56 protein-coding genes, 1 tRNA gene and 1 pseudogene (1 of these 58 running past the window's edge) are annotated in these 55,130 nt (G+C 66.8%); 37 read left to right on the forward strand and 21 right to left on the reverse strand.

Annotated features, from left to right (window positions below; genetic code table 11):
- The coding region (locus HHL27_RS22225) for a hypothetical protein (RefSeq protein ID WP_206069720.1) at positions 1-255 on the forward strand (255 nt) is incomplete at its 5' end.
- 249 nt (positions 256-504) lie between these two features.
- Here HHL27_RS22225 and HHL27_RS19030 read toward each other — a convergent pair.
- Positions 505-581 (reverse strand) — tRNA-Arg (locus tag HHL27_RS19030).
- A 256-nt stretch (positions 582-837) separates the two neighbouring features.
- Between HHL27_RS19030 and HHL27_RS19035 the strand changes: the two genes are divergently transcribed.
- Positions 838-1,155: a hypothetical protein gene (locus HHL27_RS19035; protein ID WP_169494982.1), complete on the forward strand. Its 318-nt coding sequence runs from the start codon at positions 838-840 to the stop codon at positions 1,153-1,155.
- 69 nt (positions 1,156-1,224) lie between these two features.
- Positions 1,225-1,734: an MmcB family DNA repair protein gene (locus HHL27_RS19040; RefSeq protein ID WP_169494983.1), complete on the forward strand. Its 510-nt coding sequence runs from the start codon at positions 1,225-1,227 to the stop codon at positions 1,732-1,734.
- A 7-nt stretch (positions 1,735-1,741) separates the two neighbouring features.
- Here the strand turns inward: HHL27_RS19040 and HHL27_RS19045 are convergent, their stop codons facing one another.
- Positions 1,742-2,320 carry a TMEM165/GDT1 family protein gene (locus HHL27_RS19045; protein ID WP_169494984.1) on the reverse strand — a complete coding sequence of 193 codons (579 nt, stop codon included), beginning with the start codon at positions 2,318-2,320 and terminating at the stop codon, positions 1,742-1,744.
- Positions 2,321-2,665: 345 nt separating this feature from the next.
- Between HHL27_RS19045 and HHL27_RS19050 the strand changes: the two genes are divergently transcribed.
- On the forward strand, positions 2,666-4,060 hold the full coding sequence (locus HHL27_RS19050) for an alginate export family protein (protein ID WP_169494985.1): 1,395 nt from the start codon (positions 2,666-2,668) through the stop codon (positions 4,058-4,060).
- Positions 4,061-4,073: 13 nt separating this feature from the next.
- Here the strand turns inward: HHL27_RS19050 and ggt are convergent, their stop codons facing one another.
- Positions 4,074-5,849, reverse strand: a complete 1,776-nt coding sequence (gene ggt, locus HHL27_RS19055; protein WP_169494986.1) for a gamma-glutamyltransferase — start codon at positions 5,847-5,849, stop codon at positions 4,074-4,076.
- Between the two features lie 10 nt (positions 5,850-5,859).
- Positions 5,860-6,891, reverse strand: a complete 1,032-nt coding sequence (locus HHL27_RS19060) for a quinone-dependent dihydroorotate dehydrogenase (protein ID WP_169495070.1) — start codon at positions 6,889-6,891, stop codon at positions 5,860-5,862.
- 360 nt (positions 6,892-7,251) lie between these two features.
- Here HHL27_RS19060 and HHL27_RS19065 point away from each other — a divergent pair, with 360 nt between their 5' ends.
- The 13 genes and pseudogenes from HHL27_RS19065 (at position 7,252) to HHL27_RS19125 (ending at position 17,760) form a co-directional block, all read left to right on the forward strand.
- Positions 7,252-8,229, forward strand: a complete 978-nt coding sequence (locus HHL27_RS19065; RefSeq protein ID WP_169494987.1) for a helix-turn-helix transcriptional regulator — start codon at positions 7,252-7,254, stop codon at positions 8,227-8,229.
- 123 nt (positions 8,230-8,352) lie between these two features.
- Complete coding sequence (locus HHL27_RS19070) at positions 8,353-8,787, forward strand: SUF system Fe-S cluster assembly regulator (protein ID WP_169494988.1); 435 nt, start codon at positions 8,353-8,355, stop codon at positions 8,785-8,787.
- The gene (sufB, locus tag HHL27_RS19075) at positions 8,784-10,280 is read left to right on the forward strand and encodes a Fe-S cluster assembly protein SufB (RefSeq protein WP_169494989.1); all 1,497 of its coding nucleotides are present in this window, start codon (positions 8,784-8,786) and stop codon (positions 10,278-10,280) included. Before HHL27_RS19070 ends, sufB begins: the two co-directional genes overlap by 4 nt.
- Positions 10,280-11,224, forward strand: a complete 945-nt coding sequence (locus HHL27_RS19080) for a hypothetical protein (protein ID WP_169494990.1) — start codon at positions 10,280-10,282, stop codon at positions 11,222-11,224. Before sufB ends, HHL27_RS19080 begins: the two co-directional genes overlap by 1 nt.
- Positions 11,224-11,700: a DUF559 domain-containing protein gene (locus HHL27_RS19085; protein WP_169494991.1), complete on the forward strand. Its 477-nt coding sequence runs from the start codon at positions 11,224-11,226 to the stop codon at positions 11,698-11,700. The genes HHL27_RS19080 and HHL27_RS19085 overlap by 1 nt, the downstream gene beginning before the upstream one ends.
- 28 nt (positions 11,701-11,728) lie before the next feature.
- Positions 11,729-12,106, forward strand: coding sequence for a hypothetical protein (locus tag HHL27_RS19090; protein WP_206069721.1), 378 nt, complete (start codon positions 11,729-11,731; stop codon positions 12,104-12,106).
- 46 nt (positions 12,107-12,152) lie between these two features.
- Positions 12,153-12,836 (forward strand): annotated as a pseudogene (gene sufC / locus HHL27_RS19095) (Fe-S cluster assembly ATPase SufC); the annotation flags it as partial.
- Entirely contained in the window at positions 12,833-13,567 is a 735-nt protein-coding gene (locus HHL27_RS19100) for a SufD family Fe-S cluster assembly protein (protein WP_169494993.1), read from the forward strand. The pseudogene sufC and the gene HHL27_RS19100, both read left to right, overlap by 4 nt.
- Positions 13,567-14,790 (forward strand): cysteine desulfurase, encoded by a 1,224-nt coding sequence (locus tag HHL27_RS19105; protein WP_169494994.1) that lies wholly within the window; start codon positions 13,567-13,569, stop codon positions 14,788-14,790. The genes HHL27_RS19100 and HHL27_RS19105 overlap by 1 nt, the downstream gene beginning before the upstream one ends.
- Positions 14,787-15,281: an SUF system Fe-S cluster assembly protein gene (locus HHL27_RS19110; protein ID WP_169494995.1), complete on the forward strand. Its 495-nt coding sequence runs from the start codon at positions 14,787-14,789 to the stop codon at positions 15,279-15,281. Before HHL27_RS19105 ends, HHL27_RS19110 begins: the two co-directional genes overlap by 4 nt.
- A 24-nt stretch (positions 15,282-15,305) precedes the next feature.
- Positions 15,306-15,671 carry a HesB/IscA family protein gene (locus HHL27_RS19115; RefSeq protein WP_169494996.1) on the forward strand — a complete coding sequence of 122 codons (366 nt, stop codon included), beginning with the start codon at positions 15,306-15,308 and terminating at the stop codon, positions 15,669-15,671.
- Between the two features lie 10 nt (positions 15,672-15,681).
- Positions 15,682-16,344, forward strand: a complete 663-nt coding sequence (locus HHL27_RS19120) for a CerR family C-terminal domain-containing protein (RefSeq protein WP_169494997.1) — start codon at positions 15,682-15,684, stop codon at positions 16,342-16,344.
- A 72-nt stretch (positions 16,345-16,416) separates the two neighbouring features.
- Complete coding sequence (locus HHL27_RS19125; RefSeq protein WP_169494998.1) at positions 16,417-17,760, forward strand: oxygenase MpaB family protein; 1,344 nt, start codon at positions 16,417-16,419, stop codon at positions 17,758-17,760.
- Positions 17,761-17,767: 7 nt separating this feature from the next.
- Here the strand turns inward: HHL27_RS19125 and HHL27_RS19130 are convergent, their stop codons facing one another.
- The 5 genes from HHL27_RS19130 to HHL27_RS19150 form a co-directional block, all read right to left on the reverse strand.
- Positions 17,768-18,715, reverse strand: coding sequence for a hypothetical protein (locus HHL27_RS19130; RefSeq protein WP_169494999.1), 948 nt, complete (start codon positions 18,713-18,715; stop codon positions 17,768-17,770).
- Positions 18,716-18,794: 79 nt separating this feature from the next.
- The gene (gene ribH, locus HHL27_RS19135) at positions 18,795-19,214 is read right to left on the reverse strand and encodes a 6,7-dimethyl-8-ribityllumazine synthase (protein ID WP_169495000.1); all 420 of its coding nucleotides are present in this window, start codon (positions 19,212-19,214) and stop codon (positions 18,795-18,797) included.
- A gap of 7 nt (positions 19,215-19,221) precedes the next feature.
- Positions 19,222-20,499 (reverse strand): 3,4-dihydroxy-2-butanone-4-phosphate synthase, encoded by a 1,278-nt coding sequence (gene ribB / locus HHL27_RS19140; RefSeq protein ID WP_169495001.1) that lies wholly within the window; start codon positions 20,497-20,499, stop codon positions 19,222-19,224.
- Positions 20,500-20,652: 153 nt separating this feature from the next.
- A complete protein-coding gene (gene thrS, locus HHL27_RS19145) occupies positions 20,653-22,644 on the reverse strand; it encodes a threonine--tRNA ligase (protein WP_169495002.1) in 1,992 nt (663 codons plus the stop codon).
- A 261-nt stretch (positions 22,645-22,905) separates the two neighbouring features.
- Positions 22,906-23,679, reverse strand: coding sequence for a glucose 1-dehydrogenase (locus HHL27_RS19150; protein WP_169495003.1), 774 nt, complete (start codon positions 23,677-23,679; stop codon positions 22,906-22,908).
- Positions 23,680-23,783: 104 nt separating this feature from the next.
- Here HHL27_RS19150 and HHL27_RS19155 point away from each other — a divergent pair, with 104 nt between their 5' ends.
- Positions 23,784-24,560, forward strand: a complete 777-nt coding sequence (locus tag HHL27_RS19155; protein ID WP_169495004.1) for a HesA/MoeB/ThiF family protein — start codon at positions 23,784-23,786, stop codon at positions 24,558-24,560.
- A gap of 2 nt (positions 24,561-24,562) precedes the next feature.
- Here HHL27_RS19155 and HHL27_RS19160 read toward each other — a convergent pair whose 3' ends face one another.
- A complete protein-coding gene (locus HHL27_RS19160) occupies positions 24,563-25,273 on the reverse strand; it encodes an NAD-dependent deacylase (protein WP_169495005.1) in 711 nt (236 codons plus the stop codon).
- A 138-nt stretch (positions 25,274-25,411) separates the two neighbouring features.
- On the opposite strand from HHL27_RS19160, the gene HHL27_RS19165 reads away from it, so the two are divergent.
- The 4 genes from HHL27_RS19165 (at position 25,412) to HHL27_RS19180 (ending at position 29,391) form a co-directional block, all read left to right on the forward strand.
- On the forward strand, positions 25,412-27,529 hold the full coding sequence (locus HHL27_RS19165) for a methyl-accepting chemotaxis protein (protein ID WP_169495006.1): 2,118 nt from the start codon (positions 25,412-25,414) through the stop codon (positions 27,527-27,529).
- A 61-nt stretch (positions 27,530-27,590) separates the two neighbouring features.
- Positions 27,591-28,319, forward strand: coding sequence for a 4-hydroxy-tetrahydrodipicolinate reductase (gene dapB, locus HHL27_RS19170; RefSeq protein ID WP_169495007.1), 729 nt, complete (start codon positions 27,591-27,593; stop codon positions 28,317-28,319).
- On the forward strand, positions 28,316-29,008 hold the full coding sequence (gene nth, locus HHL27_RS19175; RefSeq protein ID WP_169495008.1) for an endonuclease III: 693 nt from the start codon (positions 28,316-28,318) through the stop codon (positions 29,006-29,008). The genes dapB and nth overlap by 4 nt, the downstream gene beginning before the upstream one ends.
- Positions 29,005-29,391 (forward strand): DUF6491 family protein, encoded by a 387-nt coding sequence (locus HHL27_RS19180; RefSeq protein ID WP_240960052.1) that lies wholly within the window; start codon positions 29,005-29,007, stop codon positions 29,389-29,391. Before nth ends, HHL27_RS19180 begins: the two co-directional genes overlap by 4 nt.
- 32 nt (positions 29,392-29,423) lie before the next feature.
- Here HHL27_RS19180 and HHL27_RS19185 read toward each other — a convergent pair whose 3' ends face one another.
- The 5 genes from HHL27_RS19185 to HHL27_RS19205 form a co-directional block, all read right to left on the reverse strand.
- Positions 29,424-29,666 (reverse strand): hypothetical protein, encoded by a 243-nt coding sequence (locus tag HHL27_RS19185; RefSeq protein WP_169495009.1) that lies wholly within the window; start codon positions 29,664-29,666, stop codon positions 29,424-29,426.
- Between the two features lie 103 nt (positions 29,667-29,769).
- A complete protein-coding gene (locus tag HHL27_RS19190) occupies positions 29,770-31,962 on the reverse strand; it encodes a transglycosylase domain-containing protein (protein WP_169495010.1) in 2,193 nt (730 codons plus the stop codon).
- Positions 31,963-32,107: 145 nt separating this feature from the next.
- Entirely contained in the window at positions 32,108-32,506 is a 399-nt protein-coding gene (msrB, locus tag HHL27_RS19195; protein WP_169495011.1) for a peptide-methionine (R)-S-oxide reductase MsrB, read from the reverse strand.
- 50 nt (positions 32,507-32,556) lie between these two features.
- On the reverse strand, positions 32,557-33,234 hold the full coding sequence (locus tag HHL27_RS19200; RefSeq protein ID WP_169495012.1) for a hypothetical protein: 678 nt from the start codon (positions 33,232-33,234) through the stop codon (positions 32,557-32,559).
- Positions 33,235-33,390: 156 nt separating this feature from the next.
- Positions 33,391-33,732, reverse strand: coding sequence for a DUF8200 family protein (locus HHL27_RS19205; RefSeq protein ID WP_206069722.1), 342 nt, complete (start codon positions 33,730-33,732; stop codon positions 33,391-33,393).
- A 165-nt stretch (positions 33,733-33,897) separates the two neighbouring features.
- On the opposite strand from HHL27_RS19205, the gene HHL27_RS19210 reads away from it, so the two are divergent.
- Entirely contained in the window at positions 33,898-34,392 is a 495-nt protein-coding gene (locus tag HHL27_RS19210; protein WP_206069723.1) for a winged helix-turn-helix transcriptional regulator, read from the forward strand.
- 168 nt (positions 34,393-34,560) lie between these two features.
- Here HHL27_RS19210 and HHL27_RS19215 read toward each other — a convergent pair whose 3' ends face one another.
- A complete protein-coding gene (locus HHL27_RS19215; protein WP_169495013.1) occupies positions 34,561-34,884 on the reverse strand; it encodes a UrcA family protein in 324 nt (107 codons plus the stop codon).
- Positions 34,885-35,185: 301 nt separating this feature from the next.
- Between HHL27_RS19215 and HHL27_RS19220 the strand changes: the two genes are divergently transcribed.
- The 4 genes from HHL27_RS19220 (at position 35,186) to HHL27_RS19235 (ending at position 40,308) form a co-directional block, all read left to right on the forward strand.
- Positions 35,186-35,452 carry a hypothetical protein gene (locus HHL27_RS19220; protein ID WP_169495014.1) on the forward strand — a complete coding sequence of 89 codons (267 nt, stop codon included), beginning with the start codon at positions 35,186-35,188 and terminating at the stop codon, positions 35,450-35,452.
- Between the two features lie 36 nt (positions 35,453-35,488).
- Entirely contained in the window at positions 35,489-36,358 is an 870-nt protein-coding gene (locus tag HHL27_RS19225) for a diacylglycerol kinase family protein (protein WP_169495015.1), read from the forward strand.
- 38 nt (positions 36,359-36,396) lie between these two features.
- Entirely contained in the window at positions 36,397-37,245 is an 849-nt protein-coding gene (locus HHL27_RS19230; protein WP_169495016.1) for a metallophosphoesterase family protein, read from the forward strand.
- 222 nt (positions 37,246-37,467) lie between these two features.
- Positions 37,468-40,308: a TonB-dependent receptor domain-containing protein gene (locus HHL27_RS19235; RefSeq protein ID WP_169495017.1), complete on the forward strand. Its 2,841-nt coding sequence runs from the start codon at positions 37,468-37,470 to the stop codon at positions 40,306-40,308.
- Between the two features lie 102 nt (positions 40,309-40,410).
- On the opposite strand, the gene HHL27_RS19240 is transcribed toward HHL27_RS19235, so the two are convergent.
- Positions 40,411-41,346 (reverse strand): glutathione S-transferase family protein, encoded by a 936-nt coding sequence (locus tag HHL27_RS19240; protein WP_169495018.1) that lies wholly within the window; start codon positions 41,344-41,346, stop codon positions 40,411-40,413.
- Positions 41,347-41,490: 144 nt separating this feature from the next.
- On the opposite strand from HHL27_RS19240, the gene HHL27_RS19245 reads away from it, so the two are divergent.
- The 3 genes from HHL27_RS19245 (at position 41,491) to HHL27_RS19255 (ending at position 43,110) form a co-directional block, all read left to right on the forward strand.
- On the forward strand, positions 41,491-42,393 hold the full coding sequence (locus HHL27_RS19245) for a thioesterase family protein (protein WP_169495019.1): 903 nt from the start codon (positions 41,491-41,493) through the stop codon (positions 42,391-42,393).
- A gap of 254 nt (positions 42,394-42,647) precedes the next feature.
- Positions 42,648-42,902, forward strand: coding sequence for a translation initiation factor IF-1 (gene infA / locus HHL27_RS19250; RefSeq protein WP_169495020.1), 255 nt, complete (start codon positions 42,648-42,650; stop codon positions 42,900-42,902).
- Positions 42,903-42,957: 55 nt separating this feature from the next.
- Positions 42,958-43,110 (forward strand): hypothetical protein, encoded by a 153-nt coding sequence (locus tag HHL27_RS19255; RefSeq protein WP_169495021.1) that lies wholly within the window; start codon positions 42,958-42,960, stop codon positions 43,108-43,110.
- A 431-nt stretch (positions 43,111-43,541) separates the two neighbouring features.
- On the opposite strand, the gene HHL27_RS19260 is transcribed toward HHL27_RS19255, so the two are convergent.
- Positions 43,542-44,447 (reverse strand): c-type cytochrome, encoded by a 906-nt coding sequence (locus tag HHL27_RS19260; RefSeq protein ID WP_169495022.1) that lies wholly within the window; start codon positions 44,445-44,447, stop codon positions 43,542-43,544.
- 183 nt (positions 44,448-44,630) lie between these two features.
- Here HHL27_RS19260 and HHL27_RS19265 point away from each other — a divergent pair, with 183 nt between their 5' ends.
- Genes HHL27_RS19265 through HHL27_RS19295 form a run of 7 tightly spaced genes read left to right on the forward strand, consistent with a single transcriptional unit; the run spans position 44,631 to position 51,751 of the window.
- The gene (locus tag HHL27_RS19265; RefSeq protein WP_169495023.1) at positions 44,631-45,521 is read left to right on the forward strand and encodes a prephenate dehydratase; all 891 of its coding nucleotides are present in this window, start codon (positions 44,631-44,633) and stop codon (positions 45,519-45,521) included.
- Positions 45,522-45,573: 52 nt separating this feature from the next.
- On the forward strand, positions 45,574-46,233 hold the full coding sequence (locus HHL27_RS19270; protein ID WP_338114958.1) for a hypothetical protein: 660 nt from the start codon (positions 45,574-45,576) through the stop codon (positions 46,231-46,233).
- Positions 46,230-47,492, forward strand: a complete 1,263-nt coding sequence (locus HHL27_RS19275; RefSeq protein ID WP_169495024.1) for a DUF4350 domain-containing protein — start codon at positions 46,230-46,232, stop codon at positions 47,490-47,492. Before HHL27_RS19270 ends, HHL27_RS19275 begins: the two co-directional genes overlap by 4 nt.
- The gene (locus HHL27_RS19280; RefSeq protein WP_169495025.1) at positions 47,489-48,445 is read left to right on the forward strand and encodes an AAA family ATPase; all 957 of its coding nucleotides are present in this window, start codon (positions 47,489-47,491) and stop codon (positions 48,443-48,445) included. The genes HHL27_RS19275 and HHL27_RS19280 overlap by 4 nt, the downstream gene beginning before the upstream one ends.
- 8 nt (positions 48,446-48,453) lie before the next feature.
- Positions 48,454-49,782: a DUF58 domain-containing protein gene (locus HHL27_RS19285; protein WP_420874082.1), complete on the forward strand. Its 1,329-nt coding sequence runs from the start codon at positions 48,454-48,456 to the stop codon at positions 49,780-49,782.
- Positions 49,779-50,828, forward strand: a complete 1,050-nt coding sequence (locus HHL27_RS19290; protein WP_169495026.1) for a stage II sporulation protein M — start codon at positions 49,779-49,781, stop codon at positions 50,826-50,828. Before HHL27_RS19285 ends, HHL27_RS19290 begins: the two co-directional genes overlap by 4 nt.
- On the forward strand, positions 50,825-51,751 hold the full coding sequence (locus HHL27_RS19295) for an RDD family protein (RefSeq protein WP_169495027.1): 927 nt from the start codon (positions 50,825-50,827) through the stop codon (positions 51,749-51,751). The genes HHL27_RS19290 and HHL27_RS19295 overlap by 4 nt, the downstream gene beginning before the upstream one ends.
- Before the next feature lie 25 nt (positions 51,752-51,776).
- Here the strand turns inward: HHL27_RS19295 and HHL27_RS19300 are convergent, their stop codons facing one another.
- The 3 genes from HHL27_RS19300 to HHL27_RS19310 form a co-directional block, all read right to left on the reverse strand.
- Positions 51,777-53,075 (reverse strand): cytochrome P450, encoded by a 1,299-nt coding sequence (locus HHL27_RS19300; RefSeq protein WP_169495028.1) that lies wholly within the window; start codon positions 53,073-53,075, stop codon positions 51,777-51,779.
- A 4-nt stretch (positions 53,076-53,079) separates the two neighbouring features.
- Positions 53,080-54,615, reverse strand: coding sequence for an acyl-CoA synthetase (locus HHL27_RS19305; RefSeq protein WP_169495029.1), 1,536 nt, complete (start codon positions 54,613-54,615; stop codon positions 53,080-53,082).
- 226 nt (positions 54,616-54,841) lie between these two features.
- A protein-coding gene (locus tag HHL27_RS19310) for a M23 family metallopeptidase (RefSeq protein ID WP_169495030.1) crosses the window boundary here: on the reverse strand, positions 54,842-55,130 show its 3' portion. The gene runs 437 nt beyond the window's last position; the window shows 289 of its 726 coding nt (coding positions 438-726); its start codon lies beyond the right edge, outside the window; the stop codon is at positions 54,842-54,844.

The raw sequence follows: 55,130 nt of genomic DNA on the forward strand, positions 1-55,130 counted from the left end.
TCGCTGTATTGCTGCTCGGACGGCGTGCGTGGTCGTGGCGCACCCATGACGTATCTGTCCCATACGGCTTCCTTCCATTCCAACGAAAGGATCGCACCATCAAACCGTGGGATCAAACACCTAGCCATAGGCCGATTGAGACGCCCGGCAGATCATCAAGTGCGGCACATTGACGAAAAACGTCTGCGCCGGAACCCGCGTATCGGCCACCTGGGCATGGCGAAAGTTATGCAGAATGCTGCACCTGCAAAGTGACAATCCGACCGCCTAAACCCATGGACTATCCTGCTGCGGGAGCAGCATCACGAGTGCCCTGGCGCATTTCGTTGGGCGGTTGGGATCAGGATGAAGGCTTGGACCATTGGGCCTGCGCCTTGATGCTTGCGACACCGCTTCGCAAAGGTGTGGCGACGATGCAATCCGGTACAGGATTTACGCTCGCGCAGTTGCGGAGCCTTGCGCATCAGATGCGGTGACCGAGCTGCTATGATCTTTGAGGGGTTTTGGCGCACCCGACAGGATTCGAACCTGTGGCCTTTGCCTTCGGAGGGCAACGCTCTATCCAGCTGAGCTACGGGTGCTTGGTCGGGGTCCACTAGCAGCGGATCGATTAAGGTGCCAGCCCCATCGCACGTGTTTCTCTGCAATGATCCACGTCAGAATCCTTATACGCGCTGAGGCTTAGTTATTTGGAAGGCAGGCCTCTGGTACCATGCCGCCATGGCGAGCGCATTTCATTCGCAGGAGCGGTCATCCGCCCACGCTTCGGCACGATCGGCAGGCCTGCCTGGTTCTGGCCGGGCTGATTTTGGCAGCGGGGCCGGATCGGCGCTTTCGATGAAATGGGCGGCGCTTCACGACGCGGCGGCGGTGGTTGCCTCGCTTGCTGGTCACCCGCCCGAAGCCCGCAAGGCAGAGATTCGCAATTTTCCTGCTCTTGCCCGCGATGCCGGCGGTTGGCGCTACGACGAGGCCCGTCGCGGGGTCGACGATCTCGCCGCGATGATGGAGCCGGGGCTTTCTGCCCTGCTCGCCGTTCATGCCCGTGGCCTGTCCGCTGCTCCGGCGGCCCATGCGCTATGGCAGGAGTTCGTTGCAGCAAGGGCGGTGCTGCTCGAACTTGTACCTCCGCAAGGTTTGAAGCGACTCGGCTGAACACTTCCGTGTCCAGGCTTATGGCGGGACTGCTTTACGTGTTCTCTCTATGTTCTTATGCTAGGCGCCATGTCCGAATCACCGGAACTTGTCGCGCTTGATCTCTCTGCATCGGACACCTTTGCGGACGCCCGCTCGGTCGCGCGAGGCATCTGTCGGTTGTTCGCGCGCAATGACATCTGGTGCCTTACTGAAATGCCGCTGCGGTCAGGCCGTCGCGCGGACCTGATGGGAATCGACGCGAAGGGGCGAATTGTCATCGTCGAGATCAAGGTCAGTCGGGCCGATCTCCTCGGGGACGCAAAATGGCCTGACTATCTCGAGCATTGCGACCGGTTCTACTGGGGTCTCGCCCCCCACCTCGATCGCGCGTGCCTGGATGACGCCGCGTTCCTGCCCCACGCCTGCGGAGTGATCGTCGGCGATGGCTATGATGCGGAGATCGTGCGACCGGCACCGTCGCTGCCGCTGGCGGCGGCGCGGCGGAAGGCGGAGGTGGAACGGCTGGCGCGCGCATCGCTGCGCCGCCAGCTCGTCGGGATGGATGCACATTGCGCCGCTTGGGGCGAAGGGCTGTAAGGCTTGGTCAGAGAATTCCGGCGGTACGCGCCAGCAGCCACAGGCCGAGACCCACGAATAGCAATGCGGCGACGATCCTCACGGCCTTGAGCGGCACGCGACGCAGCAATGCCTCGCCGAGGAACACAGCCGGTACGTTGGCCAGCATCATGCCGAGCGTGGTGCCCATCGTGACCGCAATCGCATCATGATACTGCGCCCCCAGCGCAATGGTAGCAACCTGCGTCTTGTCGCCAATCTCAACCACGAAGAAGGCAACAAGGGTCGTGAGAAACGGACCGAAGCGCGATGGCTTCGGGCTTTCGTCATCGTCCATCTTGTCGGGCACCAGCGTCCATAGCCCCATGGCGATGAAGCCGGCGGCGACGGCATAGCGGAAGGCGGGCCCGTCCATGAACCCGGCGACTGTCGCGCCAAGAAGTGCGGCAAGGAAATGATTGGCGATGGTCGCGCCGAGGATGCCCGCTACGATCGGCCAGGGTTTGCGGAAGCGGGCGGCTAGAATGATTGCGAGCAGCTGCGTCTTGTCGCCGATTTCCGCGAGTGCGACGACAGCGGTCGAGGTGGTCAGGGCTTCGAGAATCATGGGCTTTCCACGGGGCCGGGCGAACCAGTCGAGACAAACGACAACCGCGCCCTTCCGCCCGGCCGGACGAAAAGCGCCGTTGCCATTGGTCTCGCCCAAAGCCTGCCGCAGGTCCGGCGTGCTTTGCCTGCGCCATGGCCTCTCGGCCAAGCATGTTGACGCATCGGGATCCGCTGGCTGCGCGGACGGCTACTCCCCAAGTGACGGACAGGGCCATAGGCAAGGTCCGAACGGACGGCAAGTCCTCCTTTGCACATGCGGATATAGCTGCCATAGGCCGCCGCGCGGCGCCGAACCGGCACCCCACGCGGGGACCGGGTGTCGCACCTTTGCAGGAGAACGACTGTGACCAACAGAGTTGTCCTGTCCGCGCTTGTCGTGGCAGGCCTGACCGCGAGCCCCGCTTTGGCAAGGCAGGCGCCGTTGACGCACTTCTTGGGTGCGACCGATGATCTTCAGATCAGCGCTTCGGTCCGCACCCGCCTTGAAGGCATCGACAACCAGTTCCGCGCTGCTGGTCCGGATGCGGATTCGATGCTTTCGATCCGCACGGACGTTGCTGCAGAATATGACGCTGGACCTGTGCGGTTCGGAGCCGAGGTCATCGATAGCCGGGCCTACCTGCAGCGGTCGAACTCAACGGCCGGAACCGGTGAAGTCAACACCTTCGAACCCGTCCAGGCTTTCGTGCGATTCGAACTCGGTGACCATGGTTCGGGCGCTTTCGGCAAGGGTGCGAAGGCGGGGCACGGACTGCTGACCCTTGGTCGCTTCACCATGGACATCGGTGGTCGTCGCCTCGTTGCGCGCAATCGCTTTCGCAACACGACCAATGCTTTCACCGGCGTCGAGGGCGATTGGACCACGGCAGGTGGCGTGCGCGCGATCGGCTTCTGGACGATGCCCCAGATCCGCTTGCCCGATGCCGCGGTGGAAATCGCCGACAACAAGGTCAGGCTCGACCGCGAATCAACCGACCTGCAGTTCTTCGGCGGCGATGTCACCGTCCCGGGAATGTTTGGCGGCTCGGTCGAAGGCTATGCGTTTCGTCTCGTCGAGCGAGATCGTCCTGATCTGCCAACCCGCAATCGTCGCCTCTGGACGATCGGCACCAGGCTCTTTGCCAAGCCGGCCAAGAGCAGATTCGATCATGATTTCGAGCTGGCGTGGCAGGGCGGCAAGGCGCGCCGCTCTGCTTTGATCGCCGATGTCACTGACCTCAAAGTGTCGGCCTGGCTGGTCCATGCGGAAGCGGGCTACACATTCGAAGGCAAATGGTCGCCGCGCGTGTCCGGGCTGTTTGATGCGGCGAGCGGCGATTCGGGCCGTGTCGGGGCATATCGCCGTTTCGACACGCTGTTCGGAGCGCGCCGTTCGGAGTTTGGGCCGACCGGATTGTTCGGCGCGCTGCAGCGCTCGAACATCATTTCGCCCGGCTTGCGAGGTGAGGCGAGCCCGTTTGCGCGGCTCGAGCTGATGACCGCAGCACGGATTGCCTGGGCCGAGAACGTGCATGATACGTTTGCCACGACCGGCGTGCGCGATGCGAGCGGAGCTTCTGGGCGCTACGCCGCCGCGCAGATCGAAGGTCGCATTCGCTACGCGATCGTTCCTGGCCTGCTGCAGTCGGAAGTGGGTGCCGTCGCCCTGTTCAAGGGCCGCCTGCTGCGCGACGCACCAAACGGGCGCGCCAACGGCAACACGCTTTACGGCTATTGGGATCTGACGCTCAGCCTGTAGGCAAGGCGTTACGCTACTGTGCGACCGCCGCTCCTTCGCTGCGCGGATCGGCTGCGCCCATCCAGCGATCGCCCACGCGGACGATGGCGTTGGTCTTCAGCGGCATTTCGATCGGCATCACCTTCACGTGGCCGAGTGCAACGAGCGCGGGCACCATCTGTTCAAGCGAGGAGCCCTTCTCGACGAAGACCGTCTCACCACCGGGCGCAAACAGGACCGGCAGGGCAATCGCGCGCCCTACGGGCAACCCCCAGTCAAGCACGCCGATGATCGTCTTGATCACCTGGACGGGAATCGTCGCACCCCCGGCGGCACCAACCGCCATCACGAGCTTGCCATCGGGGCCATAGATCAGTGTCGGTGCCATCGAGCTGCGCGGACGCTTGCCCGCCTCTACACGATTGGCCGTGGCCAGACCGTCCTTGTCGGGCACGATGTTGAAGTCGGTGAGCTCGTTGTTGAGGAAGTAGCCATTGACCACCAGGCCCGAGCCGAACGCGCTCTCGATTGTCGAGGTGTAGCTGATCGCGTTGCCCTTCGTGTCGATGACCACGAAGTGCGAGGTGCCATGTTCTTCTTGCGGCGGCGCCGGCGCAAGGCGCGCCGTCGGCTGGGGCGGTGTGCCGGCCGCGACGGACGGCATTGTTGCCGAAGCCGATATCAGCGCGGATCGCTGGGCAAGATAGGTGGGATCGGTCAACCCCTGAACCGGCACCGACACGAAACCGGGATCGGCGAGGTAACGGTCGCGGTCGGCATAGGCGAGACGCTCCGATTCGGCGAGCAAGTGCCATGCGACCGGATTGTCTGGCCCCAGCGCCTTGAGATCGAACCGTTCGAGCTGCTTGAGCACGGCATAGACGGTCGTGGCGCCCGAAGACGGCGGGCCCATGCCGCAGATGCGCCAGACGCGATACTGGCCGCACACCGGGGCACGCGCTACGGCTTGGTAGCTGGCGATGTCCGCGGTCGTCATCGGTGCCGGGTTGCGCGGCGCCGTGCCGACCTTGGCCGCGATCGTGGTGGCATTGTCACCGGCATAGAAGGCGGATGCGCCGCGTGCGGAAACGGTCTCTAGGAAATCGGCGAGCGCGGGGTTCCGGACCAGCGTGCCGACCGGCTTGGGTTTGCCATCCTCGCCGTAATACAGCGCCTTTCCAGCGGGATCGAGCGCACCGGTGCCGGGAAAGCGCGAAAGCATCATATACAGCCGCGGCGTGACGACGAAACCTTCGCGCGCCAGCCGGATCGCGGGCTGAAACAGGGTGCGCCACGCGATCAAGCCGTGCCTTTCGTGCGCAAGCGCCACGAGCCGGAGCGACCCCGGCACGCCGACGCTGCGGCCGCCCGGAATTGCCTCGCCGATCGGGAGCGGCTTGTCGCCGACGTAGAACCACTTGGGGTTTGCAGCTGCTGGCGCGACTTCACGGCCATCGATCGTTTCGACATTGCCAGCTGCATCGCCAGAGACGAGGAAGCCGCCTCCGCCGATGCCCGAACTCTGCGGTTCGACCACCGTCAGCGCGAGCATGGTGGCGATCGCCGCGTCGGTTGCAGATCCGCCAAGCCGCAGCATCTGCGCGCCAGCATCGGCCGCGCGCGGATCGGCAGCCGAGACAAGGCCGCGTTCTCCGACCGTCACGCTGTCTGCCTGGCCGGCCACCGGTGGGACGGCAGGCGCCGCCACCAGCTCGAACGGCGATTGGGCCGGCATGGCGCAGGCGGCAAGGGCGGCGGTTGCAGCTAGGGGCGCGAGCCGGGCGAACGCATAGGGCAGTCGAGGCGTCATGGCGCGCACGCTATGCGCTGCCGACGGCCTCGGCAATGCTGGTAAGGCCTTCGGCGCGCACCCTTTCTGCCAGGCCGCGAACGATCCTGCGGGCAAGGCCTGGTCCTTCATAGACCATCGCGCTGTAGATCTGGACCAGGCTGGCGCCTGCGCGGATGCGTTCCCAGGCATCGTCCACGGTTGCTATTCCGCCCACGCCAATTAGCGGAATTTGCCCGCCGCTCGCCAAGCGGAAGTCACGCAAGCGTTCCAGGGCCAGCGATTTGAGCGGAGCACCGGACAGCCCCCCGGTTTCGCTGCCAAGCGGCGAGCGAAGGCCCGGACGGGAGATCGTCGTGTTGGAAACGATCAGTGCATCCAGCCGCTTGTCGAGCGCGATCCTGCAGATGGCATCGATGTCGCTGCGGGCAAGATCGGGGGCGAGCTTCAGGAAGATGGGCGTGGGATGCGCCGCACGCGCCTCGATCACCGCGTCAAGCAGTTCGCCAAGCGCGCTTTCGTCCTGCAACGCCCGAAGCCCCGGCGTATTGGGCGAGGAGATGTTGACAGTAAGATAGTTGGCAAGCGGCGCCATGATTCGCGTCATCTGCGCGTAATCAGCCACTCGGTCGGGTGAATCCTTGTTGGCGCCAATGTTTGCGCCGAGCATGCCGGGCCGCCCTTGGCGCCGCCCAAGGCGTCCGGCGACCGCTTGCGCACCGTCGTTGTTGAAGCCCATCCGATTGATCACTGCGCGGTCTTCGACGAGGCGGAACAGGCGCGGCTTGGGATTGCCTTCCTGCGGGCGTGGCGTAACCGTGCCGATCTCCACGAAGCCGAAGCCGAGGTCGAACAATTCGTCGGCGACCTCGGCATTCTTGTCGAACCCGGGTGCCAGTCCAACCGGATTGGGAAAAACGAGCCCCGCAACGCGCTGCGCCAGCGCGGGCTCAGGCGGGGCAGGGCGGCCCATCGGCAATGTCTTGAGCGCAGAAATTGTCAGGCGATGCGCAGGCTCGGCGGGAAGGCGGAAAAGCAACGGCCTGACGGCTTGGTAAAGCATCCTGAGCGGGATCCATCGAGCTTGGAAGAGGTGTTCGACGCTATCGCTGTTGCGCTGCACCACGCCAAGACCGTTTTGTTGCCATTTGAGTGCATAATGTCTTGGCTTGCGAGATTTCGCGAACCCTGTTGCACGTGCGCAACCGATTTTGTCGAATCCGTACAATTCTCGAATCGGTCCTTGCCTTAGTACGGCCCTGCGACCCGAAGGGCTCGGTGCAGCGATGTATCGGGTTCTCGACTTTAGGGCGGCCGTGCCCCTGGCGCGGCCGCCTTTTTTTCCTTTCCCTGTCGGGCATTGGCTTGACAGCCGCTTCGTATTGCCGATTTGTTCGCGCAAATGGGGCGCAATACGACAACCATGGACCATCAGGAGCGCGATCGGGCCGAGGCTTTCGAGCGGCGCCGAGCCGAATTGGCACGTCGTCCGCTAACCAGCGCTGCGCTTATCAAGCTTGAATACATCCCGGTGCCCGAACCGCTGGCGCCGTTCATTACGACCTTCTTCCACTTCACTTGCGATGAGCAGCTCATCTCGGACCTGCGTCCGGCGAGCGCCGGCCTGCTCATCTTCTTTCTGCGCGGGCATGGCGAACTGTTCGTCCGCGACGGGACGATCGACGCTAGCCATCCGGCAAGCCTCGTTACGCCGCTTTCGGCGGCCGCGCCGATCCTGGTCGACGGTCCCTGGCACGTGTTTGGCGCGGCAATCAGCCCGCTCGGCTGGGGTGCGCTGACCGCCGGCCTTTCGGCGGCCGAGCACGCCAACCGCCTGCTTGATGCCGGCAGCGTGATCGATCCATCGCTGACCAAATTCGCGCATGACCTTGCCGCACGTTACAATGCAACCGGCGATACGCCCGGGCTTTCTGGAGATGAGATGGCGGAGCTTGCGTCCGCCGTGCTTCAGCCTTTGCTCCGACCTGTGCCGGCAGCGCACGTGCGGCTGATCGGTATCGTGGCTGAATGGCTGGGCGGTGCACTTTCCCCGATGGTGGAAGATCTGGCGTCGCGCTCGCCATATTCGCCTCGGCAGCTTCAGCGCCTTGTCGACCAGTATTTCGGACTGCCGCCCAAGCAGCTTGCGCGAAAGTATCGCGCCTTGCGAGCCGCAGCGCTGCTCGGTCATCCTGACACGCCGCCGGATCAGATCGCCGCCGTCGAAGAGCAGTTCTACGACCAGTCGCATATGATCCGGGAATTGCGCCTCTTTGCCGGGCGGACCCCCGCACGGTTGGGCGCGCCCGACGCGCCCGTCCTTTCGGCTCTGCTCGACTTGCGCAATTTCCAGGAAGTGAGCCCCAGCTTCGCGGCTTTGCCGGACGGCTTCGGCGCCTGACTCAAAGGGCAGGGGGCATCTTGCCTGCCGCGGCTTGCCATTGAAGGGCGCGGGGACTACATAACTGGAACGATCTGGTCCAAGTTTGACCGCCCGTCCGATTCTCAGCGGATTGCCTGAACGATGCGTCTATCCAGCATGGCCGACTACGCCGTCGTGGCGATGTGTGCCGCCGCGCGTCATTGTGGCCAGGCGCGGATCAACGCGCCCCGGCTGGCCGAGGAAACCGGCCTGCCGCTGCCCACCGTGCAGAAGCTTGTCAGCAAGCTGTCGGCCGCGGGATTGTTGAAGTCGGTTCGTGGTTTGGGTGGTGGCCTCAAGCTTGCCCGTCCCGCTGCGGCAATTACCCTTGCCGACATTGTCGAGGCGGTCGAAGGACCAATCGCGCTTGCCACCTGTTCCACGCATGGACGCAGCGATTGCACGCTCGAATCCGCGTGCAGCGTCCGTCCCCACTGGCCTGTCGTCGACGCAACGCTGCGTGGCGCCCTGGCCGGCATTTCGCTGGTGCAGCTTTCGCGGCCCGCCGGTTCGCCCTCGCCTGAGTTGACTTCATGAGCGCCGATATCTCTCCCTCCGCCCTCGATGCCGTTCCGGTCAAGGATCAGGCCGCCCGCGATGCCGCGGCTCGTGTTGCTGAATACGAGCATGGCTGGGCCTCCGACATCGAGCAGGAATACGGACCGAAAGGCTTGTCCGAGGACACCGTCCGCTTCATCTCGGCCAAGAAGAACGAGCCCGAATGGATGCTCGAATGGCGGCTCAAGGCCTATCGCCACTGGCTGACCATGCCCACGCCCGACTGGGCCAAGCTGTCGATCCCGCCGATCGACTACCAGGAAGCCTATTACTGGGCCGCGCCCAAGGCGAAGAAGCAACTCGACAGCCTCGACCAGGTCGATCCCGAGATCCTGCGGGTTTACGAAAAGCTGGGCATCCCGCTCGAGGAGCAGAAGGTCCTCGCCGGCGTGCGCAAGGTCGCCGTCGACGCCGTGTTCGACAGCGTCTCGGTCGCCACGACCTTTCGCAAGGAACTCGAAGCGGCGGGCGTCATCTTCCGCTCGATCAGCGAGGCGATCCGCGAATATCCCGATCTTGTCCGCCGCTGGCTGGGCAAGGTCGTGCCGATGCACGACAACTATTTCGCTGCGTTGAACTGCGCGGTCTTTTCGGACGGCACCTTCGTCTACATCCCCGAAGGCGTGCGCTGCCCGATGGAGCTGTCGACCTATTTTCGCATCAATGCCGAAAATACCGGACAGTTCGAACGCACGCTGATCGTTGCTGAAAAGGGGGCCTACGTCTCCTACCTCGAAGGCTGCACCGCGCCACAGCGCGATGAAAACCAGCTTCACGCCGCGGTTGTCGAACTCGTCGCGCTCGACGATGCCGAGATCAAGTATTCCACCGTCCAGAACTGGTATCCTGGCGATGCCGAGGGCAAGGGCGGCATCTACAACTTCGTGACCAAGCGCGCCCTGTGCCAGGGCGCCCGTTCCAAGGTCAGCTGGACGCAGGTCGAAACGGGTAGCGCGATCACCTGGAAGTATCCCTCGTGCGTCCTCAACGGCGAGGATTCGGTGGGCGAATTCTACTCGGTCGCGGTCACAAACAACCACCAGCAGGCCGATACCGGCACGAAGATGATCCACAACGGCAAGGGATCGCGTTCGACCATCGTGTCCAAGGGGATCAGCGCCGGCAAGTCCAACAACACCTATCGCGGGCTCGTCCGCGTGGCGCCGCAGGCCGAAGGCGTGCGCAACTTCACCCAGTGCGATTCGCTGCTGTTGGGGGCCGACTGCGGCGCGCACACCGTTCCGTATATCGAAGTGCGCAATCCCAGCGCCACGATTGAGCACGAGGCGACGACCAGCAAGATTTCGGACGACCAGCTGTTCTATGCCATGCAGCGCGGACTTGCGCAGGAAGAGGCGGTGGCACTGATCGTCAATGGTTTCGCGCGTGAGGTTCTGCAGCAGCTGCCGATGGAATTCGCGGTTGAGGCACAGAAGCTTCTGGGAATTTCCCTCGAAGGGAGTGTGGGCTGATGTTGCGGCTTTACGGACTGATGCATGTTGCGGACCCTGCCGTTCTCGCCACCGATCCTGCATCGCCCGGTGCGCTCAAGGTCGATGTCTACTTGCGCAACGCGGCTACGCTCGCCGCGTCGGCAAAGGTGGCGGACATGCCCTTTGCGCTCGTCAGCAACGCCGCCGACTGGGTTGCGGCACGGCTTTCCGGACTGGGCCTCAAGGACGCCGCCACAGTGCTGCCGGGTGATTTCGCCCGCGATGTTCCAGGCGGCATCCCTTTTCAGGCGGCTCATTATAAGCTTGACCTGATGTCGATGTTCGCCAGCGGCGAGCTGGGCGACCAGGTTGCGCTGGTCGATCTCGACATGGTCGTGCAGCGCAAGTTCGAATTGCCCGATCCCGACGCGCTGACCGTCTACGACATCTGGCATCACGTCGCGCCGGCCTATGGCGAGGACCGTGTCGGCGTCGATCTCGATCTCTTCGAGGTGCCCGCGGGCAGCCGCCATTGGTTCGGCGGAGAATTCATCGCCGGCAGTCCGGCCCGCTTTGCCGAGTTGTCGGCGGAGATCGAGAAGATCTGGCCGGGCTATGTCGCGGCGCTCGGTACCACGCACCACACCGGCGACGAGATGGTCGTGACCAGCGCGCTGCTGCGTCTTGCGGCGCGGGGCCTGCCTTTGCGCGATGCGGGTGAGTTGGGGCTGGTACAGCGCTGGTGGTCGGCGCGCACGCTGTCGCCGATCCCGCCGCTTTCCCAATCGATCGATGCGGCGATGCTCCATCTTCCGGCCGACAAGGACTATCTTGCCTCTCGCGCCGGACAAGCCTTCGATCCGCGTACTTTTCCTGCCCAGTATAGGGACCATGCCCGCGGCCGGCGCCGCCTTGGCATGGTCAAGAACGTTGTCGATGTCCTGCGCGGACGCGGCAGCCAGCATCTGCCGCAGCTCGCCTGATGAAACAGACCCTTTCCCTTCGCCCCGCCGGCTCAGCGCCCGCTTCGGCCACGCGCTCCAAGCGTGCGATTTCGGCATCCCGGCTCGACCGGATACATGATCTCGCGCGCGAGCAGCGCCGCTATCCGTCAGAGGCGGAAACGGTTCTTGCCGCCGCGCTCGCCGAAGCTTTCCCGACCCTGCTGTTCAAGCGCAAGGCCGTGGCAGGCTCGGTGATCGCCGACTTCCAGTGCCGCCAGCGCCCGCTCGTGCTGATGCTGACGAGCGATTCCGCCAATGCCGATCCCGCCTTGGCCGATCGCGCCGATCGCCAGCTGGCGGAGCAGAAGCTTACCGTTCTGCGCTTCGATCCCGAGGCGGTTGTGGCCGATGTCGCTGCCGTAATCGAACAGGTGCGCGCTGCGGTCACCGCACTCACCCGCCCGCCCCGACCCGTCCGCGCCCCGCGCGCCTTCGCCAGACCGCAGCGGCGCTGAGCGTCGAAAGCGTGATGGCCGACCGATCATGATCCTGCTCGCAACCCTGATGCTCGGCGCGGAAGTCCCCGATGCAGCGCCTGCGCTGACGGCGGTCAAGACGTGCAACCGCGCCGAGATCAAGACGCTGATCAGCGACGAGCCGCATCGCCGCACCGAGTTCGCCGCGGCCGCCTATGCCGAACAGCGCGCCATCGCGCAGGAGCGTGCAACGCTGCTCTCCACAACGCCTTCGGGCGCCAGTGGGCAGGCAACGACGACCACCGCGCTCGCGCAGCTCGATGCCCGGCAGAAGCTGCTGGACGATGCGCGTGCCACCGAAAAGAGCTGGCGCGATCTCTTCGACGAGGTCCGCGCCGATTACCTTGCCAATTGCACCACCGGAAAACGCAATGCTGAAAATTGACAACCTCGCCAACGAAGTCGCCGGCAAGCCCATTCTCAAGGGTCTGTCGCTGACCATCAATGCGGGCGAGATCCACGCGATCATGGGGCCGAACGGCGCGGGCAAGTCGACTCTCGCCTATACGCTTGGCGGGCGGCCGGGCTACGAAGTGACCGGCGGGTCGGTCGATTTCGAGGGCGCAGACCTCTTGGCGATGGAGCCGCACGAACGCGCCGCCGCCGGCCTGTTCCTGGGCTTCCAGTACCCGGTCGAGATCCCCGGCGTGTCCAACGTCCAGTTCCTGCGCGAAGCGCTCAACGCCCAGCGCAAGAGCCGGGGCGAGGCCCCGCTTTCGGGCGGCGAGTTCCTCAAGCTCGCCAAGGAAAAGGCGGGCCTGCTGCGCATGGACATGGAAATGCTCAAGCGCCCGGTGAACGTGGGCTTCTCGGGCGGCGAGAAGAAGCGCGCCGAGATGGTCCAGATGGGCATCCTCGATCCCCGGCTCGCCATCCTCGACGAAACCGATTCCGGGCTCGACATCGATGCGCTGCGCATCTGCGGCGAGGGGATCAACGCGATCATGCGCAAGCCCGACAAGGCCGTCCTGCTGATCACGCACTACCAGCGCCTGCTCGATTACGTGAAGCCGGACTTCGTCCACGTGCTGGTGGGCGGTCGCATCGTGCGGTCGGGCGGGGCCGAGCTGGCGCTCGAACTCGAAGAGAACGGCTACGAGGCCGTCGCCGCATGACCGTGGCCACCCTTCCGACGCGCAGGGACGAGGCCTATCGCTACGCCGACCTTGCCGCGCTCGAAGCGCTCTGGCCGCTGCCCGCCGAGCGCATCGTGCTGGGTGTGGGCGAAGAGGGCGCCAAGGCCATCGTCGTCGATGCGGCAGGACCGCAGGCCCGCGACATCGAGATCGTGCTGGGCGAAGGCGCGAGCTACGACTTGCGCGTGCTCAACGCAGCGCGCGCCTATGGCCGCGTTGCCGTGCGGGTCACGCTGGGCAAGGGCGCAAACTTCCATTTCGGCGCGGCGCAGCTGGCGGGCGGCGACCAGACGCTCGAAATCGTCACCGAAGTGGTCCACGCGGAACCGGACGCGACTTCGCACCAGGTCGTGCGCTCGGTGCTGGCGGGGCACTCCACCGGCACCTACCTCGGCCGCGTCGTGGTCGATCGCGGCGCGATCGGCACCGACGGCGAACAGTCAATCCGCGCGATGCTGCTCGACCGTACCGCCACGGCCAACGCCCGTCCCGAGCTCGAAATCTATGCCGACGACGTCAAGTGTGCCCACGGCTGCGCGGTCGGCGAACTCAGTGCCGAGGGCCTGTTCTATCTGCAATCGCGCGGGCTTCCCCCGGCCGAGGCCAAGAAGCTGATGCTGCAGGCCTTCATCGCCGAAGCCTTCGTCGGCGCGGCCGAGGAAGAACGTCTGACGCAGGCCGCGATCGCCGCGCTGGAGGGCCTGTTGTGATGGCTGCCGCTACCTCCGCTGCCACGCTCACGCGGCTCGACCAGTGGCCCGGCCTCGTCAATGCCGATGGCCAGCGCTGGCACTATCTCGACAGCGCCGCCACCGCGCAGAAGCCGAAGGTCGTGATCGACGCGGTGACCCGCGCGCTGGGTGCCGACTACGCCACGGTCCATCGCGGCGTCTATACCCGCTCGGCGGAGATGACGCTCGGCTACGAAGCCGCGCGCCGCCGCGTCGCCGCCTTGATCGGCGGCGCCGAGCACGAGCTGGTGTTCACCCGTGGCGCAACCGAGGCGATCAACCTCGTCGCGCAGAGCTGGGGCCTCGCCAACCTGAAGCACGGCGATCGCGTGCTGCTCTCGCAGCTCGAACACCATTCGAACATCGTGCCCTGGCAGCTGATCCAGGATCGCACCGGCATTGCCATCGACGTATGCCCGCTGACCGAGGACGGCCGCATCGACCTCGACGCGGCGGAGCGCATCCTGACCCCGGCGCACAAGCTCGTCGCGCTGGCGCACGTGTCCAACGTGCTCGGCTCCGTGCTCGATGCGAAGCGCGCCGTGGCGCTGGCCCACGGCGTCGGCGCGAAGATCCTGCTCGACGGCTGCCAGGCGGTAGCCCGCCTGCCGGTCGATGTCGCCTCGCTCGGCTGCGATTTCTACGCTTTCTCGGCGCACAAGCTCTACGGCCCGACCGGCATCGGCGCGCTCTGGGCCAAGGCCGAGATCCTCGATGGCATGCAGCCTTGGCAGGGCGGCGGTTCGATGATCGACCGCGTCTCGTTCGAACGCACGACGTGGGCACCCGCGCCGCAACGCTTCGAGGCGGGCACGCCGGCCATCGTCGAAGCGATCGGCTTCGGCGTCGCGGCAGAGTTCGTCGCAGGGATCGGGCTCGAGTCCATCCACGCGCACGAAGCCGCGTTGGTGCGTCAGGCGCGTGCAGAGCTCGGCCGGTTCAACTCGGTGCGGCTGTTCGGTCCGGACGACAGCGCAGGCATCGTCAGCTTCGCGATCGATGGCGTGCATCCGCACGATCTCGGCACGATCCTCGACGAGGAGAACGTGGCGATCCGCGCTGGCCACCACTGCGCGCAACCGCTGATGGAGCACCTCGGCGTGCCGGCCACCGCCCGCGCCAGCTTTGGCATCTACAGCGATGAAAGCGACATTGCCGCACTCGTACGCGGCATCGAGAGGACGATGAGGATCTTCGGATGAGCGACGAACCCCGCAAGTTTGCGATCGAGGAAGTGGAAGACGTGGCCGCGCCGCGCCGCGCCTTCGTCGAGGACGCGGTCGAGGAAATGCCCTCGGAGACTGCGGCCCAAAAGCTCGAGCGCAAGCGCGACTATCTCGAAGGCTTCCTCGCCGAAAAGCCGCAGGGCCTTGCCGCGGGCGAGCCGGGCGGGGCGATCTATGAAGGCGTCATCGCCGCGCTGCGCGACATTTTCGACCCCGAGATCCCGGTCAACATCTACGATCTCGGCCTGATCTACGGGGTCGATGTCGGCGAGGACGGCCACGTCGCCGTCACGATGACGCTCACCACGCCGCATTGTCCGGTGGCCGAATCGATGCCCGGCGAAGTCGAACTGCGCGTCTCGGCGGTGCCCGGGGTGCGCGATGCCGAGGTCAACCTCGTCTGGGATCCGCCATGGGACCCGCAGAAGATGAGCGATGAAGCCAAGCTCGAACTGGGAATGCTCTGAACCGCTCCCTATATTGGACCAGCCATGACCGAAGCCACCACCACAGCTCGCCGCCCCCGCCCCGCCGCCGTCGTGCTGACGCCCAGCGCAGAGGCGCGCGTCGCCACGCTGATGGCCAGTGCACCGGAAGGTGCGATCGGCGTAAAGCTGTCGACCCCCCGCCGCGGGTGCTCGGGCCTTGCCTATTCGGTCGACTACGTGACGCAGGCCAACCCGCTCGATGAAAAGATCGAGACCCCCGGCGGGCTGTTCTTCATCGATGCCGCCTCGGTGCTTTACCTCATCGGCAGCACAATGGACTGGCAGGAAGACGATTTTACCGCCGGCTTCGTGTTCCAGAACCCCAATGCCAAGGGCTCCTGCGGATGCGGGGAAAGCTTCACTGTCTGAGGTTGCGCAGATGACCGGCGGCGCGCCGGCGGCAGGACGTCGCGGCGGCTACCGCAAGGGCGAGGAATCGCGCCAGCGCATTCTCGAAGTGGCCATTGCTGAATTTGGCCGCGTCGGGTTCGCGGCGGCAACCACCCGGGCCATCGCTCAAGGCGCGGGCGCCACGCTGCCCTCTCTTCAGTATTATTTCGGCGGCAAGGAGGGGCTTTACCGCGCCTGCGCCGAGGAGATCGCGGCGCGCTTCGTCGCAATGACGCAAGCCCCAGCGGAGGCCGCCGCGCAGGCTCTTCTAGCGGGCGAGACGGATCTGCGCGCTGCGCTCAAGAGCACGATGGCCGCCGTTGCGCGCGCGATGACTGGCGCGGATTCGGCGGGCCTGTGGGGTGCCTTCGTTAGCCGCGAACTGCTTGCCCCCGGCCCTGCTCTCGACGTCATGCTCGAACGGCTGTTCGCCCCCGGGATTGACCTCATCGCGGCGATGATTGCCCGGATCCAGGGGCGCGATGCCGCCGATGAGCCGGCACGCATCCGTGCCATGCTGATGATCGCCAGCCTCACCGCCTTCCAATCGGGGCGTACGGTGGCACTGCGCATTTTCGGCTGGGACGACATCGCCGGCCCCCAGCTCGCCGCGATTACCGCCGCCCTCGATGCCGAGATCGACGCCCTCTAGGGCAGGGACTTGAATTTCTATCGACAGATAGTATTTTAACTCCAGCGGCTGTTCCGATGGAGCGATTTTCCCATGCCAACACCGATTGCAGATCTGCGCGGCAGGATCGAAGCACAGACGACCGACAACCCGGCAATGTACGGCTCCGTCGACTTCGCCATCCGTCCCGAACGCCTGCTGGGTGAAAGCGCCGACGACATCGCCCGCAGCGAACTGCGCGGATACCCCGATGTCGCGGCGCGCCTGCTCGACAACCGCGAGCTGATGGAGCGCATGGCGGCCTACACCTTGATGGGCGATTCCGTGGCCGATCCCTATGCCGCGCTGATTCCCGAACTCGGCTTCAAGCGTCTCGTCGACATGCTCGTCGAGGCTTGCGACAAGGGTGTCGACAAGGTGGAAGGCGCCCCGCCCGAACTCGTGACCTTCATCCGCTCGATGGAGGCAACGCCCGCCTGGGTCGACATGAAGCTGGTAGAGGAAGGTGCGCGGCTGCAGCGCGTTGCCTTCGCCAACTTCGCGCCCTGGGCGATCCGCGGGGCCTTCATCGCCACGTTCATGAACAAGTACGCCGCGCTGCCGATGGCGTTGACCGGCACGCTTTCGAACAAGACCGCCGCCCGCCGGATCAAGGAAACCGCCACTTTCTTCGGCACCTCGGTGCTGCCGGGCGCGCTTCATCGCTTCGGGGCCGGCTTCAAGGCGGCCGCGATGGTGCGGTTGATGCACTCGATGGTGCGCTTCAACGTGCTTTCGCGCGGGCGCTGGGATCAGAAGGTCTACGGCATCCCGATCCCCCAGGTCGATCAGATGCCGGCCGGGCTGATCTCGGACTTCCTCATTTCGTCCAAGGTGATCAAGGAAGGCCGCGAGCACTTCACGCCCGAAGAACGTGCGCAGATCGAGCTGTCACGCTATCGCTGCTTCCTGCTCGGCCTGCCCGAGGACCTTCTCGCGGACACGCCACGCGGCATCGTCGATGCCTGGAACGCCCGCGCGCTGTCGCTGCGCAGCGGCTTCGATGAAGCGACTTGCGGCGGCCTGCTGCGCGCCACGATGGAAGCCGATCTGGTCGATGCCTCCACGCCCGCGGGCAAGATGCGCGATCGGCTCGAGCGCTCCTTCGCCAAGGTCTATTTCATGCAGAACTTCTGTGATGGCAGCGAACGCACCGCCGCGAGCTTCGGCGTTAGGATCCGTCCGATCGACAAGATGCGCGCCGCCGCTGTCGGCCTTACCCTGATGGGGCAGGTTCAGGCTTATGGCGTTGCGGCAAAGACGCCGATCGTTCGCCACCTCGCCGACCGGCGGCTGGTGGGGAAGGTGCGCGGCTACCTAGGCAGCCTCGGCCATGCCGAGTTCACCACCGACGCCACCAAGTACAAGCCGGCGCCGGAACTCAAGCCTGCGGCGTGAGCCGCGGTCAGCCCTCTTCCTGCATGATGAAACGCAACAGCGCCTGCTCCAGCGGGTCGAGCGTGTCGTCGGCGTCAATCTGGGCATCGAGCCACAGCCGCTCGCTGTCGGTCACCTCGAAATCGGCGCGCGCTTCCGCCACCGAGTGCGCCCCGGTTCCGCGTCGCCCGAACCCGGTTCCGCGCAAGCTGGAAAGCAGGCCGTTCGGCGCGGTCTGGACCATGCGGCTGAAAAAGCGGCCGACGTTCGTGGTGCGATCGTCCATGAACGCCTCGAGCTGACCGGCGCGTTCGCGCGTCAGCTGTTCGGGACGCTTCCACCCTTGAAGGAAGTTCGCGACGCCCTGCACGAACAGGCGCTCCCACTCAGGCGCGTTGTTGCCATCCAGCGTCGCGTCCTTGATCCGGAACAGCATCTCCGCCTCGGGCTTGGACACCTGCGCCGGTCCGCTGCCACCTGCGGCAAAGATCACCCGGCGCAGCAGCGCACATTCGCTCGTGGACACCGAACCCGCCGAAAGCGAACCACCCTCGCGCGTCGGTCCGCTGCCGAACACAACCGCGCGCTCGATCTGCGCGAGGGCATAGGCCTTCAACCGATCCGGGCAATTGAGCGCGCGTTCCAGCACGCGCACGATCAGCTCCAGCTCGGTCATCGAATCGAGCCGCCCGTCGTGGTCGATCCGGGCGATCAGCCAGTCGGCGGTACCGGCGTCGACGTAGCCGCGCGGTGCGCAGCCGTTGACCACGAACTCGCCGACCGCCTCGACCACGAAGTCGGTCCATTCGGGCGTATGCTCGCGCACGTGATCGTTGAGCAGCAGGATCGCTTCGGCCTCGTCCGGAGAGATCACCCCGTCCGGCCAGACGACCTGGCGCAGCGCCAGCACTTCCTGCGCATCGATCACCCCATCGGCGACCGCACGCGCGGCGATTTCACGAAAATGATGCGACATCACTGGGCCCGGCTGTCTTCAGTCGCCGGGGTTATGCCTTAGCTGCGGTTAAGGATGTGTTTGGGATGAAGACCGAGGGTCAACCCCAGCGGCGACGCAGCTCGTAAAGGGCAAGCGCAGCCTTGGCTGCTTCTCCGCCCTTGTCCTTTTGCGCAGGGTCGGCGCGGACGATCGCCTGCGCCTCGTTTTCCACGGTGAGAATGCCGTTGCCGATGGCCACGCCATCCATGGTCAAGGCCATGATGCCACGCGCGCTTTCGCCGGCGACAATCTCGAAATGGTAGGTTTCGCCCCGGATCACCACGCCAATGGCGACATAGCCTTCGTACCGCCCGGTCTGGTCGGCGAGTGCAATCGTGCCGGGCACTTCCAGCGCGCCGGGCACCGTCACCACCTCGACGGAATGCCCCGCCGCCTCGAGCGCGTCGCGCGCGCCCGCGATCAGCATGTCGTTGAGGTGATCGTAGAACCGCGCCTCGACAATCAGGAACTGTGCCATTGCTTGCTTACTCTCCGGGAATTTCGTGGTGGCCGACGATGTTCAGGCCATAGCCCTCGATCGCGACGACGTTGCGCGCGGCATGCGAATTGGTCAGCAGTACCATGTCGTGCACGCCCATGTCGGCCAGGATCTGTGCGCCGATGCCATAATTGCGCAAGTCCATCGCCGCCTCCTGCTTGCCGCTGACTTCGGCCGCGAGATGGTCCTGGCTGGGCGCCATCAGCAGCACCGCAAGGCCCGAGCCCACGTTGCCGATCTCGGCCATCGCACGCTGCAGGGTGCGCTTGCGCGGGCCGGGCTGGCCCAGCACGTCCGCCAGGATCGACAGGCTGTGCATGCGCACCAGCGTCGGGCCTGCGGGATCGACCGCGCCCTTCTGCAGCACGAGGTGCATCGTGCCGTCGATCTTGTTGCGATAGGTATGGATCGTCCAGTCGCCACCGTAATCGGAATGGAACGGTGAACGGTCGATGCATTCGACCAGATGATCGTGGCGGCGGCGGTATTCGATCAGGTCGCGGATCGTGCCGATCTTCAGCCCGTGCTTGCGGGCGAACGGCACCAGGTCGTCCATCCGCGCCATCGTGCCGTCTTCCTTCATGATCTCGCAGATCACGCCGGACGGATTGAGGCCGGCAAGGCGGGAAATGTCGACCGCCGCCTCGGTATGCCCTGCGCGCACCAGCACGCCGCCATCGCGCGCGATCAGCGGGAAGACATGGCCCGGGGTGACGATATCGTCGCGAGTCTTGCCGGCGTCGATCGCGACCGAGACGGTGCGTGCGCGGTCGCCGGCCGAGATCCCGGTGGTCACGCCCTCGCGCGCCTCGATCGAGACAGTGAAGGCGGTTTCGTGACGGGTGCCGTTGTTGCGGCTCATCAGGTCGAGCCCGAGCTCCTCGCAGCGGCGGCGGGTCAGCGTCAGGCAGATCAGCCCGCGGCCATGGGTGGCCATGAAGTTTATCGCGTCCGGCGTGGCCATCTGCGCGGGGATGACGAGGTCGCCCTCGTTCTCGCGGTCCTCGTCATCGACGAGGATGAACATCCGCCCGTTGCGCGCTTCCTCGATGATTTCCTCGATCGGTACCAGCGCCGGCGTTTCGTCGCTGTCGTCGAGAAAGCGCTCGAGCTTGGCGAGCGTGTCGGCCGTCGGGTTCCAGTCCGGCTCGGTCATGTCGCGCAACGTGTTGGCATGGAGCCCAGCCGCGCGGGCGAGGCCGGAGCGGGACATGCCGCCATCGATGACGAGGCGGCGCAAACGGGTGATGAGATCGGTAGACATGGCGACGATGTCTCACATCGCAATGTGATAGGCAAGGCGCAAATTTCACATCGGGGCGTCATGCCCACAAGCGACACGACGGAGGGAGACGTCCTGCGCCGCTACCGGCGCCTGTTCGCACAGGCGCCGGCGGGCCAAGACGTCCGAGCAGGCTTACCGCAGGTCCGGCGCCGTCGCTTCGGTCTTCAACAGTGCGATCGCCTCGTCGAGCGAAACGAACTTCTGCTGCTGCTCGCCCAATGTGCGGATGGCGACGGTGCCTTCCTCGGCCTCGCGCTTGCCCACCACCAAAAGGTAGGGGACCTTCTGCAGCGAATGCTCGCGCACCTTGTAGTTGATCTTCTCGTTGCGCAGGTCGCTCTCGACGCGGATGCCCGCCGCCTTGAGCTTGGCCACGGCATCGAGCGCATAGTCGTCTGCATCGGACACGATGGTCGCCACCACCGCCTGTACCGGGGCCAGCCAGGTCGGCAGCTTGCCGGCGAAGTGTTCGATCAGGATGCCGATGAAGCGTTCGTACGATCCGAAGATCGCGCGGTGCAGCATCACCGGGCGGTGCTTTTCGCCGTCCTCGCCGATGTAGCTCGCATCCAGCCGTTCGGGCAGCACGCGGTCCGACTGGATCGTGCCGACCTGCCAGGTGCGGCCGATTGCGTCGGTCAGGTGCCATTCCAGCTTGGGCGCATAGAACGCGCCTTCGCCCGGAAGCTCCTCCCAGCCGTACTGTTCGGTCGCAAGACCGGCGCGGACCACCGCGTCGCGCAGTTCGCTTTCCGCCTTGTCCCACATCTCTTCGCTGCCGAAGCGCTTTTCCGGACGCAGCGCCAGCTTGATCGAATAGGTGAAGCCGAAGTCCTTGTAGATGCGGTCGGCCAGCTCGCAGAACGCCTGCACTTCCGAAACGATCTGGTCCTCGCGGCAGAAGATGTGGGCATCGTCCTGCGTGAACTGGCGCACGCGCATCAGCCCGTGCAGCGCGCCGTGCGGCTCGTTGCGGTGACAGCAGCCGTTTTCATAGAGACGCAGCGGCAGGTCGCGGTACGACTTGATGCCCTGGCGGAAGATCAGCACGTGCGCCGGGCAGTTCATCGGCTTCAGCGCCATCCAGTCCGCATCGTTGGAAACGAGCGGGCCTTCCTCCTCGGTGTTGGGCACTTCGTCGGGGATGACGAACATGTTCTCGCGGTACTTGCCCCAGTGGCCCGATTGCTCCCACTGCCGCGCGTCCATCACCTGCGGGGTCTTCACCTCGCGATAGCCCGCATCGTCGATCGCGCGGCGCATGTAGGCTTCCAGCTCGCGCCACACCTTGTAGCCCTTGGGATGCCAGAACACGCTGCCGTGCGCTTCGGCCTGAAGATGGAACAGGTCCATCTCGTTGCCCAGCTTGCGGTGGTCGCGCTTCGCCGCTTCCTCAAGCCGCGTCAGGTGCGCATCCAATTGCTTCTTGTTGAGCCAGCCGGTGCCGTAGATGCGGCTCAGCATCGCGTTCTTCTGGTCGCCACGCCAGTAGGCGCCGGACACGCGGGTCAGCTTGAACGCCTGCGGATCGAGCTTGCCGGTGCTGGCCAAGTGCGGCCCCCGGCACATGTCGAGCCAGTCGTCGCCCGACCAGTAGACCGTCAGCGCCTCGCCCTCGGGCAGTTCCGCGGCCCATTCGGCCTTGAACGTCTCGCCCTGCTGCTTCCAGCGGCTGATCAGCTGTTCGCGGCTCCACTCCTCGCGGCGCAGCGGCTTGTTGGCGGCGATCAGCTCGCGCATCTTCGCCTCGATCGCGGGCAGGTCCTCGTCGGTGAAGGGCCGGTCCTTCGGCGCAAAGTCGTAGTAGAAGCCGTCGTCGGTGCTCGGCCCGAAGGTGATCTGCGTGCCGGGGAACAGCGCCTGCACCGCTTCGGCCAGCAGGTGGGCAAAGTCGTGGCGGGCAAGGTCGAGCGCGTCGGCTTCGTCCTTCGCCGTCACCAGCGCCAGTTGCGCGTCGGCGGTCAGCGGGCGGGTGATGTCGCGCAGCTCGCCATCGACGCGCGCGGCGATGGCTGCCTTGGCAAGGCCCGGCCCGATCGCCGCGGCGATGTCCGCCGGCGTGGTGCCCGGCGCAACTTCGCGCAGCGAACCATCGGGCAGGGTGATCTTGAGAAGTTCGGACATCGTTACTCTCTGCTCGTTTGCCGCGCTTTGGCACATCGCCGCGCGCGCCGGAAGGGCTGGCGTCAGGGAGAAGCTACGGTCCGGGAAGGTGACGCCGCCTGCCCGAACCGGGCGGCGGCATCGCTGGGCTGCTCAGCCCGAACGACCCCACCCCCGGCGCGCCGGGGTGGTGGTAGTCGTCGTGACGAAAGGCAGGATGCTGCGCATGGACCCATTCCTAGCAGCGAATGCCTGCCGAGTCATTACGCGCTTCGCCTTTCGCTATCCGGCAGTCACGCCGCCATCGACAACCAGTTCGCTGCCGGTCATGAATGCGGACTTGTCGCCCGCCAGGAACACGATGGCATTGGCAATGTCCTGGGGCTGGCCCATGTGGCCGAGCGGATGGATCGCGGTGGCCGCCACCCGCGCCTCGTTCGCGCCGAGACCGGTCAGTCCGGCAAGCCCGTTGACCACCTCGTCGCCCATGCTGGTGTCGATCACGCCGGGATGCACCGAGTTCACCCGGATCTTCTGCGGCGCAAGCTCCAGCGCCGCGCCCTTGGTGAACAGCCGCACCGCGCCCTTGCTGGCGTTGTAGCAGGCCGTGCCCGCCGATCCGACAAGGCCCGCCATCGACGACAGGTTGATCACCGACGCGCCGCCCGACCATTGCCCGGCGCGCTCGGCCAGCAGCGGGATCGCCGCGCGGGTGCCGAGGAACACGCCTTCTACGTTGACGCGGTGCAGTCGCTGCCACTCCGCCAGCGTGGTTTCAACCAGTGGCTTCATCAGGAACAGCCCGGCATTGTTGACCAGGATATCCAGCCCACCGGCCTCGGCGCGCAACCAGTCGGTCGTAGCCGCCCAATCGTCCTCGCTGGTCACGTCCTGCGCGCGGGCGAGTCCGCCGATCTCTGCGGCCAGCGCCTCGGGGGCGGCAAGGTCGGTCACTGCCACTTTTGCGCCTTCCGCTGCCAGCGCCCGCGCCGTGGCCGCGCCGATCCCGCGCGATGCGCCGGTCACCAGCGCAATCCGGCCGTCCAATTCGCCCATGCTCCAATCCCTCTTTCTGGTCTGTTTCGACCAGATTGCGCGCACAGGTCCCGCTTGTCACGCAGCTTTCGCACGGCCGGCAAAGCCAGTAAGGGCAAGGCGCCATGACGCTCTCCCCAGACCGCCTCGATCGTTTCGCCCGCCACATCGTCCTGCCCGAAGTCGGTGGCGCGGGTCAGGCGCGGCTGGTCGAATCCCACGTCGTGCTCGTCGGCATGGGCGGCATCGGCAGCCCGGCGCTGCAGTATCTGGCCGGCGCCGGCATCGGCCGGCTCACCCTGATCGACGACGATGCGGTGGAGGCGAGCAATCTCCAGCGCCAGACGATCTACACCACGGCCGACATCGGCAAGGCCAAGGCCGAAGCCGCCGCCGACTGGGTCCGCCGCTTCGACCCTGCGCTAGACGTCACCGCGCACGTCGCCCGGATCGGTCGCGACAACGCCGCCGCGCTGATCGCCGGGGCCGATGTGGTGCTCGATGGCTGCGACAACTTCGCCACGCGCCTTGCCGTGTCGGACGCGTGCGTTGCCGCCAGCATACCGCTCACCACTGCCGCGCTCGGTCGCTTCCAGGGCCAGGTCGCTAACTTCGCCGGCCACCGCGAAGGGCATGCCTGCTACCGCTGCTTCGTCGGCGATGCCTTCGATGCCGAGGATTGCGATACCTGCGCTGATCAGGGCGTGCTCGGCGCGATGGTCGGCATGGTCGGCGCTTTCGGTGCCATGGCGGCGATGCGCGTCCTGCTCGAAGGCGTCGCCACGCTGGGTGACCCGCAGTGGGGCCAGCTCCACGTGCTCGATGGGCTCAAGCCCGGCCTGCGCTCGATGAAGATCGCGCGCGATCCCGAGTGCCGGGGTTGCAACGGCTCAGCCCGCTAGGCTCAGGCGGATAGCATCTCGTCCACCCAGGCCGGGACGATCTCGCTCGCCGGGCCGAGCCGCGTCTCGTCGAACCAGGCCGATCCTTGCGAGCGTTCGAGATTGAGCTCAAGCGTCCGCGCGCCGAGGTCGCGCGCGGCGCGCACGAACCCGGCCGCTGGATAGACCGCGCCCGACGTGCCGATCGAAACGAACAAGTCCGCTTCTCGCAGCGCGTCGTAGATCTCCTCCATGCGGTAGGGCACTTCGCCGAACCAGACGACGTCGGGCCGCAGCGCCGGTTCGCCGCACGCGGGACAGGGCGGGCGCTCGATCAGCGTCCCGGTCCAGCGGCTGCGGGTGTCGCAGGCGGTGCACCAGGCGTTCAGGTGCTCCCCGTGCATGTGCAGCACGTTCACCGCCCCGCCGCGTTCGTGCAGGTCGTCGACGTTCTGCGTCACGATCAGCACTTCGCCACCGGGCACGCGTCTGGCCCACTCCCGGTCGAGCCGTGCCAGCGCCACGTGGGCCGGATTGGGTTCCTTGGTCTGGATCGCCGCGCGCCGCATGTCGTAGAAGCGCAGCACCAGCTCGGGATCGCGGGCAAAGGCCTCGGGCGTTGCGACGTCCTCCACCCGGTGCTGCTCCCACAGCCCCCCGCCGCCGCGAAAGGTGTCGATGCCGCTTTCGGCGGAAATCCCCGCGCCGGTCAGGATCACGATATTGCGTGTCATCCGTCCAGTCTGCCGCAGGCGTTGCGGGCAGGCGAGTACAAAAAGGGGAAGCGCAACTTACGCAATCTTCCCGATGAGGAAGAAAGGCCCACGTTCCCAGCCAGCGGGCAAGGTGGCGGCATCCTGGGGAATGTTTTGATGAACGATTCGAATAGCCTGAAGACGCTGGCCGCCCGGCTCAGCACGCGCGCTGCGCTCGCGATCGCTGCCATGATCGTGGCCTGTTCGCTGCTGACCGCATTCCTGTGCGAACGTTCCGCGCAGGTTCAGGCGACAGAGGCAGGGCAGATCGCGGCGGCGCAGGCCGTCGCCGACGTGCGCAGCCAGTTCGAGCATCCGATGGGTGTCGTTGCAGCCATGCGCGATGCTCTCGTCGCGGCCCGCCGGCAAGGCGCCAGCGACCGGGCCTTCCATAACGGCCTGCTGTCGGCGACGCTTCGGGGCAATCCCGAACTTCTTGCCACCTGGACCGCATGGGAGCCCAACGCCTTCGACGGCCGTGACGCCGCGTTCGGGGGCGCGCAGGGGCATGACACCACCGGCCGTTTCGTTCCTTATTGGCATCGTGAGGGCACGGACATCGCCCTTGAACCGCTCACCGATTACGACAAGTCGGGCGCCGGCGACTATTATCTGCTGGCGCACAACAGCGGCCGGCCGGTCCTGCTTGAACCCTACGAATACAAGGTCGGCGGCCGCACCGTGCTGATGACTTCGATCGCGCTGCCAGTCATCGAAGGTGGACGTGGCCTTGGCGTCGTGGGGATCGATCTGGCGCTCGATGATCTGCAGAAGTGGATGGGCGCGGTGAAGGTGCCGTATGGCGGGCGCATCACCGTGCTCTCCGCCGGCCGGCTTCAGGCCTACACCGCCAATGCGGGCCAGATCGGCAAGCCCGCACCTGCCGCGGTTCCCGACATGAGCGAGGTCGACGACCCGGTGCTGGGCAAGGTCTTGCGCGTCGAGCGGCCGGTCCGCTTCGCGGGCTTCGATCAGGTCTGGTCGGTCCGCGTCGATCTGCCGGTGAGCGGCATCATGGCGACGGCGCGCACGATCGAAATCGTGCTGCTGGTTTCGGCGCTGGTGATGATTGCGGGTCTGGCCTGGCTCGTCCGCCGCGCGGCGGTCACCGTCGTCGGTAAACCGCTCGATGCCTTGGCCGAGGAAATGGCGACGCTTGCGCAGGGGCATCTCGAGCCACTGCCGCGCGCGCCGGCGAACGCGCTGGAAATCGTGCGCATGCACGATGCGGTGGACGTCTTCCGCGCCAACGCCCGCGCCAAGATGCACGTCGAACAGGCGCAGGCCGCCGCGATCGGTGCGCTTGCCGGCGCGCTTGAACGTCTTGCCGCCGGAGACCTTCAGGCCCGGCTCGAAGGACAATTCGACGGCGCCTTCGCCAATCTCCAGGCCGATTTCAACGCCGCCATGGTAAAGCTTGAGGGTGCATTTTCCGCCGTGGCGCAGGGCGCGGCGACGGTCACCAACGGTTCGGGCGAGATCCGCTCGGCGTCCGAGGATCTGTCGCAGCGCACCGAGCGGCAGGCGTCGGGGCTCGAGGAAATGGCCGTCGCCATCGGCGAAATCGCCGCACGCGTCGAACAGACCACGCAGTCCGCCCGCCAGACCAGCGACGTGGTTTCCGCCTTCCGTGCCGAAATCGATGCCGGCGGGGCCGTCATTCGCCGCGCGATCGACGCGATGGGCGGGATCGAGCGCGGGTCTGATGAGATTGCGCAGATCATCACGGTGATCGACGGGATTGCGTTCCAGACTAACCTGCTGGCGCTCAATGCCGGCGTCGAGGCGGCCCGCGCGGGCGATGCGGGCAAGGGCTTTGCCGTCGTGGCCAGCGAAGTGCGTGCGCTGGCGCAGCGCTCGTCCGACGCCGCCCGCGATATCAAGCAGCGCATCACCGCAAGCGCCGACCAGGTTCGCACCGGGGTGTCGCTGGTGGGCGAGATGGACCAGGCGCTCGAACGCCTGGTCAGCCGTATCGGGGAGATTTCCGAACTTGCCGACGCGATCGCCAGTGCCGCGGTGGAGCAGCTCAACAGCGTCAACGAAGTCAACCAGACGGTGCGCCAGATGGACAGCTTCACCCAGCAGAACGCGGCCATGGTCGAAGAAAGCACGGCGGCATCGCGGCACCTGGCCGAACAGGCGGGCTATCTCGCGCGGCTGATCGGCGGCTTCCGCACCGGCCAGCGCGAAGGCGGAAGGGATTCCGCAGTGGCGCGCGCGCTCGCCGCCTGACGGTTGCGCCATCCCCGATTCCCGCCCATGAAGCGCCCGATCAGGGCTCGGGAACTGGGACATGGCAAGAATCGGGATTATCGGCAGCGCAGGGCGCATGGGGCAGGCGCTGCAGGCGGCTGTCACGGCAGCGGGGCATGACCTTGCGGGCGGTATCGACAAGGGCGGCGATGTCCAGGCCCTCGCCGCGGCAAGCGAAGTGCTGGTCGATTTCTCCGCACCCGCCGCGCTCGAACACAATCTCGATGCCGCGATCCACGCCGGCATTCCGGTGGTGATCGGCACCACCGGGCTGGAAGAACGCCATCACTGGCTGGTCGATGCCGCCGCCGTATCGATCCCCGTGCTCCAGACGGGCAATACCTCGCTCGGCGTCACGCTGCTCGCTCACCTCGTGCGCGAAGCGGCGCAGCGGCTGGGCGAGGACTGGGACATCGAGATCGTCGAGACGCACCACCGCATGAAGGTAGACGCGCCATCCGGCACTGCGCTGCTTCTGGGCGAGGCGGCGGCGCGCGGTCGCGGCGTCGATCTGCACGAAGAAGCGGTGCGCGGCCGCGACGGCATCACCGGTGCGCGCAAGGCGGGCACGATCGGCTTCGCCAGCCTGCGCGGCGGCAGCGTCGCGGGCGATCATTCGGTCCACTTCCTGGCCGATAACGAACGCCTGACGTTTTCGCACCTTGCCGAAAATCGCGGCATCTTCGCGCGCGGGGCGATCCGCGCGGCCGAATGGATCATCGGCCGCAAGCCCGGCCGCTACGCCATGGGCGAGGTGCTCGACCTTTGAAGAAGGACGATATCTTCGAATTCTTCCGCCGCCTGGCAGAGGCCAATCCCTCGCCGGACACCGAGCTCGAATTCGGCAACGTCTACCAGTTGCTCGTCGCAGTCACGCTTTCGGCCCAGTCGACCGACGTCGGCGTCAACAAGGCCACGCGAAAGCTGTTCGCCAAAGTGAAGACCCCGGCGCAGATGCTGGCCCTCGGCGAAGAGGGGCTCAAGGCGCACATCAAGACGATCGGCCTGTTCAATTCCAAGGCGAAGAACGTCATCGCCATGGCCGAAATCCTCGTGCGCGATCATGGCGGCGAGGTCCCGGCGGACCGCGATGCGCTCACCCTGCTGCCGGGCGTCGGGCGCAAGACCGCGAACGTGGTGCTCAATTGTGCGTTCGGTGCGGAAACCTTTGCGGTCGACACGCATATCTTCCGCGTGGGCAATCGCACCGGGCTTGCCCGGGGCAAGACCCCGCTGGCGGTCGAGAAGCAGCTCGAAAGGAAGGTGCCCCAGCCGTTCCGGGTCGGGGCGCATCATTGGCTGATCCTGCACGGTCGCTATGTTTGCAAGGCGCGGACGCCCGAATGCTGGCGCTGCCCGGTCGTCGACCTGTGCAGCTACAAGGCGAAAGTGCTGGAAAAGGGTGCCAAGCCCGAAGCGGCGAAAAAGCCGCGGGGCAAGAAGGAGAGCAAGCCATGAAAGCAGGACCTATCGCCGCGCTGATTCTCGGCCTCGCTGCCTGTGCCCCGATGGGGCAAGGTGCAGGTACGGCCCAGCGCAAGGATGTGCCGGTGGCGCGCAGCGCCGGTCCCGCTCAGAGCTGCATACCCATCGCCCAGATTTCGGAAAGCCGCGTGCGCGATGACCGGACGATCGACTTCCGCACATCGGGCAACCGCTGGTATCGCAATACCTTGCCCTATCCGTGCAGCGGACTCGGCTTCGAACGCGCCTTCTCCTACGAAACATCGCTGTCGCAGCTGTGTTCGACCGACATCATCCGCGTGATCCAGACCAATCCGCCGATGACGCGCGGTGCCTGCGGTCTTGGAGAGTTCCAGCCGGTCGAACTGGTGAAATAGTCCGACCGGCCAGGATCGGGCGGATTGCCCGATCAGTAGGTCGAGGGCGGATCGCTCGCCGGGAAGCTTTCGTCGGCGGCTTCGTCAACCTTGTCCCAGCGCTTGGGGTCCGAACGCATGCCTTCGGTCCCGGCGCTGCGCACCTTGGCGAAATTGTCGCCGGTGTGCTCGCCATGCGCAAAGGCCGCGTGCTGGGGCTCACTCTCCTGCCCCTTGAACTTGTTCCAGATGAAGTAGCCCACCGCACCCGCGGCGGCCAGTCGAAGCAGTCCCATGTTCGTCTCCTGTCGCGATACGGGTCATGCCCGTTGCCCGACTAACGAACCGGCGCGCGTTTGGTTCGCGCCCTTTGCAATCAGTGCCTAGCGATCGGGCTTCCTATTGCGGCGGATTGCCGATCGGGGGCAGGGGGCGTGCCGTCGCGCCGGGGCGCGGCGGGCGCTGCGCCGGGGCGGACATCTGCCGCTGCCGCGCCGAATCCTGTCGCCCGGTCGCCCGGTCTAGGAAGTCGTCGTTGGCGGCCGCCGGCGGCGGGGCGTCGTTCTCGTCCTGCGGCACCGGCTGCTGGTCGGCATCGCCTGAGCCATCGCCCTGGCGGCGTCCGTCCTGGTTGACCACGTTGCCGTTCGGATCGACGTAGAAATAGTCGTCCGGATTGGCCTGCATCGCCTCGTCATCGGGTTCGAGCTGCCATTGCGGCAGCTTCAGCTGCGTCTCGAACGGCTCGGGCGGGCGCTTGGCGGTGGCAACCTTCATGTACGCGGCAAAGGCGCGGGCGGGCGCGGTGCCGCCCTGCAGGCCGGGCACCGGGCGCGCGTCGTCGCGGCCCATCCACACGCCGGTGGTGATCCCGCTCGAAAAGCCCAGGAACCAGCCGTCCTTGTTCGAACTGGTGGTACCGGTCTTGCCCGCGACCGGTCGCCCGATCTGCGCGGCACGCCCCGTCCCGGTGCTGACCGCGGTCTGCAACAGGTCGGTGATCGCCGCCGCCACATAGTTCGGCACCAGCTGCTGCTGCGTTTCGGGGCGATGGCTGTACAGCACTTCGCCGTCGGTCGTGGTCACCTTGCGGATACCATAGGGCACCACTGTCGTGCCCTTGGCCTGCACTTCGGCAAAGGCGCGCACCATGTCGATCACGCGTACGTCGCTGGTGCCCAGCACCATAGAAGGCTGGGTGTTGATCGGCGTTGTGATGCCAAAGCGCCGCGCCATGTTGGCCACCGCGCCAAAGCCCACTTCGTTGCCGAGCTGCGCGGCAACGGTGTTCTTGGAATAGGCGAAGGCCGTACGCACGTCGATCGGCCCGGCATAGGTGCCGCCCGAATTGCGCGGGCTCCAGCCCTGGATCGTCACCGGCTCGTCTACCACGCGGTCATCGGGCGTGTACCCGGCCTCGAGCGCGGCGAGGTAGACGAACAGCTTCCACGCCGAACCCGGCTGGCGCACGGCATTGGTCGCGCGGTTGTAGTTGCTGGTCACGTAATCGGTGCCGCCGACCATCGCCAGCACCGCGCCATCGCGGTCGACGCTGACCAGCGCGCCCTGCACGCCGCTTGGCACATTGCCCTGCAACGACGATGTCGCCGCGCGCTGGGCCACCGGGTCGAGCGTGGTCCAAACCTCGATCGGCTGGTCGACTTCGGGCACGACGAGGTCGAGCTGCGGCAGCACCCAGTCGGTGAAGTAGCGGGCCGAATTCTGCCCCTGCTCGGCGGCCAGGTGGACGTTGTCGAAGTTGGCGGAAGCTGCCGCGGCCGGAGTCAGGTTGCCGGCATCCTTCATCGTCTCGACGACGACCTTGGCGCGATCGACGGCGGCCTGCGCATCGGCCGTCGGCGAATAATGCGAAGGCGCCTTGACCAGCCCCGCGATGATCGCGGCTTCTTCCAGCGTCAGCTGGTCGCCGGGGTGGCCGAAGAACTTGCGAGCGGCCGAATCGACGCCATAGGCGCCACCGCCGAAGTAGACCTTGTTGAGGTACAGCTCGAGGATCTGGTTCTTGCTGAACTTGCTTTCCAGCGCCATCGCCAGCACCGCCTCGCGGATCTTGCGGTCGAAGGTGCGGCTGTTGTTCAGGAACACGTTGCGCGCCAGCTGCTGGGTGATCGTCGATCCGCCCTGCCGCCAATGCCCGCTCTGCACGCGCACCATCACCGATCGCACGATGCCGATCGGATCGACGCCCCAGTGTTCGCGGAAGCGCCGGTCCTCGACCGATATCATCGCATCCTTCATCACCTCGGGGATGCGGGAATAGGGCACCCACTTGCCGTAGCTCGGCCCCAGGGTGACGATTTCCGAACCGTCGTTGGCGCGCACCACGATCATCTGCCCGGCCTGGCTGGACTTGAGCCGGTCGTAGCTCGGCAGCGACCGCGCGGTGATCAGCACCGCCACCGCCACGCCGATCACGCCCAGCAGCGCCACCCCGCCGCCCCAGACGATCAGGCGACGGACCATGCGGCCAAGGAACGAACCCTCGCGGCCCTGCGGCGCGCGACGGCGATCCGGCGTGCGTTCCGGTCCGCCGTCGTTGTTCGGGCGGCGCGGCGTATCCCTTCTCGCCATCGGTGTTCGGTTCTTCCCTCGTTGTCCGGTTGCGCGACCCCGCGCGGCGCACTGTCACCGGCGCGCTGCGCAGGGCCTCTGCATAGGCAATTTGTAACGCAGGGTTAATCGGAACTTTGCGTTTATATGCGATGGCGCATCCGGCTCAGTCGCGAGGGGTGAAGTCCAGCGCGGCGCTGTTCATGCAATAGCGCAGGCCGGTGGGTGCCGGGCCATCGGGGAACACGTGGCCCAGGTGCCCGTCGCAGCGCGCGCAGCGCACTTCGGTGCGAATCATTCCGTGCGAGGTGTCGACGTGTTCGTCCACCACCTGCGCATCGACCGGCGCGGTAAAGCTGGGCCAGCCGCAGCCGCTGTCGAACTTGGACTCGCTTTCGAACAGCGGCGCGCCGCAGCCGGCGCAGAAGTACTCGCCCTCGGCCTTGTTCTTGTCGTACTTGCCGGTGAAGGCGCGCTCGGTCCCCGCTTCGCGCAGCACGTGGTACTGTTCGGGGGTCAGGCGCTGGCGCCATTCGGCTTCGGTCAGGTTCAGCTTGTCGGCCATGCAAAATCTCCTGGGATCTGGCGCGCAATATGGTGGCGCCGGGCCGATGCTCAATAGTGCGACTTGGGATCCGGCTTGGCGAGGTCGTAGCAGTGCGCGATGTCGTAGGCTTCGACCCCGTCGCCCTCGAACGCTTCCTGCAGCATGGCATCGTGCGCCATCGCGATCGCCGCATCCGCTTCGTCGCCGCTCTTGCCGGAAGCGACCAGCGCCTCGTGCTCGCGCGCCGACAGCACCGAAGCCAGCGTCTTGAGGTCCTGCGCCGCCGGGGTGAGCCCGGCGCGGGCGTGCAGTTCTTCGTACGCGATGGCAAGGATCGCGGTGCACTGGAGCAGGTCCGGCGTCTTGAGCGGCGGCACCTCGGCTTCCAGCCGCGCAAGGCACGGCGTCAGGCTGGCACGCAGCGCCGCGTCGGGATCGGCGGCCTTCTGCAGGGCAATGACGTCCGTGGTCAGCAGGTCGCGCACCTGTTCGGGCGTCAGGCCCGCTTCGCGCGCCACGCGCAGGCCCACTTGTGCGAAGTAGCGCTTGCCCCGCACGGCCAGCGGCGGTGCATCGCGCACGGCATCGTCGCCCTGCGCCTGGGCCTGGGCTGCCAGCGCCAGCGTCGCCGCGCATTGCAGGTCCTGCCGATGAGTCGCGGTCAGGCGCGACAGGTCGGGCTTCGGCGCGGGCGGCGTGGCGGCGATCAGCGAGGCCGCGGCGGCGATAAGGGCAATCGAGCGCATCGCGCTGCTATAGGTGCGCGACCTCGACCGGTCATGAACAAAAAGGAGGCCGCGACGGGCCAGGAACCCTTCGCGGCCTTTGAGGACCAGCGCATGGCAAAGGTAGGGTGGCAGGGCCCGCGCTGGAGAGAGATGGTCGAAGTGAAGCGGCGGAGCTTACTTCCCGCCGTTGCACTTGGTCAGGTCGTCGGCCGCCAGCTCGCCTTCGGGCGTGGCGAAGCGGGCAACAGGGCCGACCTTCTTGACGAGACGGGCGCAGACCACTTCGGCGCGCGAGGTGTCGCGCGGCGCGCTGCACTCGGTGCCGGCGCAGGCCCACGGCGTCTCGCCGTTGATGAAGCGCTTGGGCGCGGTCAGCGGGCTCGCCAGCGTGACCGAATAGTATGAAGCTGCGGCGTGCGACGGGGTGGCGGTCACGCCGAAGCTGAAGGCGGTCCCGGCAAGTGCGAGCACGGCCGGAAGGAGCTGGCGCAGCGCGCCATTGGCAAGAACAGTCATGGTCATTCCCCTTTTTAGCGGCGGATCTCGCGCGCCGTGGCCCTGGGGGGAGAACGGCTGGTGGGAGAGGATGCGATTTCCGTTGCGAATCACTACCTATCACTGTAGGTTTTAAGTTGCAACTAGAAACTTAACCTCGTGTGACAGATGGAGTAAGCGATGGGCATGGACAAGCTTAGGGAACCCCTCGCCGATCTCGCCCTGTGTGGCCTGCCTGTCGCGCTGGAGGCGATGGGCGAACGCTGGTCGTTCATGATCCTGCGCGCCGCGTTCAACGGGGTCCGCCATTTCGAGGATTTCCTCGATGTGCTTGGCATCGCCCGCAACATCCTTTCGAATCGTCTGTCAAGGCTGGTGGAAGCCGGTGTTCTCAAAAGGGAACATTGCGCCGATGACCGCCGCCGCATCGAATATCGCCTGACCGACAAGGGCATCGACCTGCTTCCCGCCATGCTCGCGCTGCGGCAGTGGGGCGAAAAGTGGGGCGGCGCGCCGTCCGATCCGGTGCTGTGCGACCAGCGCGACGGCCGTCCGATCAAGCCGATCTCGATCCGGGCGCACGATGATCGCGAAGTCTGCGGGCACGACCTTGCCTGGCGCATGCGGTCGGATGTCGATGCCGAGGCCGAACGGCCGCGTCCGCGCGCCGTCACCACCTGATCCGAAAGCGCTGGCCGGAACGCGCAAAGAAACGGGGCAGGCCTCCGTCTTGGCGGAAACCTGCCCCTCTCGTCCGCTTCGCCCCGGAATGCCCGTCGCGCCGTGGGACTGGCTGGATACGACGCTAATGGCATTGCCGATGCGAAGGCGGCGGGAACTGGCGTTGCCTCAGCGGGCCATCGCCGGCTGCTGGCGGACCATGGCGTAGCTGGCGCGGGCCGACTTCAGCGCTTCGTTGTAGCAGCGCGTCTCGACACGCTTTTCGGCCAGCGGGTGCGGACCTGCCTCTACATTGCAGACCGCTCCCGCGGCGCGGCGCAGCCGGGCGTCGAGCTGGGCCTGGCCCTGCGCGCTGGCAAGGTCGAGGTCCGAGAAGCTGACGACCTTGGTGCGGGTCACCGTGTCGGCGCCCTGGGCAAAGGCGGTGGTGGCGCTGGCCGCGATGGCAAGAGCGGCAACGGTGGCGAGCGGGCGGAAGATCGAACGGGTCATGGCAGTGCTCCTGGATCGATGGGTTCGGGACAATTCGTGGGTACGGGTCGGGTACGGTATGCTTGGGTTCACGGTTGCGGCGGCGGTTGCAGGGTTCGGGGGGTTGCCTCACCGCCGCCGCATGCCCTTTTCCTAGGGGCCCCCGCCGCGCCCCGCACGGCAAGGTCGATGGGCCCGCGAATCATGCCGACCAACGGCGCGCGCGTCCGACGAACCGCATCTCCCGGTCTGCGAACGGCAGGGAAGGCCCGCCTACGAAGGTGCTGACAGCGTGCGGGCAGGGGCCTAGGCTCTCCCTGGCATGGCGATTCTCGTGATCTTCCTGTTCGGCGTCGGCAATTTCGCGCTGCATCGCGCCGTGTTCGAAAGCGGCCATCCGCTGATCGAACAGATGCCGTGGTTCTATCATGCGATGAACCGGCGCCTTGCGCTCGGTGTCGAATTCCTGATGCTGGTCGCCGCGCTGCTGCTGGCGGCGCAGGGCGCGGCCTGGGCGGCGCTGGCTTATGCCGGGTACAGCGCGCTGGGGGCGCTTGCCGGCTGGCTCATCCTCACCCGCCGGGTCTGACGGGAACCGCCGCGCCTGCGCGTGGTTTGGGGCGCGATGAACCAAGCAGCTCCCGCATCTTCCGCTTCGCTCTGGCTGGTGGTCAATGCCGCCAGCGGCAGCAACAATGAAGACTCCTGCGCCGATCTGGTCGCGCGGCTGACCGACGCGGGCCATGCTCCGGCGCGCGTCGTGCGCTTTCCGGACGATGATCTGCCCGATGCTGCCGCGCTCGATGCAGCCGGAGTGGCGACGCTCGCCATCTTCACTGGTGACGGCACGATCAATTCGCAGGTCCGCAAGCTGGGGGAATGGGGCGGCCAGGTTCTGGTCCTGCCGGGCGGTACGCAGAACCTGCTCGCCAAGACGCTGCATGGCTCCGATTGCTCGGTCGAAGCCATCGTCGGCGCGCTCGCGTCGGGCAGCCTCGCGTCGCGCCAGCTCCAGGCGGTCGAAACCTCGCAAGGGCCTGCGCTGATCGAAGTGCTGGCCGGGCCCGGCGCGACCTGGGCCGATGTGCGCGAAGGGGTGCGCGATCTCGATCTGCAGACCATCGCCAGCGCCCTGGGCGAAGCGGTGCGCAACACCGCCAGCGGCGCGCCGGTGCGCGTGGTCGATCCCGTAGTCGGCAAGCCCGAAGGCTATCGTGCCTTGCGCGTCGATGCGGTGAAGGGCGATCTCACGCTCGATGGCTATGACGCCGAAGGGATCGGCGAAGTCGCCGCGCAAGGCGTCGCGATGCTGGTCAAGCGCGATTTCCGCGCCGGTCCGCACGACAAGCTCGGCACCTGCCCGCGCGTCACGGTCGAAAGCGACGAACCGATTGCGCTGATGATCGATGGCGAACGCTTCGATGGCGCCACCCGCGAAACCTTCACCAGCGTGACGCTGCCCGTGCAGTTTCTCGGGTCGGCTGCGGCAGGCTGAGGTTGACCGCGCGGGCGCGCCGGGGGAGTGAGGCGCGCATGACCCGCGTGTTCCATATCAGCGACATCCACTTCGGCCTCGAAGATACCCGCGCGCTCGACTGGGTGGTCGACTGCGTGCGCGAAGAACGGCCCGATGCCATCGCCATCACCGGCGATCTCACCATGCGGGCGCGCCATCGCGAATTCCGCGCCGCGTGCCAATGGATCAGCGCGCTTGACGTGCCGGTCACGGTTGAGGTCGGCAACCACGATCTGCCCTACTTCAATCTCGTCGAACGCTTCGTCGATCCCTATCGCCGCTTCCGCTCGATCGAGGCGGTGGTCGAACGTGAAGTGCCTTTGCCCGGCGCGGCGATCGTCCCGCTCAAGACCACGGCGCGCGCGCAATGGCGGCTCAACTGGTCGAAAGGCGTGGTCGGCGCAGGCGCACTGGCCGATACGCTTGCCCGGATCGATGCGCTGCCTGCCGGCACCCGCGCCGTCGTCGCCTGCCACCATCCGCTGGTCGAAGCCGGCACGCGCGGCAAGGCGCTCACCCGCGGGGGGGCTCGTGCCCTTTCGGAACTCGCCCGCCGCAACGTGCTCGCGGTGCTATCAGGCCATGTCCACGATGCGTTCGATCTGATCCATCCCACGCCCAATGGGCCGGTGCGGATGATCGGCGCAGGCACCCTGTCGAAGCGCGTTCGCTCGACCCCGCCCAGCTTCAACGAACTCACCTTCGAAAATGGCGACGTGCGCGTGCGGGTGCGCAATCTCGAAATGATCCCCACGCGCGCGATGCAGATCGACGACGTGCCCGAAAACGCGCTTCCCCCGCGCGAACCGGGCGAACCGGTCGCGCCGATCGGCGCGGTCCCGCCGGTGGATCCGCCGGTGCACTGAAGGGCCCCACCGCCAGAAGGGTGTTGCGTTTCGGGCAGACGCACGAATCCGCCAGCCACCTGTTACATTGTGATACATTTTTGCAATAGTGCGACGAAATTCCTTCGCGCTTGCAGCGCCTCTGCTTGTCGCACTGCAAAACCGCGGCGTAGCCTCTGTCCATTCCGGGGGCGGATGGGACTGACCGCTCCCGGTCTTGCTACAAGCATGGGGGCTTACCTGATGAAGAAATTTGGCAGCATGTGGCTGGCGGGCGTTGCGCTCGTGGCCATCGGCACGGGCGCGGCGACGCCGGCTTTCGCCCAGAGCGCACCGGCCGAAGGCGCCAGCGCCGATGAAGGCACCGCGATCATCGTGACCGGCTCGCGCATTCGCCGCGATCCGCTCGACCAGCCCGCTCCGGTCGTCACGCTCGATGCCGAAACGATCGCCAAGACCGGCCTTTCGTCGGTCGCCGACGTCCTCCAGCGCCTGCCCAGCGCGGCGGGCGGCCTCAACGGCAAGTTCAACAATTCGGGCAACCTCGGCAATCCGCCCGACGGCGGCGGCGTCGGCGCCGGTTCGGCCACGATCGACCTGCGCTACCTCGGCGCCAAGCGCACGCTCGTGCTGGTCGATGGCGTGCGCTACGTGAACGGCGCCTCGGCCAGCGGCATCCCCGCCTCGGTCGACATCAACTCGATCCCTGATGGCATGATCGAACGCATCGAAGTGCTGCAGTCGGCCGCTTCGCCGCTCTACGGCTCGGATGCGATCGCGGGCGTGGTCAACATCATCACCAAGTCGTCGCAGCAGGGCTTCAAGGCTTCGGCCCAATACGGCGAATACCTGGGCAAGGGCGATGGCCAGACCCAGAACTACCAGGCCAGCTGGGGCACCGGCAAGGACGGCGTCTCGCTCGTCGTCGGCGCGAACTATGTTCGTTCGGGCTCGGTCAGCGCGCGCGATCGCTCGATCTCGCAGTTCCCCAACCCCGGCCAGACCGCATGCTCCGATCCGATCGGCGGCTGCTCGAGCGCAACCCCGCTCGGCCGCTTCATCGTGTTCGGCCAGAACATGACCCTGCGCGGGCCGGTCGTCGGCCGCAATCCGGTCTACGATCCCACCCTCACCACGGGTGATTTCAAGGCGTTCACCTCGGCCGATCGCTTCAACTTCGCGCCGTACAACTACTTCCAGACGCCGAACGAACGCTACGGCGGGTTCCTGAACGCCAAGGCGGAATTCAGCGACGCGATCGAGCTCAAGCTCACCGCCGTCTACAACCACCGCCATTCGCAGAACAAGGCCGCGTTCCTGCCGCTGTTCGTCGGGCCCGATGCCGGCAACGGCAACCTGCTCGACACCATCACGATCGATGCCACCAACCCCTACAACCCGTTCGGGGTGACGCTGGATTCGAGCAACTACAGCTTCATCGCCCGCCGCCTGGTCGAAGCCGGCCAGCGCACCTACACGCAGGACGTCGATACGTTCTACGTGCGCGGCGGTTTCGACGGCAAGTTCGATGTCTTCGGCAAGAAGTGGTACTGGGACGTCACCGCGGTCTATGGCAGCAACGAAGCGCGCCAGCTGTTCACCGGCAACGTCAACGCCGCCAAGCTCGCCCGCGCGCTCGGCCCGGTTTCGGCCTGCACTGGCGATTGCGTACCCTTCAACATCTTCGGCGGCGTCGGCTCGGTCACCCAGGCGATGCTCGACTACGTCGGTTTCGATGAACGCGCGGCAAGCGGCCAGAACCTCTACGATTTCCAGGCCAACCTCTCGGGCGACCTGTTCGATCTGCCCGGTGGCCCGGTCGGCATCGCCATCGGCGCCGAACACCGCGTCCAGCAGGGCTACTTCACGCCCGATCCGGTCATCCAGGCCGGTCTCGGCGCGGACATCCCGGCGCAGGCCGCGCGCGGCAGCTTCAGGGTGGACGAAGTCTACGGCGAAATCCGCCTGCCGCTGCTCAAGGACAAGCCCTTCTTCCACTCGCTCGAACTGAACGGCGCGGCGCGCTATTCGGACTATTCGACCTTCGGCGGCAACACCACGCTGACCGGCGGCGTGCAGTGGAAGCCGGTGCCCGACTTCATGCTGCGCGGCTCGTACGGCGAAAGCCTGCGCGCGCCTTCGATCGGCGAACTCTACGGCGCGCAGTCGCGCTTCGATGCGGCGCTGTCCGATCCGTGCACCAACGTGCCCGGCTCGCTCTACCAGAGCTCGGCCACCGTGCGCACCAACTGCATCGCCAATGGCGTTCCCGCCAACGGCAGCTACCAGGAACCCCAGGGCGGTCAGCTTCCGGTGCTCACCGGCGGCAACAAGGCGCTCAAGCCTGAAACCGCGCGCACGATCCTGGTCGGCGGCGTCTACAGCCCCGATTGGGCCGGCGGCAAGTTCAGCCTCGAGGTCAACTACTACGACATCAAGGTGAAGAACACGATCCAGTCGATCGATGCCGGCGTCCTGCTCGAACGCTGCGCACTGACCGGCGATCCGCTGTCGTGCTCGGCGATCAAGCGCACGCAGTCGGGCTTCATCTCGTCGATCAACGGTGTGCTGCTCAACGTCGGCACGCTGCGCACCACCGGGCTCGATGCCACGCTGAACCTGCGCTCGGGTGAAACCGGCGCCGGCGCCTTCGGGCTCAGCGTGAACGCCAACTTCCTGTTCAAGTACCAGGAAAGCGTGCCCGCCACCAACGGCACCACCACCACCTCGTACCTCGGCTACGAACGCGGCAGCCCCGACCAGGCCTACCCGCGCTTCAAGTCGACCTCGGTGGTCGACTGGACGATGGGCCCGGTGACCGCCACGCTCACCGGCCGTTACATCAGCGCGGTGAAGGAACTGTCCGACACCACCAAGAAGCTCGACAGCCGATTCTACACCGATGTGCAGATCCGCTTCCGTCCGAGCTTTGCCGACAGCCGCTTTGCGCTGACGCTGGGCGTGAACAACGTCTTCGACGTCAACCCGCCGGCTTGCTACAGCTGCAGCCTGAACAACTACGACCCGACCACCTACGACGTGCCAGGCCAGTTCGGTTACCTGCGCCTGACCTACGCGATGTAAGCTGGCCGCCGCCTCCGGGCGGGCACGGCAAAACGAAAGGGCGGGTCCTGCATCGCGCAGGGCCCGCCCTTTTCGCTGGGGGTACCGGCACGTGGCCGGCGATCAGGCCGCCGGCATCAGCGCAAAGCCCAGCCGCGGCACGTGAACCTGGATCGCGCCCAGATCGGCATCCTCGCGGCGCAGCACCAGCCGGTGGGCCGATGCGCCGACAAGCGTGCCGGTGATCGGATCTCGGCCATAGTCGGTGGCGGCGATCGCCACTTTCTGCCCCACCAGCGCGGCATCGCCCGGCGCGGCGGCGGCTTCTCCGGCCGGCACCGGCGCAGCCAGCGGTTCGGCCTTGCGCGCCGCGTCCAGCGCCTCGGCCCGGCTTGCCTCGCGCCGCTGGCCGTGGCCGATGGCGACGACGCGGGCATACCAGTCGGAAAGGCCGGGCAGGTCCTCGAACAGCGCCTTCGATGGCGGATAGAACGATCCCGCAAACCACAGGTTGTAGAACGCATTGGCGTCGGCAAGGCCGGGCTTTTCCCCTTCCAGGAACGCCCGCCCGTCCGCCAGTTGCTGCGCGACGTTGGCGGCATGGCTGCGCAATTGCGTCGCCATGTGCGGGAAGGCGGCTTTCATGCCGGCGATGTCGAACGGCGCGCCCGACAGCTTTTCGCGATCCTTGATGAACTCCTCGCCGATCGTCTCGCCGACATGGGCGAAGATCACCGCCACCGCCGCCTGGAAGAACGACCGGTCGGTCCATTCCGATAGCGCGGAGGCAATCCCGCCGCTGCCGCTCGGGAACAGCGAAGGCGCCGGGTGGCGCGCTTCCAGTTCGCGCACGATCAGCACGCTGTCGCAATAGACGTCGGCACCCACCTGCAGCACCGGGATCTTGCGGTAACCGCCGGTCAGCGGCACCAGCTCGGGCTTGGGCATGACAACCGGCTGGTCGACCGCCGCCCAGGCCAGGCCCTTGATGCCAAGGCACACGCGCACCTTTTCCGAAAAGGGCGAACTGTCGTACTGGTGCAAAAGCAGATCGGTCATGGCGGCATGCTCTCCGTTATATGGCACGCAATGCTATCGCGCGCGGCCTCGCCTTGGCAATCGTATTTAACCGTGCAATTAATTTGATCCGTCCCGTCCGCCCGTCCACCCGTCCGCCCGTCGCCCTTCCTGGAGCACCCTCGCTTGACCACGCCTTCCCCCGCTGCCGTTGCCGCCCCCCTGTCCGCTGCCGATCAATCCGCTCCCCACGCGCCGCTGCCGCTGTTCGAACAGGACGGAAACCGCTTCGTGCCGACGCGAGCGGGCCGGGGCTACTGGCAGGAAGGCACGCTCAACGGCTCGGCTGTCGCGGCCTTGACCGGCTGGGTGATCGAACGCGATTTTGGTGAAGATGGTCTGATCCCTGTGCGCTTCTGCGTGGACATGCTGCGCATGGCCCCGTCCGAACCGCTCGAGGTAACGACCGAGGCGATCCACGATGGCCACCGGCTCAAGCTGATCGAGGCACGCATCGTCTGCGGCGGCAAGCTGGTGACCCGCGCCACCTGCCAGTTCATCCGCGCCACGCAGCAGCCCGAAAATCCGATCTGGTCGACGCCCGCATGGGACGTGCCGCATCCCGATACGCTGCCAACGCTCCATCGCTTCACCCGCTGGGATGCGCGCCCCATTCCGGCCGATCATGCCCGCATCGCGCGTCACGCCCCGCCGGGCGGCGATGCCGCGCACGGCAACGTGCCCGTGCTGGGCGATATTTCCGCGCCCGAACGACGGCAGGTCTGGCTCAAGCCGCTGGGCGAAATCGTCGCGGGGCATGCGCTCTCGCCGTTCATGCGGGTTGTGGTCACCGGCGATTTCGCCAGCCCGCTGACGCATTCGAGCCGCTTCGGCATCGATTTCGTCAACACCGACTTCACCGCCTACCTCCACCGCCTGCCGCAGGGGGAATGGCTCGGCTACGAATTGACCGGCCACCTCAGCGAAGCGGGGGTCGCGGTTGGCGAATGCCGCCTGCACGATCTGGCAGGGCCAGTGGGCACGATCAACGTCGCCGCGGCGGCCCAGGTGCGCCGAAAGAAGGCTTGAATCGGGCACCGCAGCGGGCGACTGGGGCCAGGCCCCTTGCAATTGTGCGGGTTTGCGCCCATATCGCCCCCAGCATACGTCGCCTGCGACGGAAAATACTGGCGGTTCCCCGGGCAGACGTCCCGCTTTCCCGCTCCCTTTTTCCATCCGAGCCTTGCGCATCCCGCTCCGTTTTCGGAGCGAAGATTTCGCGTTTCGCTCGGCTCAGCCTTTCGGGCGACGTTCCTGTCACTTCGCAAGAGGGGAGCCGCTCGATGGCCAAGGAAGAACTTTTGACGCTCGACGGCGAGATCGACGAGATCCTGCCCGATGGACGTTTCGGAGTCCGGCTGGAAAATGACCACCGGATCATCGCCTACACCGCGGGCAAGATGCGCAAGTTCCGCATCCGCTCGATCGTCGGTGACCGCGTTCGCGTCGAGATGACCCCCTACGATCTCACCAAGGGTCGAATCGTTTACCGTGAAAAAATCGGTGGCGGCGGACCCGGGGCGGCACGTCGGCGTTAAGGCGCAAGCGAGTCGCCATATTGAAACAGGTGCGGCCTACGCACCGGGAATGAAAATGCATCTGAACGATATCAAGAACACCAATTCTCTTTCGAATTTTCCTGCCGCCATGCTCCGCCGTTTCCGGCCGGAACTGGCAATCTCTGGCCCGGCGCCCTTGCTCTCGCGAGACGAACTGCGCCGCCTCGTCCGCGATATGGTGGACTGAGCGAGAGCCGCTTCAACAAGCGTTCCGGACAAGCCTTACAAGGCTCTGACAGGAGCCGGCGCCAAGTCGCCGATCGGGGGCGTCCGCAAGGGCGCCCTTTTTGCTGTCCAGGTCATCCGAAAGCGCCAGTTGCATATGCATGGTGCGCCCACAACAAGGCGGGATGGGTGTCCTACAGGCCGATGCGAGCCTATCTTCGCCCGCATGACCCGCCCCTCTGCCCCTCAAAGTCCCGAAATTCCGCCGTGTTGCCCCGTCGCGACAGCCGTCGGGCTGTGCTGGCCAGGGCAAAGTGGACATTTGCCTTTAGAAGTCTGTCAACTTCGTCAACTTGGCCGATTTAGCGGGCGATTTTCCGGGCCCGTTCGGACAACGAAAAAGGGCGCCCCGACGGGACGCCCTCTTGCGTTGCCAAGCCTTGCGGCCGGGGCTTACTTCTTGGTCTTCAGGTACGCGATCACGTCGGCGCGCTGCTTGGCGTCGGCAATTCCCGCGAAGGTCATCTTGGTGCCCGGCGCGTACTTGGCAGGCGCGGTCAGCCATGCGTCGAGCGAGGCATCATCCCAAACGCCGCCCTTGCCCTTCAGCGCGTCCGAGAAGGCAAAGCCGCCGCGGCCTTCGGCCACCTTGTCACCGGCGATGCCGGCAAGGTTCGGGCCGATGCCGTTGGGCTGGCCGGCTTCGATGGTGTGGCACGCCTTGCACTTGGCGAAGACCTTTTCGCCCGCAGCGGCGTCGCCCACCACGGGGCCCGCGGCAGCAGCGCCAGCGGCCGGGGCGGCACCGGCGGCCGGAACCGCTTCGGGCGCCGGCAGCGGCAGGTTCGAACCCTTCGAGTTCAGGTACAGGATCACGTCGGCGCGTTCCTGCGGGTTGGCGATGCCGGCGAACGACATCTTGGTGCCGTCGGCGAACTTCTTGGGGTTGGTCAGCCACTCGTCGAGCGAGGCGAAGTCCCACTTGCCGCCCTTGGCCTTCAGCGAATCCGAGAACGCGAAGCCGCCCTTGCCCTGGGCAATGCCTTCGCCCACGGTCGCCCACAGGTTCGGGCCGATGCCGTTGGCCGCGCCCTGGTCGATGGTGTGACAAGCCTTGCACTTGGCGAAGATCGCCTCGCCCTTGGCCACGTCGCCGGTGGCAAGGCGGTTGGCGATGGGCAGAACCGCGGCAGCGCCAGCGCCGCCTTCGGCTTCGACACCCTCGATCGCGTAGCCCATCTTCTCGGGACGCTCGGGCTTGTCGGCAAGGAAATAGTGTGCCGACAGGCTCGAAAGACCAAGAGCCACGATGCCGCCGAACAGCGTCCAACCGGCGATGGTGTTGAAACGGTCGTCCATTCCGTACCCCATGCAGCGCATACCGGCACCCTGCCGGCCCCCGCGCGTCTATTCGGGGCCGCTCTAGTCAGCACCCCGCGCCTGTGCAAGAGCGATTGCACCCTTGGCGCGCACTCTACCTACAAGGACAGGCGCAATCGCGCTTGCCGGGGCCTTGTCCGGCGCTTAAGCGCCCCAATCGCCATGCAGAGCTATCCCGCCCCCGCGCTCGCCCTCGTCGAATCGATGAGCCTCGCCGCCGCCGCCGATCCGCAGCGCGCCGTGGCGTTTCAGGGTGCGCCGGGCGCCAACTCGCACCGTGCCGCGCTCGAAGTGCTGCCCGATGGCCTGCCGCTGCCCTGCTTCTCGTTCGAGGACGCGCTCGATGCGGTAAAGGAAGGCCGCGCCGCCCACGCGATCATTCCGATCGAAAATTCGCAGAACGGCCGCGTCGCCGACATCCATTTCCTGCTGCCCGAATCCGGCCTGTCCATCGTCGGCGAACACTTCCTCGATATCGAGGCATTCCTGATGGGCTTGGGCCAGGGCCCGTTCACCGCCGCCTACAGCCATCCGCAGGCGCTCGGCCAATCGCGCTTCTATCTCCGCGAACGCGGGATCGTGCCGATGAGCTATGCCGATACCGCCGGCGCTGCCGCCTTCGTCGCCGAACTGGGCGATCCGTCGGTGGCCGCGCTCGCGCCGAAGATCGCGGCGGAGCTCTATGGCCTCAACATCGTGGCCGAAAATGTCGAGGATGCGCCCGACAACACGACGCGCTTCGTCCTGCTTTCGAAGCAGCCGCTGGACCCGGCCACCATCGTTGGCGAGGCGATCACCACCTTCGTGTTCGAAGTGCGCAACATCCCCGCCGCGCTCTACAAGGCGCTGGGCGGGTTTGCGACCAACGGCGTGAACATGACCAAGCTGGAAAGCTACCAGCGCGGGGCTAGCTTTGCCGCGACGGAATTCTATGCCGACATCGTCGGCGCGCCGGGCGATCCGGCGGTGGACCGCGCGCTCGAGGAACTGGCCTTCTTCGCCAAGGACTTGCGCGTGCTCGGCACCTACCCGCTCGAACGCCAGCGCGGCTGACGCCGCCAGCGGCGGCTTGCAGCCGGCGCTGCGCCGTGCCAGCAAGGGCGGCGTGACGGGGGAAACCGCAGCAGCAGCGATCGACGCCGGCGAAAGCGGGGAACGTGCCTGGCGCGCGGCCCGCGGGCTGGCCGATATCCAGTACGCCCCGCTGCCGCCCAAGGCGCCGAGCCCGCCGCCCGAATGGCTGGCCGCGCTCATGCGCTGGCTTGCCAGGCTGTTCGAACCGCTCGGCCGCTGGCTGGGGAAGGGCTGGGGCACGATCGAGATCCTGCTGCTGATCGCCGCCGCGATCGGCGCGCTGTGGATCCTGGCGAGCTTCCTGCTGCCGATCCTGCGCAACCGCGCCAGGCGGCCGGCGGAGGCGGAGGACTGGACCCCGGATGCGGGCGAGGCCGCGATCCTGCTGGCCGATGCCGACCGGCTGGCGGGCGAAGGCCGCTTCGACGAAGCCGCGCACCTGCTGCTGCGCCGATCCGTGCAGCAGATCGCGGCGGCGCGCCCGGCGCTGCTTTCGCCATCGGACACCGCGCGGGACATCGCGGCGATGCCCGCCCTGCCGACCGGCGCGCGCACCGCTTTCGGCACGATGGCCAGCGCGGTCGAACGCGCGCTCTATGCCCTGCGGCCGCTGGCCCGCGAGGACTGGGACCAGGCCCGCGCCGCCTATGCCGCCTTCGCCCGCGTCGGGCTGGAGGGGACGGCGGCATGAACGGGCAGCCTTTCGCCCGGGGCACGCTGGTGGCCATGCTGTTCGGCGGGCTGGTTGCCTTCGTCGCGCTGCTGTGGAGCCTTGGCCATGCCGCGCCCGATGCCAACAACGGCGGCGGGCATGCCGGAGGGCGGGGGCTCAACGGCTTTGCCGCGCTGGCTGCGATGCTGGAGGCCGACGGCTTCGAAGTGAACCGCAGCCGCGCCCACGATCCCGCCGACCGACCGGGCCTGCTGATCCTGACCCCTTCAGCCGATGCCAAGGGCAGCGATATCAATGACATCGTCGTGCGCCACCGCCATGTCGGCCCGACGCTGGTGATCACGCCCAAGTGGTTCGCCATGCCGATCGAAGGCGATGACCGCGCGAAGCGGGGCTGGACCAGGATCGTCGGCACTGCGCCGCCCGAATGGCCGGGCTTTGCCGACGACGTAGCGGTCAAGCTGGCCCCGGCGCGCGGTTGGAATGCGGCAGGCAGCCGCATGGGCCGCCTGCCCGATCCGCGCAATGTGCTGTCGGGCAGCGGCAAGGCGCTGGTTTCGCTGGTGCGGGCGAGCGACGGACGCATCCTTGCGGCATTCGTCAATGATTCGGGCAGCTACCCCGCGCTCGAACAGTTTGCCGGAACGGCGGGGCCGATCGGCGGCAACGACCCCGACCTCTACCCGCTGGTGTTCGTGTTCGAGCCTGACCTGCTGGACAACTGGGGCATGGCCGACCGGGCAACCGGGCTGCTGGCGCGCGATCTGATCATTGCCACGGCGGACGGGCGCGGCGGGCCGGTGACCTTTGACCTGTCGCTCGCCGGGCTGGGTGCGAGCAAGAACCTGCTGACGCTGGCGTTCGAGCCGCCGTTCCTGGCCGCGACGATCTGCCTGATCCTGGCCGCCGCCGCCGCGATCTGGCGCGCGCTTGCCGGCTTCGGTCCGCGACTGGTGCCGGGGCGGGCGATGGCCCACGGCAAGAGCGCGCTGGTGGCCAACGCCGCCGCGCTGGTCCGCCGTTCGGGCCGGTTGCACCTGATCGCGCCGCCTTATGGCGCTGCCGCGCGCGAACGGCTGGTGCTGGCACTGGGCCTGCCGCGCGGCCGGGCCGCCAGTGACGCCGACACCGCAATCGACCGCAGCGCGCAAGCCCGCCGCCCCGGCTTGCCGTCGTTCGCGGCCCTCGCGGCCCGTCTTTCCGCCGCGCGACGCCCCGACGACATCGTTCGCGCCGCGCGCGACATCCAACTATTCGAAAAGGACCTTCTGCGATGACTCTCGACCAGGTACGTGCGCTTGCCGACGCCATCCGCAGCGAGGTGGGCAAGGCCGTGGTCGGCCAGCAGCAGACGGTCGATCACCTGCTGATCGCACTGTTCGCGGGCGGGCACGTCCTGCTCGAAGGCCCTCCCGGCACGGCCAAGACGCTGCTGGCGCAGAGCTTCGCCACGGCGCTGGGGCTCGATTTCGGGCGCATCCAGTTCACGCCCGACCTGATGCCGGGCGATATCCTGGGGTCCAACCTGTTCAACTTCCAGACCAGCACCTTCACCCTGACCCGTGGCCCGATCTTCCACGAACTGCTGCTGGCCGACGAGATCAACCGCACCCCGCCCAAGACCCAGGCCGCGCTGCTGGAAGCGATGCAGGAACGCCGCGTGACGCTGGACGGGCAGGCGCACGCGCTGTCCGACCGTTTCATGGTGGTGGCGACGCAGAACCCGATCGAGAGCCAGGGCGTCTACCCGCTGCCCGAAGCGCAGCTCGACCGCTTCCTGTTCAAGGTGCTGGTCGCCTATCCCGACATCGACGAGGAGCGCCGCATCGTGGCGCAGCACGGCGATGCCCGCGCCGGGGCGAAAGCGATGGAACTGGGCGTGGGCGCAGTGGCCGATCGTGATGTGCTGGCCGGGGCGGTTGCTGCGGTGGCAGGGGTGAAGCTGGCCGAGGGCGTGGTCGACTACATTGTCCGGCTGGTGCGCGCATCGCGCGAAAGCGTCGATCTGGTGGCCGGCGCATCGCCCCGCGCGGCGGTGCTGCTGGGCGGCGCGGCGCGGGCGCGGGCGGCGCTGGAAGGGCGCGATTACGTGGTGCCCGACGACGTCAAGGCGCTGGCCCCGGCGGTGCTGCGCCATCGCATGATCCTGAGCCCCGCGGCGGAAATCGAAGGCCGGCAGGCGGAGACAATCGTGGCCGACCTGATCGCGCGGACCGAAAGTCCGAGGTGAGGCCTGGCGTGAAACTCAAGGGGCCGCCCTTTCAGCCCACGGCGCGGGCGGTGCTGCTGCTGGTGGCGATGGCGCCGCTGGCGCTGGTCATCGCCGCGCGCGTGCCGGCGGCCTGGGTGCTGGCACCGGCGCTGGCCGGCGCGCTGTTGGTGCTGGTGGCGCTCGATGCGCTGTTTGCCGGCAGGCTGGCCGATGTGCGGGTGATCGCTCCCGCCGATGCCGAAGTGGGACAGGCGGTACGGCTGACCGTGCTCGCCGACTTCGAGCGGACCACCGCCCGGCGGATCGAGGCGGCGCTGGCGCTCGACCCGCGCCTGATCGATGGTGGGCGGTTGGCGCTGACGCTGAAGCAGGGGCCTGACGCCTGGGAAGGCGAAGCGGAAGTCTCGCCGGTGCGGCGCGGGCCGGGCGCGATTCCGGCGATATGGCTGCGCTGGAACGGGCCGCTGGGGCTGGGCCAGCGAATCGCGCAGCGGCCGCTCGATCTGACGGTGCGGGTGCGCCCGGATCTTTCGCCGCTGCGATCAGGCGAATTGCAGCTGTTTCTCCGCGATGCCGACCTTGGCCAGGTGGCGCGGCGGATTCGCGGGGCGGGGGCCGAGTTCGAGGCGCTGGCCGACTACGAGCCCGGCATGGACCGGCGGCGGATCGACTGGAAATCCTCCGCCCGGCATGCGCGGCTCGTGGCGCGCGAATACGAGACCGAGCGCAACACCCAGATCGTGTTCGCGCTCGATTGCGGGCAGACGATGTGCGAGCCGGTGGCGGGCCTTGCGCGGATCGACCGGGCGATCACCGCCGCTCTGACCACGGCGTGGGTCGCGCTGAAGGGGCAGGACCGCATCGCGCTGTTCGGCTTTGCCGCAAGACCGCTGGTGGCGACGCCCTTCGTCGCCGCGCCGCGCGATTTCCACCGGTTGCAGGATGCAGCGGCAAGCCTCGACTACCATGCAGAGGAGCCGAACTTCACGTTGGCGCTGGCAACGCTTGCCGCGCGGTTGAAGCGGCGGTCGCTGGTGGTGGTGTTTTCCGACTTCACCGACCCGACCAGCGCCGAGCTGATGATCGAGAACGTGGGTCGGCTGGTCGAACGCCATGTGGTGCTGTTCGTGGTGATGGAAGATGCCGAACTTTCCGGGATCGTCACGGCCATGCCCGAGGACCTCGACGACGTGGCGCAGGCGGTGACGGCGGATGCACTGTTGCGCCAGCGTCAGCAGGTGCTGCAGCGGTTGCGCCGGCTGGGGGTGCGCGTGGTGGAAGCGCCGCACGAAACGATCGGGCTGCGGCTGCTCGACGCCTATCTTTCAGTCAAGCGGCGGGGGCTGGTCGGATGAGCGCGCTGGGCGACAGGCTGGCGGGGTGGCTGGGGCGCGGCGCGGCGGAAGATGCCGCGCGCGTGGAGGAAGCGGCGCTGCGCTCGGACCGGTTCCGGCTGGAGCGCGAAGGCGATTGGAAGCGGCTGGAGCAGATCGTCGGCCAGATCGAGCGCGGGCGATTGAAGCGGCTGTCGGACGAGGACCTGCTGGCACTGCCGGGGCTGTACCGGATGACCGCGAGCGCGCTGTCGATCGCGCGCGAAACCTCGCTCGACCAGGCGCTGGTCGACTGGCTGGAGACGCTGACCCAGCGCGCCTGGTTCGCCGTCTATGGCCCGCGCGCCGGGCTGGGACGCTGGCTGCGCGGCTTCCTTGGCGGCGGCTGGGGCCGGGCGGTGCGCAGCATCGGCTCCGATATCCTGATCGCGCTGCTGGCGATGGTCGTGGGCACGGTGGTCGGCTGGCTGCTGGTATCGAGCAATCCCGACTGGTTCTATGCCCTGATGCCCAGCGGCGACGAGCGCCAGCCCGGCGCGAGCCGCGAAGTGCTGGAGCGCACGCTGTTCGGCAATGCCGGGCAGGATGGCCTTTCGGTGTTCGCGGCGATGCTGTTCAGCAACAATGCGCAAGTCTCGATCCTGGCCTTTGCGCTCGGCTTTGCCTGCGGGGTGCCGACACTGCTGCTGCTGGTGCACAACACGGCGATGCTGGGCGCGCTGCTGTGGCTCTATCACGGGCAGGGGCTGACGTTCGAGCTGATCGGCTGGCTTTCGGTGCACGGCACGACCGAACTGTTCGCGATCCTGCTGGCGGGGGCGGCGGGGCTCCACGTCGGTCGGGCAATCGCGTTTCCGGGCAACCGCGCCGTGCTCGATGCGGCGGCAGAAGCGGGGCGGCGGGCGGCGCTGGTGATGACCGGCGTGGTGCTGATGCTGATCGTTGCCGCCATTCTGGAAGCGTTCGCGCGCCAGCTGCTCGATGCCACGATGCCACGGCTGGTGGTGGGTGCGTTCATGCTGGTGTTCTGGATCGGGTATCTGTTCATCTGGCGGCGCGGTAAATGAGCGCGCGCAGGGCCACGGGGCGGATCGTGCCCGATGCCGAGCGGCGCAAGCGCTGGCTGACGACGCCCGAAGGCGTGGCGCTGCCGTTCGTGCTGGCATCGCGCGGGACAAGGGCGGCGGCGCTGGCGATCGACCTGTTCCTGGTCGGCGCGGCGATGGTGGCAACCACGCTGGCGCTGTTGTGGATGGCGCAGGGGCTGGGGCTCAACGCCAGCACCAAGGGGCCGGCGGGCCATGCGTTGCAAGCGCTGGCGATCGTGTGGTTCGTGGTCATGTTCCTCGCCCGCAATGCCTGGTTCCTTGCCTTCGAGCTGGGGCCGCGCGGGGCGACGCCGGGCAAGCGCCTGCTCGGCATTCGCGTTGCCGCGCGCGATGGCGGGCGGCTGACCACAGAGGCGGTGATCGCGCGCAACTTGGTGCGCGACATCGAGCTGTTCATGCCGCTGGTGTTCATCGGAGGCGCGGCATCGAGCGGGGGCGACACCGACCTGGCGAGCTGGGCGGGCCTTGGCTGGTTCGCGCTGTTCATGGCGATGCCGTTCCTCAACCGCGACGCCTTGCGCTGTGGCGACATGATCGCGGGCACCTGGGTGGTGGAGGCGCAGAAGCGCAAGCTGGGGCAGGCGCTATCGCTTGGCGGCGCGGCGGCAGGACCGAGCGCGGCAACGGGCGCGGTCTATCGCTTCGGGCCGGAGGAGCTCTCCGTCTACGGCGAATACGAGCTGCAGGCGCTGGAACGCGTGCTGCGCGAGGGCCGGGCGGATACGATGGCCGAAGTGGCGGCGACGATCTGCGGGAAGATCGGCTGGAGCGCCGGGGCGGGCGACGAGCGCGCGTTCCTGGAGGCTTATTATACCCAGCTGCGCGCGCATCTGGAGCGCGGCATGCGCTTCGGGCGGCGCAAGGCAGACAAGTTCGCCTGACCTGACGCCGCCCGAGGCTTGACGGTCAGCTGGCCTTGAAGCGGATCGGCAGGGTCTTGAGCCCGCCGACGAAGGTGCTCTTGGCGCGCTTGGGCTCGCCCGCCAGTTCGAGGCTGTCGAGCCGGTCGAGCAGCGCTTCGAACAGGATGCGCATTTCGAGCCGGGCGAGGTGGAGACCCAGGCACTGGTGCGCACCCGCGCCGAACGCGATGTGGCGGTTGCCATCGCGTGCGGCGTCGAACTTGCGCGGGTTGTCGAACTGCGCCGGATCGTGGTTGGCCGCGACATAGTTCAGCATCAGCCAGTCGCCCGCCGGGATATGCACCCCGCCGATCTCGACGTCCGTCGTGTTGGTGCGCATGAAGTGCTGCACCGGCGTGGTCCAGCGGATCGCTTCCTCGACAACGCCGGGCAGCAGGCTGCGATCGGCCTTGACGCGGGCGAACTGGTCCGGGTCCTGTGCGAGAGCGAGCATGGCTCCGGCGGTGGAGGCCGAGGTGGTATCGTGGCCCGCTGCCGCAACGATGATGTAGTAGCCGGCAAGATCGCGCGCCGAGAGCGGTTGCCCGTCGATGTTGGCGTTGGCGAGCACGCTGGCGACGTCGTTGGTCGGGTTCTTGCGGCGTTCTTCGGCGAGCGCGAAGAAGTAGGCCTCGAAATCGCTGACCGCGCCCATGACGATCTGGAGGACCTGTTCGGGGGCAAGGTCGGCCATGCCGGACTTGTTGAGGTCTTCGTCCTGCCCGCCGAACATCTGCTGGGTGAGGAAGAGCATGCGCGGCTCGTCCTCCTCCGGCACGCCGAGGATCTGCATGACGACGTGGAGCGGGTAGGGCGCCGAGACGAGCGTGCAGAAGTCCGCTTCCGGCCCCGCCGCGATCAGCCGGTCGACGGTGTGCGCGGCCAGCTTGCGGATGTCCTCCTCGATCTTGCGCAGGTTCTTCGGCATGAACCATTCCTGCGTCAGGCGGCGCAGCTTGGGATGCGAGGGCGCGTCGATCGAGACGAGCGAGTTGACGAGGTTCGGGCTGCCGCCGGTGACCGCGCGGGCGAAGGCTTCGCCGTCCTTGCCGGTGAACACGGTGGGGCGCGGGGCGTTGAGGAAGGTCTGGTTGTCCTTCGACACGCGCATCACGTCTTCATGGCGGGTCAGCAGCCAGAAGGGTTCGTGGAAGCCTTCCGCGCTTTCGATGCGCACCACGGGCGTTTCGGCCCGGATGCGGTCGAAGCGGTCGAGCAGCGGGCCCCACTCCGCATAGGAGCGGGGATCGATGACGGCGATGGCGTCTTCGGGCGAAGCGACGGGCGCTGCAGCGGTTGCCATGGCGTCAGGCCTCCAGCGCCGCGGCGGCCTTGTATTCATCGCGCAACAGGCGCTTGAACAGCTTGCCGGTGGGTTCGCGGGGCAGTTCGTCGCGGAAGTCGATCTGGCGCGGCATCTTGACGCGCGAAAGCTGCGGATTGAGCCAGTCGGTCAGCTCGGCGGCGAGCGCGGGGCCCGCTTCGGCAAGGTTGGCCGGCTGGACGATCGCCACCACGCGTTCGCCCATGTCGGGATCGGGGGCGCCGATCACCGCGACGTCGGCGACCTTGGGGTGGGTCACGAGCAGGCTTTCGATTTCCTGCGGGTAGATGTTTACGCCGCCCGAGATGATCATGAAGCTCTTGCGGTCGGTCAGGTAGAGGAAGCCGTCCTCATCGACGCGGCCGATGTCGCCAAGGCTGGTCCAGCCATGCTTGTTCGTGGCCTCTGCCGTCTTGGCCGGATCGTTGTGATATTCGAACACCCCGCCGCCTTCGAAGAAGACCTGGCCTTCGGTGCCGGTGGGCACTTCGTCGCCGTTTTCATCGCAGATGTGGATCACGCCGGTAATGACGCGGCCGACCGAGCCGGGGTGGGTCAGCCAGTCTTCGCTGCCGATGAAGGTGAAGCCGTTGCCTTCGGTGCCGGCGTAGTATTCCTTCAGGATCGGGCCCCACCAGTCGATCATCGCGTGCTTGACCGGGATCGGGCAGGGCGCGGCGGCGTGGATCGCGCACTTGAGCGAGGAAATGTCGTACTTCGTGCGCACATCCTCGGGCAGCTTGAGCAGCCGCACGAAGTGGGTCGGCACCCACTGGCTGTCGGTGATCTTGTGCTTTTCGATCAACTGCAGCGCGTGCTCCGGATCGAACTTGTCCATCACCACGACCGTGCCGCCAAGGCGGTGAACGCCCATCGACCAGCGCAGCGGCGCGGCGTGATAGAGCGGCGCGGGGCTGAGATAGACCGAATCCTTGGTGAAGCCGAAGACTTCGGAGGCCACCATCATCAGCGAGGTCGGCGCGCCGATCGCCGGCTCTTCGGGCATGGGCACGCGCACGCCCTTGGGCTTGCCCGTGGTGCCCGAGGAATAGAGCATGTCGCCGCCGGCGCGTTCGTCGGCAATTGCGGTTGCCGGCATCTTGGCCAGTTCGGCTTCGAGATCGTGGACGCCGACGCCGCCAAGGCGCAGCTGCGGAACGGAGGGGGCCAGCGCGGCGACTTCGTCGAGCACCTTGTTGAGGTAGGTCGAGCTCACCAGAAGCTTGGCGCCGCTGTCCTGCGCGATGTAGGCGATTTCAGGCGCGGCAAGACGGCAGGAAACGGCCACGAAGACGAGGCCTGCGCGCTGCGCGCCCCACACCAGCGAGAAATATTCGGGACGGTTTTCCAGGCTGATCGCCACGGTATCGCCGATCTGCAGCCCACGCGCACGCAGCAACTGGGCGAAGCGATTGCTCTCTTCGTCAAGCTCGCGGTAGGTCAGGCTGCGCCCATCGGCCATGATGACCGCGGGCTTCTCCGGATGGTTCCGCGCGTGCACGCTCGGGTGAAAGTCCATGCGATTCCTCTCTTCGCTTTCGGCCTTGGCCTTACGGCCCCGGGCCTTTCGCGCGTGACCTTAACCGCATGATTAAATCGCGCAAAGGGATTCGTTGCATTGTGCAACGCACACAGCAAAAAATTGCTGGCCGTTCAGCAATTTTGAAACGGGCAAAGAAAAAGGCGGCGCGATGGCCGCCTTTTTCCGCATCCCCTCCAGGATGGCTTAGTTCGACCGGGGCGGCTTATTCCGGACCGCCGCGTCCTTCGGCCGGGTCGTTTTCAGCATAAAGCGTGGAAGAGCCCTGCATGTAGGGAAGCGGATTGACCGCTTCGCCGGCAACGCGGACTTCGTAATGCAGGTGCGGACCGGTCGAGCGGCCGGTCGAGCCGACATAGCCGATCACGTCGCCCTTGCGGACGCGCTGGCCTTCGGCAACCGCGATGCGCGACATGTGGCCGTAGCGGGTTTCGAGCGCGGCGCCGTGTTCGAGCTCGACACACAGGCCATAGCCGCCGAACCAGTCGGCCTTG

The sequence above is a fragment of the Novosphingobium olei genome (assembly GCF_012927405.1).
In the GTDB taxonomy this organism is placed as follows: domain Bacteria; phylum Pseudomonadota; class Alphaproteobacteria; order Sphingomonadales; family Sphingomonadaceae; genus Novosphingobium; species Novosphingobium olei.

Bases quoted from the DNA above. Each gene is read 5' to 3' on its own strand.
- HHL27_RS19035 (WP_169494982.1), top strand. From the start codon at position 838: ATGAAATGGGCGGCGCTTCACGACGCGGCGGCGGTGGTTGCCTCGCTT.
- HHL27_RS19040 (WP_169494983.1), top strand. From the start codon at position 1,225: ATGTCCGAATCACCGGAACTTGTCGCGCTTGATCTCTCTGCATCGGAC.
- HHL27_RS19045 (WP_169494984.1), bottom strand. From the start codon at position 2,320: ATGATTCTCGAAGCCCTGACCACCTCGACCGCTGTCGTCGCACTCGCG.
- ggt (WP_169494986.1), bottom strand. From the start codon at position 5,849: ATGACGCCTCGACTGCCCTATGCGTTCGCCCGGCTCGCGCCCCTAGCT.
- HHL27_RS19060 (WP_169495070.1), bottom strand. From the start codon at position 6,891: ATGCTTTACCAAGCCGTCAGGCCGTTGCTTTTCCGCCTTCCCGCCGAG.
- HHL27_RS19065 (WP_169494987.1), top strand. From the start codon at position 7,252: ATGGACCATCAGGAGCGCGATCGGGCCGAGGCTTTCGAGCGGCGCCGA.
- HHL27_RS19070 (WP_169494988.1), top strand. From the start codon at position 8,353: ATGCGTCTATCCAGCATGGCCGACTACGCCGTCGTGGCGATGTGTGCC.
- sufB (WP_169494989.1), top strand. From the start codon at position 8,784: ATGAGCGCCGATATCTCTCCCTCCGCCCTCGATGCCGTTCCGGTCAAG.
- HHL27_RS19080 (WP_169494990.1), top strand. From the start codon at position 10,280: ATGTTGCGGCTTTACGGACTGATGCATGTTGCGGACCCTGCCGTTCTC.
- HHL27_RS19085 (WP_169494991.1), top strand. From the start codon at position 11,224: ATGAAACAGACCCTTTCCCTTCGCCCCGCCGGCTCAGCGCCCGCTTCG.
- HHL27_RS19090 (WP_206069721.1), top strand. From the start codon at position 11,729: ATGATCCTGCTCGCAACCCTGATGCTCGGCGCGGAAGTCCCCGATGCA.
- HHL27_RS19100 (WP_169494993.1), top strand. From the start codon at position 12,833: ATGACCGTGGCCACCCTTCCGACGCGCAGGGACGAGGCCTATCGCTAC.
- HHL27_RS19105 (WP_169494994.1), top strand. From the start codon at position 13,567: ATGGCTGCCGCTACCTCCGCTGCCACGCTCACGCGGCTCGACCAGTGG.
- HHL27_RS19110 (WP_169494995.1), top strand. From the start codon at position 14,787: ATGAGCGACGAACCCCGCAAGTTTGCGATCGAGGAAGTGGAAGACGTG.
- HHL27_RS19115 (WP_169494996.1), top strand. From the start codon at position 15,306: ATGACCGAAGCCACCACCACAGCTCGCCGCCCCCGCCCCGCCGCCGTC.
- HHL27_RS19120 (WP_169494997.1), top strand. From the start codon at position 15,682: ATGACCGGCGGCGCGCCGGCGGCAGGACGTCGCGGCGGCTACCGCAAG.
- HHL27_RS19125 (WP_169494998.1), top strand. From the start codon at position 16,417: ATGCCAACACCGATTGCAGATCTGCGCGGCAGGATCGAAGCACAGACG.
- HHL27_RS19130 (WP_169494999.1), bottom strand. From the start codon at position 18,715: ATGTCGCATCATTTTCGTGAAATCGCCGCGCGTGCGGTCGCCGATGGG.
- ribH (WP_169495000.1), bottom strand. From the start codon at position 19,214: ATGGCACAGTTCCTGATTGTCGAGGCGCGGTTCTACGATCACCTCAAC.
- ribB (WP_169495001.1), bottom strand. From the start codon at position 20,499: ATGTCTACCGATCTCATCACCCGTTTGCGCCGCCTCGTCATCGATGGC.
- thrS (WP_169495002.1), bottom strand. From the start codon at position 22,644: ATGTCCGAACTTCTCAAGATCACCCTGCCCGATGGTTCGCTGCGCGAA.
- HHL27_RS19150 (WP_169495003.1), bottom strand. From the start codon at position 23,679: ATGGGCGAATTGGACGGCCGGATTGCGCTGGTGACCGGCGCATCGCGC.
- HHL27_RS19155 (WP_169495004.1), top strand. From the start codon at position 23,784: ATGACGCTCTCCCCAGACCGCCTCGATCGTTTCGCCCGCCACATCGTC.
- HHL27_RS19160 (WP_169495005.1), bottom strand. From the start codon at position 25,273: ATGACACGCAATATCGTGATCCTGACCGGCGCGGGGATTTCCGCCGAA.
- HHL27_RS19165 (WP_169495006.1), top strand. From the start codon at position 25,412: ATGAACGATTCGAATAGCCTGAAGACGCTGGCCGCCCGGCTCAGCACG.
- dapB (WP_169495007.1), top strand. From the start codon at position 27,591: ATGGCAAGAATCGGGATTATCGGCAGCGCAGGGCGCATGGGGCAGGCG.
- HHL27_RS19180 (WP_240960052.1), top strand. From the start codon at position 29,005: ATGAAAGCAGGACCTATCGCCGCGCTGATTCTCGGCCTCGCTGCCTGT.
- HHL27_RS19185 (WP_169495009.1), bottom strand. From the start codon at position 29,666: ATGGGACTGCTTCGACTGGCCGCCGCGGGTGCGGTGGGCTACTTCATC.
- HHL27_RS19190 (WP_169495010.1), bottom strand. From the start codon at position 31,962: ATGGCGAGAAGGGATACGCCGCGCCGCCCGAACAACGACGGCGGACCG.
- msrB (WP_169495011.1), bottom strand. From the start codon at position 32,506: ATGGCCGACAAGCTGAACCTGACCGAAGCCGAATGGCGCCAGCGCCTG.
- HHL27_RS19200 (WP_169495012.1), bottom strand. From the start codon at position 33,234: ATGCGCTCGATTGCCCTTATCGCCGCCGCGGCCTCGCTGATCGCCGCC.
- HHL27_RS19205 (WP_206069722.1), bottom strand. From the start codon at position 33,732: ATGACTGTTCTTGCCAATGGCGCGCTGCGCCAGCTCCTTCCGGCCGTG.
- HHL27_RS19210 (WP_206069723.1), top strand. From the start codon at position 33,898: ATGGACAAGCTTAGGGAACCCCTCGCCGATCTCGCCCTGTGTGGCCTG.
- HHL27_RS19215 (WP_169495013.1), bottom strand. From the start codon at position 34,884: ATGACCCGTTCGATCTTCCGCCCGCTCGCCACCGTTGCCGCTCTTGCC.
- HHL27_RS19220 (WP_169495014.1), top strand. From the start codon at position 35,186: ATGGCGATTCTCGTGATCTTCCTGTTCGGCGTCGGCAATTTCGCGCTG.
- HHL27_RS19225 (WP_169495015.1), top strand. From the start codon at position 35,489: ATGAACCAAGCAGCTCCCGCATCTTCCGCTTCGCTCTGGCTGGTGGTC.
- HHL27_RS19230 (WP_169495016.1), top strand. From the start codon at position 36,397: ATGACCCGCGTGTTCCATATCAGCGACATCCACTTCGGCCTCGAAGAT.
- HHL27_RS19235 (WP_169495017.1), top strand. From the start codon at position 37,468: ATGAAGAAATTTGGCAGCATGTGGCTGGCGGGCGTTGCGCTCGTGGCC.
- HHL27_RS19240 (WP_169495018.1), bottom strand. From the start codon at position 41,346: ATGACCGATCTGCTTTTGCACCAGTACGACAGTTCGCCCTTTTCGGAA.
- infA (WP_169495020.1), top strand. From the start codon at position 42,648: ATGGCCAAGGAAGAACTTTTGACGCTCGACGGCGAGATCGACGAGATC.
- HHL27_RS19255 (WP_169495021.1), top strand. From the start codon at position 42,958: ATGCATCTGAACGATATCAAGAACACCAATTCTCTTTCGAATTTTCCT.
- HHL27_RS19260 (WP_169495022.1), bottom strand. From the start codon at position 44,447: ATGGACGACCGTTTCAACACCATCGCCGGTTGGACGCTGTTCGGCGGC.
- HHL27_RS19265 (WP_169495023.1), top strand. From the start codon at position 44,631: ATGCAGAGCTATCCCGCCCCCGCGCTCGCCCTCGTCGAATCGATGAGC.
- HHL27_RS19275 (WP_169495024.1), top strand. From the start codon at position 46,230: ATGAACGGGCAGCCTTTCGCCCGGGGCACGCTGGTGGCCATGCTGTTC.
- HHL27_RS19280 (WP_169495025.1), top strand. From the start codon at position 47,489: ATGACTCTCGACCAGGTACGTGCGCTTGCCGACGCCATCCGCAGCGAG.
- HHL27_RS19290 (WP_169495026.1), top strand. From the start codon at position 49,779: ATGAGCGCGCTGGGCGACAGGCTGGCGGGGTGGCTGGGGCGCGGCGCG.
- HHL27_RS19295 (WP_169495027.1), top strand. From the start codon at position 50,825: ATGAGCGCGCGCAGGGCCACGGGGCGGATCGTGCCCGATGCCGAGCGG.
- HHL27_RS19300 (WP_169495028.1), bottom strand. From the start codon at position 53,075: ATGGCAACCGCTGCAGCGCCCGTCGCTTCGCCCGAAGACGCCATCGCC.
- HHL27_RS19305 (WP_169495029.1), bottom strand. From the start codon at position 54,615: ATGGACTTTCACCCGAGCGTGCACGCGCGGAACCATCCGGAGAAGCCC.